Source organism: Gilliamella sp. X-60, from assembly GCF_057063585.1.
Genome location: NZ_JBXSQJ010000025.1, coordinates 1 through 42,107, shown reverse-complemented (window position 1 = coordinate 42,107; position 42,107 = coordinate 1). Strand labels below are relative to the sequence as shown.

Annotated in this window: 33 protein-coding genes, 2 pseudogenes and 1 CRISPR repeat array; of the genes and pseudogenes, 28 read left to right on the top strand and 7 right to left on the bottom strand. The window is 35.3% G+C overall.

Annotated elements, in window-relative coordinates; genetic code table 11:
- The coding region (locus ACYIAM_RS11450; RefSeq protein WP_483748351.1) for a helix-turn-helix domain-containing protein at window positions 1–155 on the bottom strand (155 nt) is incomplete at its 3' end.
- Window positions 156–297: 142 nt separating this feature from the next.
- On the opposite strand from ACYIAM_RS11450, the pseudogene ACYIAM_RS11445 reads away from it, so the two are divergent.
- The 23 genes and pseudogenes from ACYIAM_RS11445 to ACYIAM_RS11335 form a co-directional block, all read left to right on the top strand.
- Window positions 298–408: pseudogene (locus tag ACYIAM_RS11445) on the top strand (helix-turn-helix domain-containing protein); the annotation flags it as partial.
- Window positions 409–478: 70 nt separating this feature from the next.
- Complete coding sequence (locus ACYIAM_RS11440) at window positions 479–709, top strand: helix-turn-helix domain-containing protein (RefSeq protein ID WP_483748350.1); 231 nt, start codon at window positions 479–481, stop codon at window positions 707–709.
- Entirely contained in the window at window positions 706–1,467 is a 762-nt protein-coding gene (locus tag ACYIAM_RS11435; RefSeq protein WP_483748349.1) for a hypothetical protein, read from the top strand. Before ACYIAM_RS11440 ends, ACYIAM_RS11435 begins: the two co-directional genes overlap by 4 nt.
- Before the next feature lie 2 nt (window positions 1,468–1,469).
- Window positions 1,470–2,126: a hypothetical protein gene (locus ACYIAM_RS11430; protein WP_174796126.1), complete on the top strand. Its 657-nt coding sequence runs from the start codon at window positions 1,470–1,472 to the stop codon at window positions 2,124–2,126.
- A 655-nt stretch (window positions 2,127–2,781) separates the two neighbouring features.
- Window positions 2,782–2,952, top strand: a complete 171-nt coding sequence (locus ACYIAM_RS11425) for a RusA family crossover junction endodeoxyribonuclease (protein ID WP_483748348.1) — start codon at window positions 2,782–2,784, stop codon at window positions 2,950–2,952.
- 2 nt (window positions 2,953–2,954) lie between these two features.
- Window positions 2,955–3,308, top strand: a complete 354-nt coding sequence (locus tag ACYIAM_RS11420) for an antiterminator Q family protein (protein WP_174796128.1) — start codon at window positions 2,955–2,957, stop codon at window positions 3,306–3,308.
- A gap of 608 nt (window positions 3,309–3,916) precedes the next feature.
- Window positions 3,917–4,228 (top strand): phage holin family protein, encoded by a 312-nt coding sequence (locus tag ACYIAM_RS11415; protein ID WP_174796129.1) that lies wholly within the window; start codon window positions 3,917–3,919, stop codon window positions 4,226–4,228.
- Window positions 4,225–4,605 carry a DUF5675 family protein gene (locus tag ACYIAM_RS11410; protein WP_483748347.1) on the top strand — a complete coding sequence of 127 codons (381 nt, stop codon included), beginning with the start codon at window positions 4,225–4,227 and terminating at the stop codon, window positions 4,603–4,605. The genes ACYIAM_RS11415 and ACYIAM_RS11410 overlap by 4 nt, the downstream gene beginning before the upstream one ends.
- On the top strand, window positions 4,598–5,050 hold the full coding sequence (locus ACYIAM_RS11405) for a lysis system i-spanin subunit Rz (protein WP_483748346.1): 453 nt from the start codon (window positions 4,598–4,600) through the stop codon (window positions 5,048–5,050). The genes ACYIAM_RS11410 and ACYIAM_RS11405 overlap by 8 nt, the downstream gene beginning before the upstream one ends.
- Before the next feature lie 245 nt (window positions 5,051–5,295).
- Entirely contained in the window at window positions 5,296–5,940 is a 645-nt protein-coding gene (locus ACYIAM_RS11400) for a phage tail terminator protein (protein ID WP_483748345.1), read from the top strand.
- Complete coding sequence (locus tag ACYIAM_RS11395) at window positions 5,930–6,103, top strand: DUF2635 domain-containing protein (protein WP_483748344.1); 174 nt, start codon at window positions 5,930–5,932, stop codon at window positions 6,101–6,103. Before ACYIAM_RS11400 ends, ACYIAM_RS11395 begins: the two co-directional genes overlap by 11 nt.
- Window positions 6,104–6,105: 2 nt before the next feature.
- On the top strand, window positions 6,106–7,605 hold the full coding sequence (locus ACYIAM_RS11390; protein WP_483748343.1) for a phage tail sheath subtilisin-like domain-containing protein: 1,500 nt from the start codon (window positions 6,106–6,108) through the stop codon (window positions 7,603–7,605).
- On the top strand, window positions 7,605–7,967 hold the full coding sequence (locus ACYIAM_RS11385; RefSeq protein WP_065638840.1) for a phage tail tube protein: 363 nt from the start codon (window positions 7,605–7,607) through the stop codon (window positions 7,965–7,967). The genes ACYIAM_RS11390 and ACYIAM_RS11385 overlap by 1 nt, the downstream gene beginning before the upstream one ends.
- The gene (locus ACYIAM_RS11380) at window positions 7,967–8,269 is read left to right on the top strand and encodes a phage tail assembly protein (protein ID WP_174796135.1); all 303 of its coding nucleotides are present in this window, start codon (window positions 7,967–7,969) and stop codon (window positions 8,267–8,269) included. The genes ACYIAM_RS11385 and ACYIAM_RS11380 overlap by 1 nt, the downstream gene beginning before the upstream one ends.
- Before the next feature lie 149 nt (window positions 8,270–8,418).
- Window positions 8,419–10,596: a phage tail tape measure protein gene (locus tag ACYIAM_RS11375; RefSeq protein ID WP_483748342.1), complete on the top strand. Its 2,178-nt coding sequence runs from the start codon at window positions 8,419–8,421 to the stop codon at window positions 10,594–10,596.
- Window positions 10,596–11,966, top strand: a complete 1,371-nt coding sequence (locus tag ACYIAM_RS11370; protein ID WP_483748341.1) for a DNA circularization protein — start codon at window positions 10,596–10,598, stop codon at window positions 11,964–11,966. Before ACYIAM_RS11375 ends, ACYIAM_RS11370 begins: the two co-directional genes overlap by 1 nt.
- Window positions 11,963–13,036, top strand: a complete 1,074-nt coding sequence (locus ACYIAM_RS11365; protein WP_483748340.1) for a phage baseplate assembly protein — start codon at window positions 11,963–11,965, stop codon at window positions 13,034–13,036. The genes ACYIAM_RS11370 and ACYIAM_RS11365 overlap by 4 nt, the downstream gene beginning before the upstream one ends.
- Window positions 13,036–13,599 carry a phage baseplate assembly protein V gene (locus ACYIAM_RS11360; RefSeq protein ID WP_483748339.1) on the top strand — a complete coding sequence of 188 codons (564 nt, stop codon included), beginning with the start codon at window positions 13,036–13,038 and terminating at the stop codon, window positions 13,597–13,599. Before ACYIAM_RS11365 ends, ACYIAM_RS11360 begins: the two co-directional genes overlap by 1 nt.
- A gap of 55 nt (window positions 13,600–13,654) precedes the next feature.
- A complete protein-coding gene (locus tag ACYIAM_RS11355; protein ID WP_483748338.1) occupies window positions 13,655–14,068 on the top strand; it encodes a phage GP46 family protein in 414 nt (137 codons plus the stop codon).
- Window positions 14,061–15,128 (top strand): baseplate J/gp47 family protein, encoded by a 1,068-nt coding sequence (locus ACYIAM_RS11350; RefSeq protein WP_483748337.1) that lies wholly within the window; start codon window positions 14,061–14,063, stop codon window positions 15,126–15,128. The genes ACYIAM_RS11355 and ACYIAM_RS11350 overlap by 8 nt, the downstream gene beginning before the upstream one ends.
- A complete protein-coding gene (locus ACYIAM_RS11345; RefSeq protein WP_483748336.1) occupies window positions 15,119–15,709 on the top strand; it encodes a YmfQ family protein in 591 nt (196 codons plus the stop codon). Before ACYIAM_RS11350 ends, ACYIAM_RS11345 begins: the two co-directional genes overlap by 10 nt.
- Window positions 15,702–16,709, top strand: a complete 1,008-nt coding sequence (locus ACYIAM_RS11340) for a phage tail protein (RefSeq protein ID WP_483748335.1) — start codon at window positions 15,702–15,704, stop codon at window positions 16,707–16,709. The genes ACYIAM_RS11345 and ACYIAM_RS11340 overlap by 8 nt, the downstream gene beginning before the upstream one ends.
- A gap of 20 nt (window positions 16,710–16,729) precedes the next feature.
- Entirely contained in the window at window positions 16,730–17,338 is a 609-nt protein-coding gene (locus ACYIAM_RS11335; RefSeq protein WP_483748334.1) for a tail fiber assembly protein, read from the top strand.
- Window positions 17,339–18,409: 1,071 nt separating this feature from the next.
- Window positions 18,410–18,682: direct repeats of the CRISPR family, unit length 29 nt; unit sequence CTGTTCCCTATGCACATAGGGATAAACCG.
- A gap of 109 nt (window positions 18,683–18,791) precedes the next feature.
- On the opposite strand, the pseudogene ACYIAM_RS11330 reads toward ACYIAM_RS11335, so the two are convergent.
- Window positions 18,792–18,941: pseudogene (locus ACYIAM_RS11330) on the bottom strand (IS3 family transposase); the annotation flags it as partial.
- 508 nt (window positions 18,942–19,449) lie between these two features.
- Here ACYIAM_RS11330 and ACYIAM_RS11325 point away from each other — a divergent pair.
- Window positions 19,450–20,499: a hypothetical protein gene (locus tag ACYIAM_RS11325; protein WP_483748333.1), complete on the top strand. Its 1,050-nt coding sequence runs from the start codon at window positions 19,450–19,452 to the stop codon at window positions 20,497–20,499.
- Between the two features lie 428 nt (window positions 20,500–20,927).
- Here ACYIAM_RS11325 and ACYIAM_RS11320 read toward each other — a convergent pair whose 3' ends face one another.
- The 5 genes from ACYIAM_RS11320 to ACYIAM_RS11300 form a co-directional block, all read right to left on the bottom strand.
- Window positions 20,928–25,871, bottom strand: a complete 4,944-nt coding sequence (locus ACYIAM_RS11320; RefSeq protein WP_174797275.1) for a DNA repair ATPase — start codon at window positions 25,869–25,871, stop codon at window positions 20,928–20,930.
- 117 nt (window positions 25,872–25,988) lie between these two features.
- A complete protein-coding gene (locus ACYIAM_RS11315) occupies window positions 25,989–28,100 on the bottom strand; it encodes a flotillin family protein (protein WP_174797274.1) in 2,112 nt (703 codons plus the stop codon).
- A gap of 31 nt (window positions 28,101–28,131) precedes the next feature.
- Window positions 28,132–28,779 carry a hypothetical protein gene (locus tag ACYIAM_RS11310; RefSeq protein ID WP_174797273.1) on the bottom strand — a complete coding sequence of 216 codons (648 nt, stop codon included), beginning with the start codon at window positions 28,777–28,779 and terminating at the stop codon, window positions 28,132–28,134.
- Window positions 28,780–28,884: 105 nt separating this feature from the next.
- The gene (locus ACYIAM_RS11305; RefSeq protein ID WP_174797272.1) at window positions 28,885–29,577 is read right to left on the bottom strand and encodes a PspA/IM30 family protein; all 693 of its coding nucleotides are present in this window, start codon (window positions 29,575–29,577) and stop codon (window positions 28,885–28,887) included.
- A gap of 23 nt (window positions 29,578–29,600) precedes the next feature.
- A complete protein-coding gene (locus ACYIAM_RS11300; RefSeq protein ID WP_174797271.1) occupies window positions 29,601–30,242 on the bottom strand; it encodes a YjfI family protein in 642 nt (213 codons plus the stop codon).
- A 2,048-nt stretch (window positions 30,243–32,290) separates the two neighbouring features.
- On the opposite strand from ACYIAM_RS11300, the gene ACYIAM_RS11295 reads away from it, so the two are divergent.
- The 4 genes from ACYIAM_RS11295 to ACYIAM_RS11280 form a co-directional block, all read left to right on the top strand.
- The gene (locus tag ACYIAM_RS11295; RefSeq protein WP_483748332.1) at window positions 32,291–34,306 is read left to right on the top strand and encodes a hypothetical protein; all 2,016 of its coding nucleotides are present in this window, start codon (window positions 32,291–32,293) and stop codon (window positions 34,304–34,306) included.
- A 259-nt stretch (window positions 34,307–34,565) separates the two neighbouring features.
- Window positions 34,566–35,429: a rhodanese-like domain-containing protein gene (locus ACYIAM_RS11290; RefSeq protein ID WP_483748331.1), complete on the top strand. Its 864-nt coding sequence runs from the start codon at window positions 34,566–34,568 to the stop codon at window positions 35,427–35,429.
- 35 nt (window positions 35,430–35,464) lie between these two features.
- Window positions 35,465–39,223 carry an Ig-like domain-containing protein gene (locus tag ACYIAM_RS11285; protein ID WP_483748330.1) on the top strand — a complete coding sequence of 1,253 codons (3,759 nt, stop codon included), beginning with the start codon at window positions 35,465–35,467 and terminating at the stop codon, window positions 39,221–39,223.
- 46 nt (window positions 39,224–39,269) lie between these two features.
- A partial coding sequence (locus ACYIAM_RS11280) for a hypothetical protein (RefSeq protein ID WP_483748329.1) occupies window positions 39,270–42,107 on the top strand: 2,838 nt, incomplete at its 3' end.

The following is a 42,107-nucleotide window of genomic DNA, read 5'->3' as shown; positions in this document are numbered from 1 at the left end:
ACAGATATTTCATATAAATAGCGAGGTTTTTTTACATCTCCACTTTCAATCGCTTGATAAGATTGTTGTTTTATTCCAACTTGCGAAGCTACTTGTTCCTGCGTTAAATTTAATTCTTCTCGTCTGGTTCGGATTCGTTGACCAAGATTATTCATTTTAAAAGTCTCCATTGTGTTAAAAAAATAATACAGATAAATCTGTAATTGACAAACAGTATAAACTGTTATTTAATACAGTTATAACTGTTGATGTTTAATAAGGACAAATATGACAATGGGGTAACGAGTTAAACAAAAAAGAATTGAGCAAAATATAAACCAATCTTTTTTAGCTAATTTGGTCGGCATAAAACAACAGTCAATTAGCGATTTAGAATCTGGGAATATAGAAAACCAAGGAATATCGTAGAAATAGCTGAAGCTTTGAACTGTTCTGCTGAATGGCTATATTACGGAAATGAAGTTAATTTGAGGTGCGCATGAGTACATTAAACAATGAACGCACGCAGAGCCAATGCGAAAACATTTTACGGCATTTGCAAAGTGGTAAAACCATTAATCCATTACAAGCATTGAATGAATATGGTTGCTTTAGACTGGGTGCGCGTATTTATGATTTAAAACAGAGCGGATATAACATTGATAGCCGAATGATAAAAGCAGAAAACGGTAAGAAATATGCTGAATATTCTATGAGGATAATCAATTGAACGCAGTTGAAAAACTAAAACTAATAGGGCGTCCGAATGCATACTATCCAAAATTAGCAAAACCTTTAGGTGGTGTTAGTTCTGCTGTTTTATTCTCACAATTATTTTATTGGCAAGATAAGTCTACGTCTAATTTAGGTGTGTATAAAACTCGGGATGAACTTGAAGATGAAACAGGCTTAACACATAACGAGCAACGAACAGCAATAAAAAAACTATGCGAAAAAGGCGTTTTAATTGTTACAGAAAAGAGGTTAGAGCATAAAACTTTTTACAAGATTGACAATGAAAAAGTTAATCAAGTTTTAAGCGATTTCGCCAACTCTATAACTCAATCATCAAGACAAATGAAAAGTAGTTGCCCCGATCTCTACAATGTAGATGTCGAGACGACTACAAAATTAAGGTCGTTATATCAAGAGATTACTACAAAGAATACTACAGAGAATACTACAAATATTATTGAGGATAAACCTAAAAAGCCAAAACGAGCACGCCAATTGCCTGATGGTTTTAAACCTAACAGTCATCATCGCTATATTGCGCAAAATGAAAATGTCGATTTGGATAATGAATTTGTGAAGTTCAACGATTATTGTTTGGCTAGTGGGAAAAAATACATTGATTGGGATGCCGCATTTAATAATTGGTTACGCAATGCTGGGAAATATCAAAGATATAATCCATCTAGTAATAAATCCAATTTTACGAGCCTTGCTGAGCGAAATAGGCAAGTGCTTGAGAGCATGAGGAGTTAGTAATGGCGAAGATTACAGATGAATTTTTAGCTGTTATTGGGGGATTACTTGACCTCTATGGACAGCAAGCAAGCACTACCAAAGTTAATATTTATTGGTCAACGGTAGGGCAATATCCCATCGAGTCGTTACGAAGAGCTGCTAATGTATGGGTGCGTAAAAGTCAATTTATGCCGAAGCCTGCGGATTTAATCAAGCTAATGGATGGTTCGAATAATCATCTGTCATCAGATGAAGCGTGGTCGATTGCAATACTTGCTAGCAATGAAAACAATACGGTTGTTTGGACTAATGAAATAGCAAAAGCGTGGGCACAAGCTGAGATTGTCTACCGAAATGGCGACAAAATTGGAGCAAGGCGGACATTTATTAATGCATATGAGCGAATGGTTGATGAATCAATGATGTATGGACGTACCATTGAAGTGTTTGTTTCGCTAGGTAGTGATAAAGAAAAACGTACTGACGCTATAAATCATGCTGTTTTTACAGGGTTGTTAACGCAAGATCGAGCTAATTATTATCTGCCGAAACCAGAGAATTCGTTTGCAATGCTTGAATGTAAAATCAAGCAGGGAGCATCAAATAACAGCATGATGCATATTGCTAGTATTAAACAGATGTTAAAAACAGGTAGAGTCTGTGTTACAGCGAGCTAATCACAGCCCACAAGGTCGCATCACATATTCAAAAATATGTTGTATGAGGATGTTAGAACGAGAATACAGTGTGGTTAGAATACAGTAAAGATTAAGCAACAATTAGCAGAACAGTATAAAGAACAATTATCAAAGGTGAAATGATGCAGAAGAAACACAAACTAATTAAAACTGATTTTAAATGCCCAGAATGTGGTGGAGAGTGTTTATATAACGTTGATTTAGACTTATTTGTTTGCAATAGACCTCTTATCAATGGTAACAGTGGAGTAAAAGGCTCTTGTGGTAAGTTTTATATGAATAAAATTAGGGCGAAACAATAATTAGGCTAACTAAAGAAGGATAGAGTTGAGGGCGTTGAGTAAGTTTGCCGTGCTGTAATAATAATCCAGAAACCACGGTATTAGCTTATCGCCGATTAGCTGGCTCCTGTTGGCGTAGTGATGAGAACTCAAGATATATTGATTAGGGAGGAAAAATTAAAATATGATTTATCTAATTTTTCCTTATTCACCAACGGTTAATCATTATTTGAGGGGGAACGGCAAGAAAGCAAAGTTATATTAAACCTGATGACATTAAATTAGAAATATCGTTATTGCTATTGTATTGCAAAATAAAGCTAATAATAAGTTATCTGAAAGGGTGATCTTACATGGCAGATAGAAGAAAGCCAAATTTAGATAATATAAATAATGCCGTTTTTGATGCATTAATTCATAGCGGTGTCATTTTAGACGATGAACAAATAGATGTATTGCATAGCGAAAGCAGAAAAATGGTAAAGAGTGAAAAAATAGAATTAGTTATAAACAAATTGGAGTAATGATGAGAGAAACTAAAGAAATTTTAACAGCATGGAAAAACACTCGTATATTAAAAAGAATGGGAACAGAATACCCTTCAAAATCGGCTGGCTTTAATGGTGCGCCAATAGATTTTGATTATCGTCAGTATTTGACCGAAGATGAGGCAGAAATTGTTGATGATGCTGTGCTGATTTTAAAAAATGATAATTATTCTCAGTGGATTGTTTTAACCGCATATTATTTGCGGGGAGTTTCGTGTAACGCTCAAGCAAAAGCGATAGGGAAGCGTCCACATGATATTATTAATTTATTAAATCAAGCTGAGATGTTTATAAGGGGAAATATTTACGTACATTTCAAAAAAATTGCATAAAATGCAAAATTTTTAGATAAAAAAACTGGACTTTGCGCAAATGCGCATGTATGATTATATCAAAATACGGTTTTCAACGCATGGAATTTAAGTTGGCTAAAATATTTGAGCTTTTTTGCTATCCATATGTGTGTAATTTTATGAGAACACGGGCATATAGACGACATCAAGTTAAACGATGTCTAAATAATAGAAAGAATAATTTTTATTCTGACGGTTCTAGGAAATCACTTAAAAAACATGTAACAACACCAGCAGCTTGCTCTTGTTGGATGTGTGGAAACCCAAGGCGATACCTCAACGAGTTAACATTGCAGGAACATCGCTCATTACTGAGTTTAAAAGAAAGCCTCAATTAAGAGGCTTTTTTGTTATCAAGATAGAATTTTGTTAATTGAAGCCGCTTAACAGCGGTTTTTTTATATCTAAATTTCATACACGTCAGCGACATTGGTGTCGTTGATATCCAAAACGCGCCCATAAGCTCTGCATATCATGTACGTTTGGGGCCATTTATTTCTACAGAATCGACAGCAAAGCTAGACACACACATAACTACACAATAGCTAGCACGCTGTCACATCATTAACTAATAAGAAGATTTAATTATGCCAATTAAAGACCCTGATAATGTCAACTGGGTTGTTGTCATTTATCTATTTATCATTACATCGCTCGGATCATTAGCTAGCTATTGCTACCATGTGCTGAACGGTGGCAAATTCAATATTTGGGTGTTAATTGCTCAGATATTTATCTCAACATTTGCTGGCGCATTAGTTGTACTGGCTGCTAGCTATTTTAATTGGCAATTTGAATTTGCTGGAGGTGTAGCCGGTCTAGCTGGTTGGTCTGGCGCTACTCTTATTAAAGCGTTAGAAGAGAGGTTAATCAAAAAAGCGAAAGGAGATGGCAGATGAAGCTAACAAGGTTAAAAACCAGTGAACATGGTACGTTTGGTAAAATTCAGTTGCCATCTAGTAAGATTTTATCAACCTTAGAACTGCCATGGAAAGATAATCAACGTCAAATTTCATGTATTCCAGCTGCAATCTATCAATGTGACATAGTTAATTCGCCAAAGTTTGGTCGAGTATATCAAGTTAAAAATGTTCCTAATCGCTCTCACATTTTAATTCATGCCGGCAATTGGACCAAAGATACACTGGGTTGTATTTTAGTTGGCATGAGCAATAACGATTCCCAGTTATTTGGAAGCAGAAAGGCATTAAATCTATTGATGAATGAGCTTAACGGACAGTCATTTAAGTTAGAAATTATAGAAATCTATGAATAATACAAATGTAGCATTGATTAGCGCGTTGATATTTGCTTGTTATTTTGCATTCAACTGCTGGCAAGATAAAAGGCTTGCGGTAATGAGAGTAAATAAAGCCGAAGAAAAGTATGAAAAGTACATACAAGATAACAATGAAGTTAAAAAAATTGAATCAAATATTATCGAGGCAATAAAAAATGGTCAAGCTAAAACAAATGCTTTACGTAATGATATCGATAATGGTCTTGTCGAGTTGCGCGTCAAAGTCGAATCCATCGAGCGGGATAGTGCCACCTCCAGCGGTATTGCTCACAAAGCCTTACGACTTGCAAAGTCTTCTCAACAAGATTATTACAATCTCACCAATGCAATCGAGTACAATAAAGTAATAATTGACGGGTGGCAGAAATACTATTGTAAAGAGATTGCACCAAAGAATAATACTGAGTTTATGTGTGATTAGATTATCACAATCATCAACGTATACAACAACACTAGATGGTGTAAAGTCCAACTAAAATATTCTATGTTACATGTTTAAAGTAAAGCAGATATGAACGCATTATCGTAGTAGACCACATCATTCCGAATAAATTTGAACAGGCCTTAATACCTAAAGACCAAGCAATAATATTATTCCGCAATGCTGTCGCTACGGTTGATCAGTCGCCAGCATTATCCGTGTAAATTAATGAAGCAGGTTAAACAATGAAATTATCACATATCGTCCACATATTGCACCATTTTAGCCCTAGCTTTGAAGGTCGTGTTGGGGGTGCTGCTGAATTTTCAGCTATCAAAGATACGGCATTCTTGCAATTACCTGCCGCTTATGTGGTTCCGCTTGATGATAGAGCAGAAGATAACAAGTCACAAACAGATTATTGGCAAAATGTGACAGAGAGGTTTGGGGTTATTGTTGTATTAAAGCCTCTTGATGAGCGAGGACAACACGAAGCATACGACATTGTCGAAAATATAAAAACCGAACTTTGGCGAGCATTGCTGGGCTATGAACCTTCACCTGCGCATTATCCTATTCAATATGATGGTGGTGATTTACTTGATTTAGATCGAGGGAGAATTTTTTATCAATTTAATTTTAGTTCAGTGCGGGAAGTTGGGTTTGAGGATACTCGACAATATTTTGATTTAAACGCTATTGATAACCCAATCCCCGATCCTGATTGGCAACCCGATCCAAATAACCCCGATATTACCGAACCTCCGCAGTATAACCCGTTAAACATTGGAAACTTCGATACCCTATCAGGGGTTATTAATGAGCTGGATTCGGGGGTAACTGTGAATTTTCAAAATAACAATATCTATGAGAGAGACAATGATAATTAAATCTGTCAATAACAAACAGGTATATGATCCAGATAATGGGGATTATTTACCAACTAACGGTCGTAATGTTGAGTTTAACCAATACTGGGCTAGACGACTAACAAATAATGATGTTGAAGAAGTTACAAACATCAAAGTAAAACAAGAAAAAAAGGGTAGCTAAAAATGACAATTAGTTTTAACAATATTCCTAACAATATAAAAGTCCCTCTATTTTATGCGGAAGTGGATTCCTCTGCAGCGAATACAATCCAAGATAGTGGTGCTTCATTAATTATTGCTTATCCGCTAGCGGATAGTACCATTGAACGTAATAAGCTCATTATTATGTCGTCTATAGATCAAGCTAAAAAACTCGCAGGCCGAGGCAGTCAATTATCTAGAATGGTTGAATCCTATCGCAATATCGATAATTTTGGCGAACTTTTTGTGATTGCAGTAGATGAACCCACTGCTGGCTCGAATGCATCTGGTACTATCCAAATATCGGGTACAGCAGAACAAACAGGCACATTAAGTCTCTATATCGGTAACAGTAAAATTCAATCGAGAGTAACCGTTTCTGATACTGCAGAAAGCATAGCAAACGGTTTACATAATGCGATTAATGCTCATCCTGATTTACCCGTTACCGCAACCGTGACGAATAGCACAATAACGCTAACAGCCAAACACAAAGGATTGAGCGGTAATGATATTCCTCTGTGCTTTAACTACTATGGCACAATCGGCGGAGAAGAAACCCCAGACGGTTTAAATATTGTTATCACTCAAATGAATGGTGGAACTGGCACTCCAGATTTAACGCCAGTTATTGCCGCTATGGGTGACAAACTCCTTGATTTTATCGCATTCCCATTTAATGACTTATCATCTTTGGCAACATTTAATCGTGAAATGGATGATACTACAGGACGTTGGAGCTATGCGCGCCAATTATATGGACACGCTTATACCGCTAAAAAAGGCGATTTATCTGAGCTTGTCGAATTTGGTGATAAATTAAATTACCAACATATTACTGTTGCCGGTTATGAAAAAACTATTCAAACGGGTATTGATGAATTAATTGCGATGCGAACTGCTCGTAATGCTGTATTTATTCGTAATGATCCGGCTCGACCAACGCAAACTGGATTATTAAATGGTGCATTGCCAGCATCTGATAGCAATCAGTTTACACTAACAGAGCAACAATCATTATTAAGCCACGGCATTGCGACAGCATATGTTTCTAGCGGTAATTTATTAATTCAGCGAGATATCACCACATATCAACGTAACAGTTACGGTGTAGCCGATAATAGTTATTTAGATAGTGAAACACTTCATACACTCGCTTATGTATTACGTAAATTACGTAGTGTGATCACATCTAAATACCCAAGGCATAAATTGGCTAATGACGGAACCAGATTTGGGGCAGGACAGGCAATTATTACACCCGCAGTAGCTAAGGCGGAAATCAACGCCACTTATCGTCAATTAGAATTATTAGGCTTAGTTGAAAACTTTGATTTGTTTAAAAAGAACTTAATTGTTGAACGAAATGTCAACGATCCAAATCGATTGGATGTGTTATTCCCACCCGATCTCGTTAATCAACTACGCGTTTTTGCTGTGTTAGCACAGTTTAGATTGCAATATCAAGAGGAGAAAAACTAATGACACAACGACGTATCGCTGGAACAACTTATATTAAAGTTGATTCCAACCAACTATCATTAACGGGCGGTATTGAAGTCCCGATGAATACTAACGTTAAAGAAAGTATTTTGGGGTTAGATAATAGCGTTCACTATAAAGAAACATTCCGTGCACCCTACATTAAAGGGACATTTAAAGTACCGGGCGATTTTCCAATCGACAAGTTGGTGTCGAGTGATTCAATGACCGTTACCGCAGAACTGGCCAACGGCAAAGTTTACGTTTTATCTAATGCTTGGGTTGAAGGTGAAGTTAATCACAATGCCGAAGAAGGTACAGCAGAAATCGAATTTCATGGTGAAGAAGGATTTTATCAATAATGAAAGAAATTAAATTATCACAGCCGATTATGGCACACGGCAATGAGTTACATGTACTGGAATTAAAAGAGCCAACAGTCAAAGATATCAAAAAATTAGGCTTTCCATTTGATAGCCAGATGATTGGAGATCCTAAAAAAGTGGCTGATTACATTGTTGCGTTAGGTAACGTTACACCAAGCTCTGTTGAACAGCTCACCCCGTATGATTTTTTAATGATCACCGGTGAAATTATGATGTTCTTTGGCCCAAAGGAGAAGGAGACAATACCTACAGTGGAGGAACAGGCGACAGTGAAATAATCACAATCGAATATCTCGTAAACCTTTGTTTTGACCTCGCCAAGTATTGGCAACTCTCCCCCTTTTATATCATAGAAGAACGTTCACTATCCGAAGTTTTTGAATTATGTGAACAAGCAAATCGCATAGAAAATAGCAAGGAATCATAAATGGCAGGCTTTAACTTAAAAGCAGTGGTGACATGTGTTGATAAGCTGTCACCTCAATTAAACAAAATGAAAGAAAAACTTGAGGAGTTCCAAAAAAAAATGAACGAATCAGGCTTTGGCAAACTTGGTTTAAAAGATGCTGTAACGGGCCTTTCTATTTCTCAGCCATTTGTAAAAGGGGTGGAGGATGCGATGGCATATGAAGAAGTGATGGCGGACCTCAGGAAGGTTGTTGACTTTGATACGCCTGAACAATTTAAACAAATGGGGCAAGATATTCGTGAAATGTCATTACGTTTGCCAATAGCAGTAAAAGATATCGCCTCTATCGTTGCAGAGGGTGGTCAGGCAAATATCCCAAAAGATGATTTGATACAATTTACTGAAGATGCTGTAAAAATGGGTATTGCATTTGGTACCTCAGCCGAAGAGGCTGTCAGTAATATGGCTACTTGGCGAACGGATTTAAAACTCACTCAAAGTGAAGTTGTTGGCCTATCCGACAAGATCAATTTATTGGGTAATGCACAAGGTGTAAAAGCAAAAGACATTTCAGATGTAGTCACAAAAATGGGGGCGCTTGCGGCAACATCTGGGGTTAGTGCTGATAAATTAGCAGCATTAAGCTCAACAATCATTGCAACAGGTACTAATACCGATCAGGCGGCTACCGGTATTGAAAACTTAATGCTGACGCTGACATCAGGTATAGGAGCGACTGAGGAGCAACAAGAGGCATTGCAACAGTTAGGCTTCACATCAACTCAAATAGCAAAAGGGATGCAGAAAGATGCCGAAGGGACAATTATGTCGGTACTTGAATCATTAGGTGAAGTATCTAAAGATCGTCAATCGGCTGTATTAACCATGTTATTCGGTAAAGAAAGTGTTGCAGCTATATCTCCATTACTCGACAATATGGAGCTATTAAAAACAAACTTTAATCGGGTTGGTAATGCTTCTCAATATGCTGGTTCAATGCAGAAAGCATATGAATCCTGTTCAAACACGACCGCAAATAAACTACGACTTTTTGACAATGCGCTAACCAATATTAGTTTATCAATTGGTGACGCCTTATTACCGGCATTTAGTCAACTATTAGAGGAGTTAACACCGCTGGTTATTTCGTTCGGGCATTTTATTCAAGAAAACCCTGAGCTAGTGAAAATGGTGGCGATGGCTATTGCGGGATTAATTGGATTACGGATTGCGTGTGCCGGTGTGAACTTTATTGTTGATGCATTATCAACGGGGATCGATATTTACAACGGCGTGCTCAAAGCTAATGAATTGGCAACAAAGTTTCATGCGGCTGCTCAAATAAAATTATCAAATGTATTTAAAAAGGTACGCGCAGCATCAATGGCTTTAAATGCGGTAATGGCGGCGAACCCAATAGGATTTATTATGACGGGCATTGCTATAGCTGCAGTGTTAATCATTACATACTGGGATGATATTGTTAAATTTTTTCAGTGGTTGTGGGGGGTAATTAAGCCTTATGTCATGCCTATTTTTGATGTCTTTATTGACGGATTTAAAGCTGGAGCGGCGCTAATTGAAGAAGGTTGGAATGCTGTTATTAAGTTTTTCAGTGAGTTATGGGAATTCATTAAACCATTTGTTATGCCCATTATTAACCTCTTTATAGAAAGTTTTGAATCTGGTGGTGAAAACATCGTAAAATCATGGCAGGTGGTAAGTAATTTCTTTAGCGATCTATGGGAGTTTATTCAACCTCATGTAATGCAGATCATCGATGTATTTGTCGAACCTTTCAAAGACGCTGGTGAAGCTATACCAAAAGTGTGGGAAAGTGTTCAGAATTTCTTTAAAAACTTGTGGGATAACGTTAAGTCCGGCATCCAGCCGCTACTTGATGCATGGAACTATATTTTTGGTGAAAAAGAAAAGCAAGTAAAAGTGACTGTTGATACAGGGAGTTTACCGAAAGAAATGACCCGTCCAATGGTTGCATCCCCATATTATCAAAAACCGCAAATGCCACTAAATAACTTTTCAAATAGTAATGCAAATCGAAATAGCAACGGTGAATTGGTCGTGAAGTTTGAAAATGCACCACAAGGAACTATTGTAAAACAAACCAAGCAAGCATCAGGTTTTAATACTAAAGCTGATGTTGGCTGGAATCCATATGCTTTAGGAATATATTGATGAACTTCATGAATTGGTTAAATAATTTATTGCCGGCTAGTTTTCGTGGTGTACCGTTTCAAGTTAGCGGTACATCATCTGAATTCGGTCGGCGCAATCAAACACATGAATACCCGTTTAGGGATGTGCCCTATACCGAAGATCTGGGGCGTTCAGCACGTAAAAATAAAATTGACGCCTTTGTGATTGGTGACGATCACAAAGAACAAGCTGAAAAACTGGTAGAAGCAATCGAGGAAGAAGGCGCAGGGATACTCATCCATCCAATACTTGGTGAACTTAATGTCAATATTGTGGGTACCGCAACAGTAAGTAACTCCGTTGAAAACGGTCGAATGAGTGTTATTTCATTCTCCTTTGTTGAAGCCGGTGAATTAATATTCCCTGATTCCTCTGTTGCTACTGATGATGTAGTTGATGAAAATGCAGATAATGTAGATCAAGCGCTATTAGATGCGTTTGAAGATTTTGACTTAATCGATGCGCCCGATTTTGTACAAAGTAATATTCTTGATGACATCATGTCAATTTTAAATGACATTGCTGATGCTTATAATGCGATAACACCGTATGTTAATGATGCGGTTAAAATATTAAATAGTGACTTGTCGCCAATTCTTGGTGCTGGTGGTTCATCCATTATTAATTCAATTAAACATGTTTGGAAGAGTGCGACAAAATTTGTCAATTCGGGGAACGAACTGGTTTTAAGAGCTAAAGTATTTACGAGCATATCGTCTATAAAAAGTGCTTTACCTGATGTTATTTGGTTAACGGATAGCAAATCCACCAAAAAAAGAAAGAAAAATCAAAACTTAATTAATACTGCTATTCGAGTAACCGCACTAACAGAAGCATCACGATTAATTGCGTCACTACCGAAACAGGTTGAAGATAAAAGAAAACAAGCTTTTGCTCCTGTGGCATTAGAATCAACAAAAGGTAAAAAAGAGCATTCTTTTGACCAAGATCATACGTTACCAACTGGTCATTCAACTAATAACATAACAAACACTCCCGTACCAACATCATCAACAGTTGAAAAAAGTAACACCATTTCATTTGATGATTTACTGGATATCAAAGAATCCATTAATGAATCCTTTGATAAGGAATTGTCACGAACCGAGCATGATGGTTTATACATTGCGCTAGTAAAATTAAAAGCCGCGGTTAACCAAGATATCAATGCACGCTTACTTAAAATAGAGAAAACAATTGTTTATATTCCTAATGAAGTATTGCCAGATTTGGTTTTAGCTCACTATCTCTATAACAATGCTACACGTTGTGATGATATATCGATTCGCAACAATATTCTTCATCCTGGTTTTATTCCTGTTAAAGAGCTGCGAGTACCAAAACCATGAATCAAAATAAAGTTTTTTTAAAAGTTAACCGTCAGTATTTTGGCGGTTGGACTGATGTAAGTATTTCGGCCGGTATTGAACGGCTAGCCCGTGATTTTAATGTCACTATCACCCGCCAATGGCCTTCATCAGGTGACGATTCAGAAACAAAAATTGATGTTAAAAACGGTGATTTAGTTGAAGTGTATATCGATGATGATGTGGTTTTAACCGGTTACGTTGAAGCGTTACCGATTCGATATGATGCAGGTTCGCTATCAATGGGCATTGTCGGCAGAAGTAAAACGGCAGATTGTGTTGATTGTAGTGCTGTACCCAAACAATATAGCGGTAGTTCAACTATTCAAGTTATTCAAGATTTGGTTAAGCCATTCAAACTGAATGTTATTAATCAAGGCAGTGATGCAGGTTCCGTTAGTATTCAAGCGGATCAAGGGGATACTGTTTTTGATGTCATTAGTAAAATAATGGGCATGCAGCAAATTGTTGTGTTTGATGATGAGCAAGGGCAAGTAGTAATTGGTGATATTGGTTCAGATGAGGCAAAAACAGCATTGGTTTTAGGGGCTAATATTTTGTCTGCGGATACTGAAAAGAGTATCAAAGATCGGTATTCCGATTACTTTGTCTCTGGGCAAGGCGTTGGTGATGATGAAAACTTTGGTGAAGCAACACTAGCATCAGTTAGATCTACATCTAAAGATGAGGCAATCCGGCGTTATCGCCCTTTAATAATAAAACAATCCGGTGATTCGAATAACGGTACATGCCAAGAACGCTGTGAAATGGAAAAAGTGCTGAGAGCAAGCAAAACCAGAGAAGCCACTTACACCGTACAAGGCTGGCGACAAGGTGATGGCACGTTATGGAAACCGAATCAAATGGTTGTTGTTGATGATCCGTTACTTGGATATGATAACGAGAAATTGGTTATTGCCGAAGTTAAATACAGTCTAAGTAGCGGTGGAACATTATGTGAGTTAAAAGTGGGTCCAGTTGAGGCCTATTTACCGGATAAGAAGAAAACCAAGAAGAAAAAAGGTAAGCAATCCGATGGCGAGGTATTCTAATGCGTAAAGTTTTAAATAAAATAATGAACCTTGTATCTAGGGGCTATATCACATTCAGTAATAGCGCAAGCAAATGCCAGACGTTGCAAATCAAAATGTCGGGCGGTGAACAAAAAAGTGATGTCGAGCATATTGAGCCGTACGGGTTCACATCAAGACCGTTGGACGGAGCAGAAGCGGTAGCGCTATTTTTAGACGGCGATAAATCGCATGGTGTGATTCTTGCTGCTGGGGATCGTCGCTACCGTATTAAGTCGCTTAAAAAAGGTGAAGTTGCTATTTACACAGACGAAGGCGATTACATTATTTTTAATCGCAATAATGAAATCAATGTAAAAACAAAAAAATTTATTGTGAATGCTGATGATGCCATAGAGCTAAATACTAAAAACTTTTTAGTTAACGCATCATCAGCAACACAATTTAATACACCATTATTAAAAGTGTCTGGGGAAATAGAAGATAAAATCAGTACTATTTCAAACATCAGAACTATTTATAATGGTCATACGCATAACGAAACAAACTCGGTCACACAAACTCCTAATCAATTATTAGAATAATTCTCACTTCATTACATAAACCGTCATTAGACGGTTTTTTTATGGCTAAAACAAAATGATATTAACAGTAAATGGTAGAAATACTTATCCCACTAATATTCAAAATAAGTTATATCGTGCGCTAATAATTTCGCTATTCACATGGCGACGAAAAAACACCAGTGACGATTCAGATCATCCGTACGGTTGGTGGGGTGATTCATACCCTAGTATAGCAAATGACAAAATTGGGTCACGCCTTTATTTATTGGCTCGCTCAAAATTAACTAACCAAACAGCTAACTTTGCAAAAATTTATATAAAAGAGGCTGTGCAATGGATGATCGATGACGGGATAGCTTCTCGAATAGAGGTTTCAGTAAAGCGAACCGATTTAACTGTTTTAGTTGCTACTATCAATATTTATAAAACAGATGGGAGTAATGAAGAATTTAGGTTTGACAACTTATGGAGTGATATTAATGTCTAGTGGATTTTCAAGACCAACATTACCGGATTTAATCACAACTATACGTAATGATTTATATGCGCGCCTAGCTATTGATGATGAGTTGATTTCATTACGGCGTAATGACCCAGAGGTATACGGACGAGTTATAGCGGGGGCAACACATGTGTTATTAGGCTATATTGAAAATATGGCCAAAAATATTTTACCTGATCAAGCAGACGAAACTTGGTTGATCCGGCATGGAAATATGAAGCGTTGCTATAGAAAACAACCTACACCTGCCGCTGGTTATATTCGATTTGATGAAGTGGCTGATGGCATTGTTATCAATAAAGATCAAAAAGTCAGGCGTCAAGTTGATCAGCGCATGTATACAGTTACCCAAACAACAACATCAGCAAATAATGTTTTAAGAGCACCTGTAGTATGTGACGAGGTAGGTAAAAAAGGGAATTGTGATGATGGTACCAGTATGTCACTGATTACCCCTGTTACTGGTCTATCATCAACTTGTTTTGCTGATTCTATTGAGTCAGGTGCTGATATTGAGGATTTAGAATCTTTTAGGAAACGAGTTATCGATAGATGGTATTACACACCTCAAAGCGGCGCAGATCAAGATTATGTACAGTGGGCAAAAGAGGTTCACGGTGTTACACGAGCTTGGTGTTATCGTCATTGGGCGGGAGCGGGTAGCGTTGGCGTGATGGTTGCAAATAGTGATCCCGCTAATCCCGTTTTAGACAATACCACAATTCAAAATATCAAAAAACATATCGAGCCACTGGCACCGGTTGCCGGCTCTATGCTGATAGTGTTTTCACCAACACCCAAACCTATTAATTTTAAAATTATGGTCACACCTGATAACCCAGAAATTCGTTATCAAATAGAAGCCGAGTTAAAAGAATTTTTGCTACGCGAAGGGAGACCACAATCAACACTATTTAGATCACGTATTAGCGAAGTGATTAGTTCATCATTTGGCGAGTATGCCCATGAATTAGTTTACCCCGATAAAGATATTTTTGTAGAAAAAAATCAGGTAGCGGTCTTCGGGGGTATTGAATGGATTTAGAAAAACAATACCAAAGCATGGTAGGGCACTTATTGCCCTACGGTCCAGCATGGGATAAATCAGAGCCAATCCTTTTATCGTTAGCATTAACACTATCCAAAACTCACGTTCGATTAGATGATTTAATGCAAGAAATCAATCCCAAAACGACGACAGAGCTGATAGATAGATATGAGCAAATTTCCGGATTAGCGGATAGCTGTTATCCATCGGATGTTCAAACGTTAACGACTCGGCGCAACCGTTTAGATTCTAAGATAAATTTGGTCGGTGGCATAAGTAAAGCATTTTTTCTACAAGTTTTAAAAGCCAACGGCTATTTAGACGCCACGATTACAAACTATAACAATGATGTTTTTACCTGTGAATCAACATGCCAAGACTATTTATATGATGAAGATTGGCGTTTTTATTGGATTGTAAACATACCTCACAATTATCAAATAACAGAAATGTCCTGTAACGACGGGTGCGATTCGCATTTGAGAACGTGGGGTGATAAGCAAATCGAATGCATAATTGAAAAATTATGCCCATCACATACTTATGTAATTTTTAAATACGGAGCAATTAATGCATAGAATTGACACATCTACTGCCCAAAGAGATAAGTTTGGTCAAGGGAAAAATGGCTTTACTCGCGGTAATCCACAAACTGGCACACCAGCAACGCAATTAGATTATCTTTATTGTGATGCTATTCAAGAAGAAATTGCTAATGCGATTGAGTCAGCAGGCATTAAACTTGATAAATCAAAGCATGACCAACTCGCTACAGCCATTAAAGAATTTGTCAAAAAAGGTAGCGTAAAGCTCAACTCATCAACCAACAGCACATCAGAAACAGAAGCAGCAACACCCAAAGCCGTGAAAAAAGTGAATGACTTAGCAACTGAAAATCATAACAACTTATCAAATGTAATTAATAAATTCACATCGAACGATAACGAATCAATTGTCTTTTCTCCGAATCATAACTATCACATTGTGATGAGAAATGATGGTGTTTGCGGTGTTTATAATCATTTAACAAATAAATTCTCGTGGCTAATTGATAAAAACGGAGGCATCGACGGGTATATCGGTTGTGACCGTGTGGTCGGTTTAGATGATTATGTTCGATGGCGCTCACTACCCGTAGGTATCCCTCAACCATGGCCAACAACCACACCTCCAGAGGGATGGTTAAAATGCAATGGTTGGAAATTTGATAAAAATAAATATCCGAAGCTAGCGCAAGTGTATCCATCTGGTAATCTGCCTGATTTACGCGGTGAATTCATACGTGGTTGGGACGACGGCAAAGGTACAGATCCGGGTCGCGGTATCTTGAGCTGGCAGAGTGACGCAATTAGAAATATTTATGGGCAGCTTGAAACTTTTATTACTGGTCTAACTCACGCTGGAAATGGATCTGGCGCATTTTCTACAAGTATAAATTCGCAAGGAGCTTATCAAACCGGGAACTGGGCCGGTGGTTCGCATCAAAAATTAACATTTGATGCTAGTCGTGTAGTACAGACTTCACATGATAACCGCCCTCGCAACTTAGCATTTATGTACATAGTTAAAGCCGAATAATATAATTAAGGAGATTTATAATGAAATATCAATTAACACCGAAAATGGCACAGTTTGATAAAAATGGTTTTGTAACAATCGAGGGCTGGGCATTAATTTATAATACAGATACAAAAACTGGTGAATTTATCAACGCAACATACGAATATGTTGCCGAGGGGATCGGTTTGCCCGATCATGTGTGTTTAGACGCTCCGAATTCAGTTGATGATGAGCACGCAATCGTTAGAGTTGACGACAAGTGGACATACCCAAGCGATCATCGTGGTAAAAAAATCTACTCAACAGAAAATGGTGCAGAATCAGCTGTAACAGAAATCGGCGACATCCCAGCCGATTACACACTATTAAAGCCGTCTAGCGAGTTTTGCTCGTGGGATGGAGAAAAGTGGGTATTGGATGAAAACAAACAGCATCAGCATTATATAGCTGTAGCAACAGTACAAAAAAAACAGCTATTAAGCGAAGCTACTACGCAGATTGATTACCTACAAGACGCAATTGATACTGATATTGCAACCGATGAAGAAAAAGCGTTATACACCACTTGGAAAAAATACCGTGCTTTATTGAATCGTATTGATGTCGATACTGCGCCAGATATCGAGTGGCCAGAAAAACCACAGTAATAATCAATTATTCTGGATAATTGTATTTGTTTTTTGTGTATAATCGGTGCAATTATCTAGGATATCAGAGTTAATGAATGTCATTGCCCTAATTTTAACATTGTTGCCTATCTTTTGAATCTTCGAAAATTTACTGATTATGCCACATCGCAATTCAAAGTTCGTATCACTCTTTCTGCTTTCCCATTCGTTTGCGGGCAGGTGGTTTTTGTAACATTATTGATTAATAAGATGATTATTACCTGTTTTAACAAATAGGTGTTCACTTGTGCCTTGATATTCACGCTCATTATCGGAATAAATACATTAAATGGTATATTATTCTTTACCAATAAAATTTATTAACTCATTAAATTTAAAATAATTTCACGCTAAAACGGTATAGAATCCTGAATATTTTTAACAAAAATTGTGCTTTTTTAATAAAGAAAAAACTGTTTTATTGCTAACTATTTTATAACTATAAGAAAATTAAAAATTAATTAGTAGAATAAAGGAAAAACGATAATCATGAAATGTAAATAACTCAATGTTTTCCTATATATTATTTAATCTTATCTTTTTATCACTGAATGCAAATAACAAACAGTTTAGCTAAAAAGCTATACGTTATTTTAGTGGGACATTTAACTTTTTTTTAAAAATGGTTAAATAAACATTGTTTAATATGAATTAGTTCTGTTAGTTAAACCAGTATGTGATAGCTGCTTAACGTCTTTGTTGAATAAGCAATTTAAGCAACCTTATTCTTTTTAAATAAAATTTATTAAATCATTAAATTTAAAATAATTTCACGCTGAAACGGTATAGATTCCTGAATATTTTTAACAAAAATTGTGCTTTTTTTAATAAAGAAATACCTTGTTTTATTGCTAACTATGTTATAACTATAAGAAATTTAAAGATTAATTGGTAGAATAAAAAAATCGCCATATTCTCTATCTTATTTTTAATATTAATTTAATAAAAACAATGTGTTATAAAATCATTGTTATTTTAAGAATAATTAAAAAAGTTGGTAGAAATTTAAACTAAAATATTTTAATTATAAAACAAAATGTTATAATTGATCTGTTCCCTATGCACATAGGGATAAACCGAGCTCGTTTCTTCGCTTCCTCCTTTTGCTTGTCTGTTCCCTATGCACATAGGGATAAACCGACGACATAGAATACAAACCAGAAAACAACGACCTGTTCCCTATGCACATAGGGATAAACCGGGTAGCGCGGTGAAATCGACTTGCACATCTGGCTGTTCCCTATGCACATAGGGATAAACCGCCCTTTGCCGATTTTTTTAACAAATCGAGATTCTGTTCCCTATGCACATAGGGATAAACCGCACGAATGATGTTGAGGCAACTTCTTTGGGATAAATATTTAGAGTATAAACAATGGAATGGCAACACATTTTCAAACAAAAATGAAGGGGGTAAATGTTTTTTTAATTCGACGGGAGGCAAGTAGCCTAACGAAGAATGCAATCGTTTCTGATTATACCAATAGGCATAAGCCGAAAAATCGCGTTGTAACTCAGTTGCTGAGTTGAAACGTTGGCCTTTTACAAACTCGGTTTTAATTGTTTTAAATGTCGCTTCCGCTACCGCATTGTCATGTTAGGGAATTCGCTATAATTCCCTAACTCGGACTGGTCACTATAGCTATTTTGAACATCTAAGCTGCACATGCCTGAAACCACTACACCCAATCCATTCCACCAACCTAAACAAAAGCCTCAATATTAGGCAAAAAATTGTCAGGAAATATATTGATTTCATTTTATTTTTTGATTATTAATAATAAAATAATATTCCAATCTATTAAAGCATTTCATAAAACTTAATTGAAGCCACTCCTAAATAATTTTCGCCCAAAAATCTCCCAAAAAAAGCTAGCCAAGCTTTTTTAAAATGGTTATAATTTCACCGATTATTAAAAAACAAGCTTATTTAATAAGCAGATAAATATAAAAAATCGAAATAAAACATAAATTTACTTGACAGGTGAACCATAATGCAGTATCATTTTAGACACCAGACACCAGACACCAGCACTGGCAAACCTACGGCTTAAATTTATCAAATAGACGCATCAGACGAGTTTCTTTTCTTGCCTCGTTTATATTCTCGAAGTTATTTCACAAATCACTATCAAAATTATCCCGAAAAGTCCTGTTGGCATTGTTATTATTGTCATGTTTATGGCATTTGCCGGCATTTGCCGGCATTAGCTGGCCAAAATGGTCGAGGGAATAATCGTAGTGATGCTATAATATTCCCGCCGTCCAGTCCCCCAGCAACTATCTGGTTCGTTACCCCAATGTTGTTTTCAGGAGCTAGAGACAGAGATATCGCTGACATGTGGGACAGGGATTTGGGATTTATCTTTAAAGACAAAGACACCAATCCCGCATCATACGCGCTTAATTTTCCGACTGCGGGGGCAAATGGATTGTATTTTGATTTAGTCATATATGGCTATGTAGATGGATTGACATGGACGCCCGTGACGCATGAAGGAATTACCGCGACAGTGAAACAGATAACAGAAATGGAGCGTTTAGCTCGGAATCGGAATTGGTTTTTAACCAGACATCCATTCTCATTCGTGCGTGTGACGCTAACAGGCCCTGATGCAAGCGCTCAGCGGGGTAATCCCCATCCAAGTCGAATTCCGGTGCCAAGGTTACCGCAAACTTTTGAGTTAGTGGGTAGAGATCCTTATTATGGTGAAGAAGTAATAAAATATGGATTTGTTCTGCAAAAGTGGTTCGTGCATCAAGGAGGCTCACCTTGGTATACTTATTCTGATACTGTCGCTTGGTGTGGGGGGTTAGGTTATCGAGTGCCACAGGTGAAAGAGCTGACTAACGCAGTCTGTGATTTTCATAGATGTGAAGGGGCTGTTGGTGCCACGCCGTCCTCAATAAAAGGTAATTATAGCTCACGTTGGATAGGAGCAGGGTTCTTTACGGAGTGGGGAGAGGTGTTCTATTACCGCGGAGCAAACTTTGACTCTCTCGACTACTGGACGAGCGATTCTCAGGGAGATCGATTTAAATACATGGTACAATCGAATGGTCACATAGATTCCGACTTCGTGCTCGATGTCGACGGGTTTAATGTTCATCGACATAACTCTATTTGCGTTACTCCTTAGTTTTTAGCATTTAGTTTTTAACTCTTAAGGTCGCGGTTGGGTTTATGGTGCTAATTAAGGATAAGTTATCAAATAACCAAGCTCCATCGCAAGGTTGGACTAGGGGAGAACAAAATAGTGCGTTTGCGCTTTTGTAACTAGATAATCAATTTTTAAAGTTTAGCTAGGTTTTAGACGCTCTATCATCTTTTGATTTAGAAAGTAACAACGGTTACCACGTCCGATTTAGCGGATTGACCATCCCCTCGCTCAGGCGAGGGGAAAATTGTGACTATTTGGGCTAGCAAACATGAAAATCTCTAAAATCAGTCATATCCAACCAATCTACTTCACAAAATATCACTTTATTTTTTGTAAAAACAGTTAGTAATAACGTTGATTTTATTTGATTTTTATAAAAGCAAATTCTTATCCAAAAGCGCTAATTTTTATGATTTCAATGCCTGCACGCTTTGCACTAAATCAGCAAGCTGTGTAACAATTTGAATGCCTGTATTTGCTTCATCGCCACCAAGCGTTTTGTTGCGCATAAAGTCGGCTTTAATTTGTTGCCAGCGTTGAGCTTGCTCTTTGGTTAATACACCACGAATTTCTGCCAATTTTAGTAAATTTTCTTCAGCGCCGTTGGTGAGCAATTGTGCTTCGCCAAGATAGTGATCTTCAATGATTTGATTTAATTCTTCATCATTCATAACCGAAGATACTTTTTCTGCCAGCTTATTCATATTTCGATAACTACCTTGCAATTTAAATGGTGGTTCTGTTCGGTATTTATCGGATTGTGCTGCGCTGACAATGTACTGTTGATTGACTTTAAACACGACTTCACGAATTTTTAATAAATGACGAAGTACAGCAATAATTTCGCTAATTTCAGCTTGGCTATAAGTATAGCTAAGTTCGTTGGTATTAAGTGGTTTTCCTTGCGCATGATCGATTAATCGATAAAGGTCATTAAGATCACGCAGGGCAAGAGGCGAAAGAATAGGATTGGATGTTAAGCAGTTTTCAATATAGCTTGACGCAAACACTTCATCCATGCCCCCAAGCACTTCACCTAAATTATAAATATCGGCACGGTTAGCCAACATATCAGGAATTTTAAAGACTTCGCCCGATTCGGTATAGGGGTTACCCGCCATGATCACACAGAATTTTTTGCCTCGCAGATCATAGGTTTTGGTTTTACCTTTCCAGACCCCTTCAATGCGTCGAGAGCCGTCACAGAGCGAAATAAATTTTTGTAAAAATTCGGGATTGGTATGTTGGATATCATCAAGATAAAGCATAACGTTGTTACCCATTTCAAGTGCTAAGTTAAGCTTTTCAAGTTCTTGGCGAGCTGTTGCATTGGGTGCTTGCTCGGGATCAAACGATAACACGCTATGACCTAATGCCGGTCCATTAATTTTCATAAAAATTAATCCCAGACGATTAGCGATATATTCCATTAAGGTTGTTTTACCATAACCCGGAGGGGATATAAGTAACAGTAATCCCATTAAATCAGTGCGACGACTTTCCCCCACGGTGCCCATTTGTTTTGCTAAGTTATCACCAATAATTGGTAAATAAACTTGGTTAATAAGTTTATTACGCACAAATGAACTTAATGGTTTTGCCTTAAATTCTTCAAGATGTAAAAAGTGGCGTTGTTCTTCTAAAACCTCTTGGCGAAGCATTTGGTAATGTTTAAATTCTGGAATTATTACTCGTGATTGTTTACGCATACGACTGAAGAAGTCATCTAGATTTATCTTTAATACACCTTGTTTGATGCTTGGATGTTCGCCTAATAGATCATTAACTGTAATATCAAGGTCAATTTCGCTAATTGTTGTGGTGATGCCATTTTCTTTATCTAAAATACATAGCATAGCTGCTTCAGCAATATAAGCAGCGAATTTTTGATACTTAGGTAGGGTACATAGTCCTTTAAACCAACTTTCGATTAGGTTCCAACGATCGGCTATCCGTGACATTAGGTTTAATTGTGATTGATTAAAGTCACCCCACATGTGAGACTGCTCTAGTTGTGTTTTTAATCCTTCAAACAATGTCAGGCTATATTTACTTAACGTAAATTGTTGCGGTGTTTCGGCTAATACATAGCTTAAATATTCAGATGCTTGTTTGATGTGGTAATTATCGTGTGGTATTGGATATTTTTGTAGAAATAAACCAAGTTGTTCTGATATTTCTGTACGTAGATTGATTAAGCCTTCTTCATGACCAAACAGTGAATAGATATCCATACAAGTTTTAGCGCGTTCTGGCCATAACTTAGCAATGTCATTTTTTTGGTTATGATGCCAATAAAGCATCGCTAGACTGCGTGCTAATGGGTTATAACGCAGCAAGCCTGCCACTTCGCCAAGTGGAATAAGTTTTAATAATATTTTTACAGCATCATGATCGTGAATGCCTTTTTCATAGCCTTCTCGATATCGTATTGCCGCATAATCGCGTACTGTTTTATTTAATATTTCGGGCTGATTTAATTCGCTAACAAGATCATCATAGCTAAAATCATGTTCTTTTTTTAATGCAGAATTAATTATTGAGTAGGCTAGGTATTCTGCCCGGTAAACCGTTGGGGATTCTGATTCTAATGACATTGTCCAAAACGGTTTGTAGCTTTCTAGTTTAGGATGCGCTATTTTTTCTTGATAGTCGGTACCTGTTAATTGTAAATATAAGTGGTTTTCTTTAGGTACAACGGTTAGGTCAAGCTCTTGGGTATTGACACTAAACTTATGCCTTGGACCGAGTTTTATGACATTACCGCCTGATTCAAAAATTTCTGATTTATCACGTAATGCGCGTATTGCTTGATCTTGTGCGCTTTTAAATCGGGATTCGATATCATCAGCTTTAACGTTATCAAATAGTGCTCTTAATTTTTCGACAATTTCACGAATTTTTTGGGCTAAAGGATCTGCAACAAAAAAAGCATTAAGTTCAGTTTGATCTGAAAACTTCGCAGTTCTTCTTGGTATGCTATCTAAAATTCGTTGTGCTGCAGTAAGTAGTGCTTCACTGCGTCTAGTCCTGTCTTCAAGTAGTGCTTGTTTGTGAGTTTCAAAAGATTCTAGTATCTCTTCGCGCTTTGCTAATATATCATTTAAAAACTCTTCGCTTTCGCTAAACTGATTTTCAAGTTCTTCTAATTGAACTAACAGCCTCGAAAGTTCATCATCACATTTTTCAGGTGTTGTTGCGAGCCCTAATGCATTGGCTATACTTTGACTAAATAGTTTAAATTGGGCACCAAATTGGGCAACCATTTCAACACTAGACAGATTTTTCCGTTTTTGATGAATTCTGGCTTTCGTTTGATTAAGTTTGGCATAAACTTCAGCAATTGATTCAATGATTTTTGTTTGCAATGTAACATCATCAAATTTTAATGATGCCATTAATTGGGATAACATATCTAAATCATTAGACATATCATCAGCTATTTTTGTTGGCTCACTAAGTTTTGCGGCAGAGTCTGCTTTAGCAATGTCATGCTCAATATTATCAATTTTTGATATGAATGGCGCTAAAGCTTGTTCACTACCTAAAAATTCCGCAGTGGCTAAAGAAACGATAGATTGGCGTTTTTTTAGTTCATCTTCCATTATTTCAATTTGGTTTAAATCGATATAACGGTAAGTTCTTAATGTGACAAGACTACCTAATTGCATTTTTATGGCATTAAGAGCATCGACATATTCTTGGGTTTCTTTCCAACTATCTGGATATAATTTTGCTAATAGATCTTGTTGATTTGAAATTGCTTCGCGCATAGCGCTATTTGATTGGCGGCGTATACTTTCAACTTTTTCATATTCATCAAGCACTAATTCGCTTGTTTGCGAGATATTACGAAGAATTGGCGCAAACGGTAAATTTTGTTCATCACTTAACCAAAAGTAGCTATCAAAAAGGCGTTTAGTATCTTCACTTAATTTGCTATATAGTTGGGATGATACGGATTGATTGTCAATTTCGCGAGCAATAAAATAGAGATCAGAAATACCACGAACTAGATCAGCATTACCAATTCTACCTAAAAAGCTGTTATTTGTTGGCTGTCTTGCGGCAAATTCATCGCTATAAAATGGTGTTTGCCAAATTTGCATTGGGTGGACGCGAGTGGGTTCATTATTTTCACCCTCGAATACGACCATTCTGCCATCTTCGAACACGGCATAACCTTGACCTAAAATAGGATTATCCAGTTTACGCTCAATCATATTATAATTAAATAATGCTAAGCGACCAGAAGTTGGATCATAAAATATATATAAAACATCTTCACCATTAGGTGAACGTCTGATACGCCTAAAACGCATTCCCGACATTGACTGATCAAATGTTTTGTATTCGCCATTTTGTAAATAATAACCACCAGGAAAAATAATGCCATGATCTTCTGGAAGTTGGATACAAGCTTGACCTATAAAATCAATTCTTTGTACTTTTTGTGTTAGTATATTATAGACTAAATAACGCCAATTATCTTCACGATAAGGTAATACCTTTAATAGAATTAAAGATCCTACTTTCGCGTACTCTATTTTAGCATCATTGATGGATTGATTTTTATCGATAACATCTTCGCGGTAAATGCCAAGACCATCGTTGGTGTTATTTTCACATTTTATGGTTAAATCACCGCCAATGGTTTCAACAAAAACAGTATCTAACACATTTACATGCGGGAATCGACCATTAACGATATTTTCACGAGTGGTCTCTTGCCATTCAAAATCGTAAGCGGGCGGAAGTGCAATATCACGCTCTCCACGATTATCAATATAATTAATGTTTTTTTTATCGTTTGATATAGACCATCGAAAAACACGAATATCGCTAACACGTTCACCAATTTGGAAACTGGCAAGTAGTTTTCCATCACGTTCAACAAGTTGTAATAACTGTGCATTTTTATAATATGTATATAGTTCATTAAAGTCTTGAACAAACCGATCAATATTTAAAAAGGTGTTAGAAATATCAACTAGATCCGCTTCGTAATTACCATCACGCTCGATCAATTGGTAAAGTGAAAACACATCTTCTATTTTGGTCTCTTTTTTTAACCCCATAAAGACGTTATATCCAAATAATAACCAATCGCCAAAACGTACAATGTCTCGTGCAATACAATTATTTTCAGTTCTTATCCGAATACGGCTAATAATTGACATGTCACTTTTGCCAAATTCAGCAAGCCTTTCTTGGTTTAGTGTCTCTGTTTTTTGGTTAAGTTCTTGTCCGAGTGATGTTAAACGTTTGCGAAGAATTTCATAAGCGCCACCTTCAGCAACGGCGTTATCAAGTATTGTTTGTTGTTGATTTTCTTGTTCTATTTCAGCCATTTTTAACTCGTTGATCATTATACAGAAAGGTTATTGTCTTTAGTCGGTCTGTACAACCAACTAAAGACAGTTGATAGTGATAATTAGAATTAAGAATTATCTAGAAGTATAAGATTTTTAACTATCACTTTCTTGGTTACTATCGGATGGTAAAAATTGCTTAGCTAAGGCTTTTAAATCTGCATTTTTCAACGCATCTTGTAAATCGATATTTTTGTTACCGGATAAGCGTGATAATACTGACTGTAAGGCAGATTGCAGAACTGGGCTTTGATTAACTGTTCCTTCAATAGCTTTACCCACACTAATTGCTTTAGAGAAGCTATTAAAGAAGTTATCATTACCACCAACGATTTCAATATTTGCTTTACTAAATGCTGCTGCAAGAACATTTGCTTGTTCGCGTGCAATGTCTTTATTGGCAGCAATAGCTGCCATAGCTTGTTCAAATCCTTTTTCAAGTGCTAAACGGAACTCTTCGTGGTTTTTCGATTGTTCATTCATTGTGCCCATTGCTTGGAATTTTTCAACTAAACCATTTGCTTCTGCGGTTAAGCGTTCACGAATAACCAATGCTTCAGCAAGACCTTGTTCCTTAGTTGCTGCTGCTTTAGCAAAACCAATTCGTTCATCGCCTCGAGCTTGAGCCGATAGTTTTTCTTCAAGTACTTTAGCTTCAGTTAGACCTTGTTTTTCAGTCGCTATTGCTTTTGCTTCAATAACTTTAGCTTCTGATAAGCCTTTTTCTTGATTACCTCTCGCTTCGGCAAGTAAGGTTTCAGCTGTAATATTGGCTTTGACTAATCCTTCTTTTTCTTCTGCTTCGGCTCGTGCTTTACGAACTTTAGCTTCAGCTAAACCAATGGCTGCTTCTTCGGCTTCAATACCTTGTGCTAATTGTTTTTTAGCTTCTGCCTGTTTAGCTGCGGCTTCGAGTTCAGCTTGAGCCATGGTACTAATTTCAATGGCACGGTGTTTTGATGCTTGTTCATCTGCTTCAGCTTGTTTGACTTGTTTAACGAGTTCTTGTTCGGCTCTTGCCTCAGCTTCAATAATTGTGGTTTGTTTTTCACGATCTGCTCTTGAAACTTCACGTACTTCTTTGATGTTTTCTTCTTCGACTGCAACGGTTTTTTCAACAGCAACACGTTCTCGAATGACATTGGCAATAAGTTTTTTTTCTTCTTCAAGTACTTTATCTTTTTCAATTCGTTGTAGTTCAACTTCACGTTCACGAGCAACGATTTCAAGAGAACGAGCTCTTTCAACACGCTCTTCTTCAATAGCAATAGCTCGTAGGCGATTTTGTTGTGCAACTTCTACTTCACGCAGGCGATTTTCTTCACGTACTTCGATTTCTTGTTGAGACTGGATTCTTGCTTGTTCTGCTTTTAAGCGCTCTTCTTCTTGTACTTTTAATGTTTCAGCAGCTTCGCGAGCACGAATTGTTTCGATTTCGCGTTTTTGGCGTGCTTCAGCATCGGCTTGCTGACGTTCAAGCTCCAATTTTGCTTCAATGGTTTCGGTATCTTTTTTCTTTAATGCTAATTCAAGATCTCGTTCACGTTTGTTTGTTTCATCTTTATGAACAGCAGTAATTGACGTGATTTTATTGATCCCTTCCGCATCAAAAATATTATCTGGATCAAGCGATTTTATTGGTGTTTGTTCTAAATAATCGATGGCAACATCTTCTAACGCATAACCATTAAGATCTTTACCGATAACGTCAATAATACGTTCACGGAAGTTCATGCGATCCTCAAACAACTTTGATAATTCAAATTGTTTACCTACAGTTTTCAGGGCTTCTGAAAATTTCGCACTAAAGAGCGAACTAACTGCTTTTTGATCTGATGCTCTATCTACACCAATTGATTTGGCTACTTTTAATACATCTTCAGTGGTTTCGTTCACTCGAAGATAAAAAGCAACACAGATATCTGCACGTAAATTATCTTTACAGATTAAACCATCTTTTCCTCGACGTTCTACATCAAAAGTAATTAATGAAATTTTCATAAATTCTTTTTTGTAGATAACTGGGTAAACTAAAGCACCTGTAAAGTGTACTTTGGGTTTTGAGGTCATATCATTAACGATAAGTGCTGTACCTTGAGGAACTTTAATATAAAAAGCTTTAAATAATAAGAAAAATCCCATTATAATTAAATAAATAATTCCTACTGTTACAAGAAAAAATATTACTGTATCTGTATTTATATGCATAATTTACTTTTCTCCAAAAAATGAAATCTGACTATCCGTTAAATTCTTCAATGCTAATAATTTCGTAACAATTATTGGTTGTATCATATCTTAGTAGTATTGCTTTATCTCCACGTTTAAATTGATATGTTTCATCACATCTAACTTGTAAAATCAATCCTGCCCCACCATCTTCATAAGTTGCTTCTCCTTTGATTTTATTTACAGTGCTGGAACGTATTTCAACAATTTGTCCTAATAATGATTTATGATCATTGGTTGCACTTAGTTTTTTGAATAAAGGGCGAATTGGTTTTATAACGAATGCAGTAAGGTAAATTGAAATGGTTAGGGCAATAATAAAAATAAATAATCCGACTAGGTAATAGTACAAAATAAAATCATATAAAGGTAAAATCAACAAGCGAAAACCAAAATAACTTGTGGACCATCCGAATAATGAAATTAAGGTGATAACAAGTGTCAGTGGCACATCATTAAGACCAAATTTTAATAATAAACCACCTAATGTTGATGAGGGGACATCGGTTGTGATATCGTCTAGGTTAATTGCAATATCCAAACAATCAATACTTAAAATACCGATTGCAGCAATTAACCAATACATAACACAAAGTGTTAATAAGGCGCTAAAAATAACAACCGGAAAGGAAAAGAATATTCCCCAAAAAAGCTCCATTATATTTCCTTTATACTCATATTTTTTTAAACAGTTATCATAAATAGCTAGCTATTATTATAATTTTATTCGGTTATTTTAACTTAAAAAAATAAAACTTAAAAATCAATTCGCTTGTTTTTCCTTTAATCTGGCTAAAATTGTCGCGGCATTTTGATTGCTCGATTTTATACCTGCCTCCTCAAGTTTACGATCAAGTGAATCTTGATTTTCAGATACCGATAATTCTTTTTTTGCTTCGATCGTTGCAGCCGTTTGTTCTTGACGTTTTTTAATTCGCTCTAAAGAATCCAAAGCTGTTTGTAATTTTGTTGTTGAATTACCATAACGTTGAGCAATAGCTGATTGGGCTTTTTGCACACTCTCTGTGGCTTTTACAATATCGACTTGTTGTTTAAGATTACGAATGTTAATTTCTGTTTGTGATATTGTTTGACGTAGATTTTTTACATTTTCAGCAAAATATATTGCTTGTGTTTTATGAACTTTGTGTTCGTTTTCAAGAACTGAAAGCTTTTCAGCCACTTCTAAAGCTAACTTTTCATTATTGTTTTCTAATGCTTTGATGGCATAATTTTCATACTCAGTGATTTCAGCTTGAATTTTTTCAACTTCTTTTTCTGCTAATTTTTGTTGAGCAAGTATGTTTGCTAATGATTCTTTAGCTTGTTTTAATTCAACATCTGCATCGCGAATTTCTTGGTCTAATATACGCAGCGCTTGTGCATCGATAATTGTTTCGCCTGCTTCATTGACACCACCACGAAGTGCTGTAACTAGTTTTTTGAAGATAGCCATTGTTAATCTCCTTGTTATTTATTTTAATTCAATTTGTTAATGTTAATATGTTGTTCATAAGCTTCGGTAGCTTTAATGACATTATCCGATAAAGTTTCTAATTCATAAATGATATCGTTTAGTAATGAAGATGCACTCAACGCCCCATACATAATATAATTTAATGAGCCATCGCCTGTTTTTTCAATCGCAATGGTGGATAATGGAAATAGTTTTCGAGTATATAATATCTCTTCATTAAATTGAGTCGGTTGTTTGACAATATCAACAGGCCAAAGTAGGGCTTCAACGATAATTTGTTGATTAGAAACACTTAAAAATAATGGTAGATCACCATATTCATGCATAACGATATGCAAACAAGCATCAATACCATCGATAACTTCAATGCTAGCAAAACCTTGTTTAGCTAATTGTGAATCATGTAAAGCTTGATAAAGATCTGTAATTGACCAAACTTCATTTTTTTTCATTTTATTGTTTTCCTGTTTATTGTTAAAGCATGTGTTACTGACTAGACGAAACTGTTTTTCAATTTCGAGTAATTTCGTTGCATTTTCAGGTAAAATCCAAACTTCTTTTTTTATTAGACCTTGTTCACGCAAGCGTTGCCTATATTGTTGTTGATAAAATGCAGAGCTTTTGGTCTCTTTTGTTTTTTTCATGGATTTTTTGTTTAATTTAATCATTAATGTGGTTTATATTAACACAAAATTATTACATGTAAATATTACATGTAATAATTTTGTTGTTTGTATCAAATAAATTTGTAAGCATTATAAAACTTGATTTTGATAAAAAATTAAACGGCATGAGATGTTTAAAAATGGATATTACTTACTATACAGATTTGTCAAAGTGTTGGAGAAAGGGATTTTTGTTGCAGGGTCTCGTTAGCTTTACAACAATAAGCAATCTTATCAAATTAAGTTGATAGAAGTCGATTTTTTATGTAAAAGTTTACATTCTTTTCTTACAGATTATCTCGATTTAGACGATATCAAGTACACTAAAGCCTATGATCATTAAACGAATGGGATTGGTGTACGATTCTATAAAACGATGAAAAGCGAACATAATGACACCATTTTTATAGGGGGGAATTCATACCGAACTGATCCCCAGCAAAATATTGGATTGTGCTCACTTCTATAAATTGTTCATTTTGGTAATATCATTATTCATATTTGTTTGGTGATATTCGACCATTGGTAGAATATCACCAAACTTGATTATAATAGATTTCGATATATTCAGATAGAACTATACGGCTAGCTCCCGTATTTAGTAATAGCAGTCATGAATAATATGTTTTTTTGTGTGTGAAAAAACGTTAATCTACCATATTATTCCAATAATATTCATAATTTTCCTAAGTCTGTACTGTAACAATAATCTCTTAAAATCGATATTCCAATATTTGCTACTACGACCTCTGTGAAGTACAGTATTCGACGCAAAATTTTTTGGCTATAATATGGCCCTCCTATAATTTTTATTTATATCATAGTGGTTGTCTTTGTCCGCTTTTGGTCGAGGATCATTCGCAAGATTTATTAGGTTATTTCATTTTAAAGAGGTTCAACAAAAGGTAACAATTGATCTTATTCAAGATCATTTTTTGATATACCGTTATTAAATTCCGAAAAGAAGGCTGGCAAGTAGAAGTTTCAGGGTTTAATAAAGCTGATAATACAATTGTAAATAATTAAGAAACCAGCAAATATTTGTCAAGAAGCTTCGTGAAATTTGCTCGTTTCAGTATAAAACCTCGGTGGCGTTTACAAATTAAAAAATTTTAATTGATAAAATGTAAGTTTACCTAAATCCCTTTTTTAACAAGTTTTTAGCGGCAAGATAAAGCATGTTTAGCTAACATAATTTATTCTTCAAACAAATATTTTAACCAAAAAAAAGGTTAAATTTTAATTCAAAATGGTTTATACTTTAGCCTCATGATCGTTGTTTATACTAAAAGTAATAATTATATGAAAATAAACAAATGACATAAATTAAAAAGAGTATGTATTGATTTTAAATGGAATAGTCGAACAATATGGCAAGTAAATTAAATCACTTTCTTGATCAGTTAGTTCAATGATTGGGTAGTATTAGCTTAATATTGGCCATTGAGAGCGATGCGTTGCTAGCCTAGCCTAGCGTTGTTGCATTATTTATTAGTATAGGCAAATCCCTCTAAATCGATATGAAGTAAGTTGAATTTAGTTTTTTAGATCTAAATTACTTTTAGCGTCAAAAGATAATACATTAAAAATTATAGATTCTTTTGTCTAAGAGCAAATAAAGTATATTTCATCTAAATGCTAACAATTGAACTTATTACAAATTTCATTTCCTTTAATTATTATAATTCTTATTTTTCATACTAAAATAAGATTATCTTTGTTGATTATCTATATGCTTAATGATTAATTTTATATTAATGAAAATAACATTGGCATTTGATAATAGGGATAACAAATTGTGAACTAGCAATGTATTTCGGTTCAGAATTAGGCAAAAGTTAATTAGTAGTAATAGTTTATTAATTTACTTAATTATCCTCACTAATTGCTTATAGATATAAAAAATAAAGCCTTGAGCTTTATTAAACGATTTTCAGAGCTCAATCTATAAAGAATAGGAAAAGTTATTTAATTCGCTTATAAATGGATTCATTCAGAATAAAAATATTATAAAAGGTCAATTATAAATGAACATACTTTTAAAATTCAGACAAAAATACTATCGGTACTTTATGTTGATACTTTTTTTCATCTGTAGCGTTACTTCTAGCAAGTTAGTATTTGCTCAAGATGCGATATGTGCAGAAGTAAAAATAGTTATAGAACAAAAATTATCATTTGAACGACAAGCATTTGATGCACGAATGATAATTAATAATGGTCTAGAGGATTCGATACTAAAAAATATACGTATAGAATTGCTTTTTACTGATAGAAATAATCAACAAGTAGTGACAACTCAAAATGCTAATGATAACGATGCAAAGTTTTTTTATCGCATTAACTCATTATCTGGCGTCAATAGTATTAATGGTGATGGTGAGATAAAGGCAAAAACTAAAGCTGAAGCTCATTGGTTAATTATTCCTGCATATGGTGCGGCTGAATCTGATAATACATTATATTATATTGGTGCTAAAGTTACTTATACATTGAATGGACAAGAAATAAGCGTAGAAGTGCCACCTGATTATGTTGTAATTAAACCTCAGCCGTTATTAACATTAGATTATTTTATACCAAGCGAAGTTTATGGGGATGATCCCTTTACTCCTGAAATTGAACCATCTATTCCTTTTACATTAGGTGTACGTGTTAAGAATGAAGGTCACGGTACTTCTTATAAAACAGTCATTGATTCTGCCCAACCTAAAATTGTTGAAAATAAACAAAATTTATTGATTGACTTCAGTATTTTAGGTAGCTATTTGGGAGATCATGCGGTCAACAAAAGTTTATTATTAGATTTCGGTGATATTGCTGGGCACACATCTAAAGTCGGACGTTGGGATATGATGACTAGCTTGCATGGTAAATTTGTGGAATTTGATGCAACTTTTACCCATGCTGATACGCTAGGTGGCTCAGTAACATCTTTATTAAAAACAGTAAATACGCATACCTTGATTCATAATGTAAGAGTAGATTTACCCGATAGAGATAATATTACAGACTTTTTAGCATTAGATGGTGATGTAATTCGTGTATATGAATCCGAAGGGTTCAACACAGATCTATCAGATCAATCACTTAATGCCACACTCACTACAGTTGGTAAAGAAACAAAACTCGTTTTTCCAAAAACGGAAGGACAAGTTTATGTAAAAATAGCTGATCCAAGCTTAGGCAATCAAAAGATGAATAGGGTAATTCGTTCTGATGGCAAGGTATTACCTGCAGAAAATATTTGGCAATCCAAAATTCGTAACGATGATTTATCTTGGTCTTATTATATTAATTTATTTGATACTAATAGTACAGGAAGTTATACCCTATATGAGAGTGATACAAACGAAATAAAAGCAGTAGTAGGCACGTTTTTAGTAACAAAAGGTGCCAAATATTCACTTAATGAATTATTACCAGAAAACTATTATTTTGAAGCCAATAAGTCTTATATGATCGAATTTATTGGTAACATAGCTTCTCGTATTTGCGCAGGGAAAAATAATTTTGATCAAAATACTAAAAAATGTAAAACGGGTTTAAATAGGAATTATACTTTTAATAAAGATGCTTTTAAAACAGATATTTTTATCCCTTCTAAGTCAGGCATCCTTCATGGAGATAGTCATATCACAGGAAGTATCTATCTACTTGCCAAACAAACAGAAACGATAAAAGTGATCGTTGTGCCTCTTGATATGGAAAATTCATTAACCAATACTACATCAGTTATAAAAGGTTTTCGATATTCGTTGAATGAATTATTACCTAAAAATTACAATTTCCAAGCGGATAAGCCTTATTTGGTTAAGTTTTCTGGCGTTGCAATGACTAGTCGTTATTGTCCAGGAAAAGCAAATTTTGATTTGGAAAGTAAGGTTTGTAAAGCAGGGGTAAGTAGAGATTATAGTTTTAAATCCGATATATTTATTCCGTTTAAATCAGGTATTCTTGGGAAGAATAATGAATTTACAGGTAATTTCTATATGTCTGCTACTAAGGATGGAGATATCAAAGTATATGTAACACCATTATAAAAATTGTTTGACCATCCCTATCAATCTTAACCTATATAAGTAAAACATTACTTATATAGGTTAACTCTGACTATTGATAGATTAATTATAAAAATGGTCTTCAAGTTTTTAATATTTTTCTTAAATAATTAGTAACATTATAGGTTGTACTTATGCCGCTTGTTTTATAACAAATACCAAGATTTATGTTCTATCTTAATAATAAATAAAAATTAATTGTATTAAAACTTATTTAAATAACTTGAAAAGAAGTTTAAAAATGTCTGTTTTTTATTCTAATTTGCTATGTAGATTATTATTTTCTTGTATTGTGCTGTCTTTTTGTTGTCAGATTTCTGCAAATGAAATTAATGATTGTCAAGAAGATGTCCAAAATTATAGAGATCTTTTTACTCATTGGCCTATTAACCAACATAAAGAATCATTAGATAAGACGTTTTGGTTAACCATTGAACAGGCGCGTAATTTATCAGATGATGTAGTATGGATAGATGTTAGATCGAATTTATCTAACTTACATAATCAATTAGATATTTTAACTATCCCGTTGAATCATTTAGAAAAAAAGGATTTTCTTTATGATAAAACAGTAGTATTAATTGGAACAGGTTTTGAACAACAAATGATTAATCGAACAATCAATACACTAAGGCAAAAAGGTTATAAACATCTTTTTGCTTTATTAGGGGGGATTAGAACGTGGGCCAAGCTAAAAAAACAAAATTTGCAGTTATCAAATATAATAACCCCTAAAGAATTTCTATTAGGCGGTAAGACAATTAACTGGCAGATCATTACGATTGGCTTAATGCCACAAGATATTGATACATTACCTGAAAAGCCTATTAAAAATTTTAATTTAACAGAAGAATCTAATCTAGCTATAAAACATTTTTTAAAAAATAAAACTATTAACAATGATACCTTTATACAATATGTGTTAATAACCCCTAATGAGAATATCACCCAATTATTAAAACGCAAATTAACGATTCCTGAGTCAAGCGAAGTTGTTTGGTTAGAAGGCGGTTTAGCTAGTTATCAACACTATGTGAAGCAACAGGCAAACTTGGTTAATAACGCAGGCAAGAGTTTGTCCAAGCCTTGCAGGATAACGATATAATTTAATAAGAATTTTTAACTCTAATGGAGCAAAAAATGAAAGTTTATAAACGATGGAAAAGTCTATCTTTAAAATTAAATATAAGGCCCTCAAAAAGACGATCGATAAAACAAAAAAATAAATATGTAATCCTTTTCTTTGCTTTGTCTGTATTCGTTTATCATTCTAGTTATGCTGCTACAAATACTGGATTATATGGTGACGATAGATATGCAGGTCCTTTCCCAATAGGATTTAGCTTTAACTATTATGGTAGCAATTTTGATCAATTTTATGTCACAACTAATGGTTTGATTCAATTTACTGACCCAACTAGGAGCTACCATAATTTTTGTCTTCCTTATTTTAAAAATACACTTTATGTGTTTTGGGATGATTTAAGAACCAATGTTTCAGGTCAGCCAACAGGGACTATTCAGTATGAAACTCAGGGAGAGGCACCTAATCGGAGGTTAATTGTTCAATGGACTAACCAGTATTACTTTAGTACTAATCTTCCAATGGGAACATTTCAGGCTATTCTTTATGAAAACTCTAATCAAATTAAGTATCAATATCGTTATTTGATAGGCGAACGTAGCAAAGGTAGCAGTGCTACAATCGGTATCCAAGGCGCATCAAATTATGCACAAATAGGTTGTAATACTGCAGATGTTGTTAAATCAGAACAAGCCATTTTATTTACACCAAATAGTGATTTTAGTAAGTATATTGTTGATCAAAATGCACCTTATAATTTTTTTGACATATCAGGATTAACGTTAGATGCACCAATACCAGTTAACCGTTATAGCCATCAAGCGCCGAGTTGGTCATGGCAAAAAATTAGTACACTCAATAGTTATGAAATTGATATTCAAGATCCATCTGGTAATACAGTTTATAGCGAAGTAGTCGGTGATATAGGGCAATTTACATTTGTTAATGGTTTGCAAAATGGTCAATCTTATCGAGCTCGTATCAGAGGAAGTATTAATAATGGTAGAACATGGGAAATGTGGTCTCCTCTTTCAACTTTAGTGACTATCGACACGATTAAACCAGTGGTTAAGCTCAAACAATTTAATCGTATTAATAGTGATACAGTGAAAGTAATTTTTACAACTTATGATAATTTAAGTGGTGTTAAATCGGGACATTTACAAATAGCAACTAACCCAAGTTTTGATACACCGCTCATTGATCAAGATATCCAAATTGATGCAAATAGCTACCAAATTCCGAATTTACCAGTTAAAGATAATGAAATATTATATGCACGTTTAAATGTAACTGATAAAGCTGGTAATGAATCAGGTTATACAGAGCCTTTAGCTATTGGTATTACAGCGCCAATATTAATTCAACCAGTCTCTAATTCAACGGTTAAAATATCAAATTTAGAGGTTCAAGGTAAAGCTGAGGAAACTGGAAAAGTACAGCTATATTTGAATGGAATAATGGTTAATGATCCAGTTACAGTTGATCAAAATGGTTATTTTTATAAAGTTGTTGATCTTAAGGCAGAGGGAAATTATCAATTAACGGCGGTACTTAATAATGATTTTGGTATAAGTGAACACAGTAAACCTGTTTCAGTTAGTTTTAAACTACCGACACCAAAGGCAACAATTATAACACCAGCAGATAATCAAGCGATTTTTGCTCCTATGGATATCCAGATATCTGCAACAGATGAATTAGGAATTGATAAAGTCGAAGTTTACCTTGATGACCAATTATTTTCAACTTTGACCAAATCTCCTTATCAAGTTCATTGGCCATTAACACAACAAAATAATGGTAAACATAAATTAACCGTTAAAGCGATTAATTCGAGTGGTAAAGTTGCTACAATTGAACGTGAGGTAATGGTTAAAATGGAACCTCCTGCCCCACCACCGACAGCTTATACAGGGAAAGTTACCAATATCAATCCAAAAGTTAGCTATGGATTACAACCTATTACAATTACAGGGCAGGCGATTTATCGGAAGGATAATACTGTTGTTGCTAATGCACCAGTTAAGTTGGTATTAAAAATTAATGGCTTTGAGCGGAAGATTGCCATTGCAACTGATGATAAAGGAAATTTCTCTTATACTTTTATGCCTCAAGAAAATGATGCAGGTATATACCAAGTAGCTATTATTCATCCAGATGAACTAACTATAACTTCACAAGCTAGTTTTGAAATTAATCGTATCGCCTTTAATTACCAAAATTATCATCTAAAAGCGGTACGTAACATTGTAATGCCTATAAATATGGTAGCTAAAGCGAATATTACTGCTAAAAATTTACGTTGGGTTTTAACTGCAGATAATCAGCCGGATGGTATTTTGCCAAAAGGGATACAAATAAAATCTGAACCAATTGATATAAATAGTGGTGAAACTGAATTAACCATGATTAATTTCATTGCTGATGATACAGCAACCGAAACGGGAAGTATTTATCTTGTCGCTTTAGCTGATGAATCAAATGATTTAATACGAGGTAAATTGAAAATTGATTATCAGTTAGGACAAGCAATGCCAACCCTTTATGCTATTCCAAATTATATTCAAACGGGTCTACAACAGGGAACAATGGTAAGTGCCAATATTCATTTAGGCAATAAAGGATTGGCTAAAGCAGAAAATGTTCAAATTGAACTTCTTGATGAAAGTGGTAATCCAGCACCAAACTGGATATTTATTGCTACTGATAAAACAATTGAATCAATTGCTGTTGATGAACAACTGCCTTTACAAATTGTTGCTCAACCAGATAACAAGGTAAGTGATGGTGTTTATCGTTTTAATCTTAAAATAGCACAGAATAACAATATATTAGGATCAATTCCCGTCAGTATCTCAGTGACGCAAAGCGGTCTGGGTAATGCACAATTTGATATTGCTGATATCTATACAGCAACATTGGATAAACAAGGTAATCCTATTGCAGGCGTAAAAGGTGCGACGATTAAATTGCAAAATGAAGCTGTGCTCACTCAACAATATAGCATTATCTCTAATGAACAGGGGATCGCCTTATTAGAAAATATCCCCACAGGAGTTTATCGCTATCGTGTGAGTGCACCAAACCATACGGATGTATCAGGTCGCATTGTTATTCGCCCTAATACTACTATTAATGAACATATTTTTTTAGAGTACCAAAACATCAATATTGAATTTGGTACAACAGAAACAGCAATTAAAGATATTTATGATATTGAGTTAAATGCAACTTTCAATACTTTAGTACCAGCACCTGTTGTTTTGATAGAACCTATGTCTATTAATTTAGCGGGTTTACAAATTGGTGAGGAAAAAGTGGGTGAGCTCACTATTACTAACTATGGTCTGATAGAGGCTAAAAATGTGGTATTAAATTTACCTAAAACTGATAATAAATTTAAGTATGAATTTTTTGGAGAAATACCTAATAGTCTCTTGCCTAAGGAAAAAAGAGTTATTGCTTATCGAGTCACAGCTCTTGATTCGAACCAAGCTCAAAGCGTTAAACCAGAAGCAACGATTGAAACAATGTTATTTAAAAGTAAAAATGCGGTTAGTAGCTGTTATTTAGCTCCTTATTTAGAGCTACATGAAAGTATATGCGCTAATGGTGATATATCTAAAGGTAATAGCGGTGGTTATTTTTATCAATATGTAGGGCAATGTTCATTAGCAGATTTTAATTGGGACTGGAGTAAAGGTATTCATTTTGGTGGTACTTTAGGCTCTCCTTTTGCCATGCCAATAGCCCCTGGTTGTGCTCCAGAAGCTAATTGTGCGAGTGCCGGTACGGCAAGCGGTGCTAGGTAATTTAAAAATGAAAATTAAAGTGTCAAATAACACAAAGGATCGCAACATGATAATTAAAAATATAAACAGGTATATAGCAATCTTTATGGTGATGACAATAATGATTGTCTCATTACCTAAAATAGCGTGTGCACAACTTTATAATGGTGATATACAAAAAATATCTGGTATAAGTGACGCCAGTGTTAAATTACCAAATACCGAATATACTGAAAGTACGATTGACCTACGGGTCAAAGTACTTGGTGGTGAAGTTAAACTTAATCGAACTTGGGTTAATGGTCGTTGGTATATAAATCCAGCTTGGGCTAATTTACGCTTTATTCTTGATCCGTTAGATAATAGTGTGAAAACCATTGATCGTGCTGGTACCATGTATCAACGTACTGGTGAGGAACAATTATACACCTACGAACACGTATCTATTAAGAAAACAGATAGTGGGTGGCATTGGTTCGATCAACAAGGAAATTGGATTAATTTTGATGATAAAGGACGCATTTTAGAATATGGTGATGCTAATAATGTAAAAGTTAGTTTTACATTAGATAAAGAAGGTCGTTGCATTGCTATTAAAGATCATTTTGATGAACAGGTATATAGTTTTGCTTATGATAATCAGGAACGTCTTATCAAAGTCAGTGATCGTGAGGGGCGAGTTGTAAGTTATGAATGGTCAGGAAATAAACTGGTCAAGGTCACGGATGTTCTTGGTCATGTATGGCATTATGGGTACGATGCAAATGGACAACTAAACCAAAAAGCTGAGCCAGATGGTGGTGTAACTAAAATTGATTATACCGTATCAACTCCTGCACCAAAAACCGCTATGATAAGTGGTAAAGAAGGTGGGGTTATTTCAAAAAAAACAGTTGTTACAACAGGTTCTGATAATCGCGATACAAAATTGGCCCAAGTAGGTAAAATCACTAACAAAACCGGTGCGGTCACAACTTTTAATAGCCAATATAATCGCGTTAATAAGCAATATACTATTACTGTTAATGATCCAATAGGCAAAAAAACAGTTACCGTATTTGATGCCAAAGGTCGTGTTATTACTAAAACAGTAAATGATAGTATTACTGAATCCTATCAACGCGACAAAGCTAATCATTCTGTTAAGTATACTAATCAACGTGGATTAACGACAACCGTGCAATATAATCAATCCGACTATCCAATAAAAATTACTTATCCTAATGGCGCCACAGAGCTTTATGAATACAATAAAGCCAATAATCCAATAAAAATCACAAATACTAAAGGCGATGTAATTAGTCTTGAGTACGATGCTTTTAATCATCCTGTTAAAGTTGTATATGTGGCAGGTAAACCCGAACAACGCATTATAAGCTTTAATTATGACTCCTATGGACAACAAATTTCCGCAACCACTAATGGCGGTAGTAAAACTATTAATTTACAGCGGACTTTTGACCGTTATGGCAATATAGCGACATATACGGATGGTAATGGCTATCAATCACAATACACTCATAATATTCAGGGACAAGTAAAAACAGTAAAAAACCCACTACAACAACTATGGCAGTTTAACTACAATTTAGCGGGTTATCTTACAGAATCTATTGATCCACTTAATCATAGTGTATCTTTGTCGAACGATGGAATGGGGCGATTAATCAAAGTTGTCGATGCGTTGGGTAATAAGACCCAATATAGTTACAGCTTTAATCAGAACGGTTATGAAACAAAAGTCGTTGATGCGCTCAATCAAACCACTACTTACCAGTATGATAACTTATATCGCCTAATCAAAACCATTAGCCCAACGGGGTTAGTCACTCAACAAACGTATAATACTGATGATAAACTCATACAGGAAGTAGATGTTGCAGGGAATATCTTAACTTATGAATATGGTGAAAAAGGTTCTAATTTAGCGGGTTTATTAGCTAAAGTTATTTATCCAACCTTTACTGAGACATATAATTATAATGCTTTAGATAAAGTCACTGAGATTAATCAGCAACTAGATACGAATACTACATTAACCACTCATCGTATTTACGAACAATTAGGCTTAATGACCAGTGTTATTGATGCAGCGAATCGGTCCTCACAAACAGAATATAATGCCTTAGGGCAAGTTGTAAAATCGATTGATGCTTTAGGTCATGAAACCCGTTATCTTCCAGATTTATTAGGTAATATAACACAAATCACTGATGCAAATGATAACCAATATACGTTTGAATATGACAAAAATAATAATCTTATTAAAGAAACCAAGTCATTAGGGAATGAGGTTGAGTATAGCTATAACCAAGCAAATCAATTAATCGAGCAAAGACAAACGAATGGCAACCGTATTCAATACCAATACGATGCGGCAGGAAATCTGGTAAAACAAAGTTATATTGAAAAAGACCAATCAACCCCAAGTCAGGTTGTCGCTTATAGCTATAATCAGGCTAATCAATTAATTGATATACTACAAAATGGTGATACCCATTCCCACTTTGTTTATCAGCGCGATAAACTTGGTCGAGTAACTCAAGAAACGATTACTTATGGCACAGGTGCAAATAGTATTACTAAGACTTTGCAGTACGCTTATGATAAAGAGGATAATTTAGCTTCCATCAGCTATCCAGATAATACAAAAGTAACCTATGGATATGATAAAAATCAGCTAAAACAGGCAACACTGGCTAATGGCGAGGTGATTAACTGGAGTGATTACCGCTGGTTTATGCCATCTAAAGTGACTTATCCTAATGCAACGCAAACTAAGCAGTATGATTCATTACAGCGCCCCTTACTGATAGGGTTAACGGCGAATCGCAAAACATTATTAAATCGCCAATATAGCTATGATAAGGTAGGTAATATAACCCGAATCGCGACAGAAAACGGG

Bases quoted from the DNA above. Each gene is read 5' to 3' on its own strand.
- ACYIAM_RS11440 (WP_483748350.1), top strand. From the start codon at position 479: ATGAGTACATTAAACAATGAACGCACGCAGAGCCAATGCGAAAACATT.
- ACYIAM_RS11430 (WP_174796126.1), top strand. From the start codon at position 1,470: ATGGCGAAGATTACAGATGAATTTTTAGCTGTTATTGGGGGATTACTT.
- ACYIAM_RS11425 (WP_483748348.1), top strand. From the start codon at position 2,782: ATGGCAGATAGAAGAAAGCCAAATTTAGATAATATAAATAATGCCGTT.
- ACYIAM_RS11420 (WP_174796128.1), top strand. From the start codon at position 2,955: ATGAGAGAAACTAAAGAAATTTTAACAGCATGGAAAAACACTCGTATA.
- ACYIAM_RS11415 (WP_174796129.1), top strand. From the start codon at position 3,917: ATGCCAATTAAAGACCCTGATAATGTCAACTGGGTTGTTGTCATTTAT.
- ACYIAM_RS11410 (WP_483748347.1), top strand. From the start codon at position 4,225: ATGAAGCTAACAAGGTTAAAAACCAGTGAACATGGTACGTTTGGTAAA.
- ACYIAM_RS11405 (WP_483748346.1), top strand. From the start codon at position 4,598: ATGAATAATACAAATGTAGCATTGATTAGCGCGTTGATATTTGCTTGT.
- ACYIAM_RS11400 (WP_483748345.1), top strand. From the start codon at position 5,296: ATGAAATTATCACATATCGTCCACATATTGCACCATTTTAGCCCTAGC.
- ACYIAM_RS11395 (WP_483748344.1), top strand. From the start codon at position 5,930: ATGATAATTAAATCTGTCAATAACAAACAGGTATATGATCCAGATAAT.
- ACYIAM_RS11390 (WP_483748343.1), top strand. From the start codon at position 6,106: ATGACAATTAGTTTTAACAATATTCCTAACAATATAAAAGTCCCTCTA.
- ACYIAM_RS11385 (WP_065638840.1), top strand. From the start codon at position 7,605: ATGACACAACGACGTATCGCTGGAACAACTTATATTAAAGTTGATTCC.
- ACYIAM_RS11380 (WP_174796135.1), top strand. From the start codon at position 7,967: ATGAAAGAAATTAAATTATCACAGCCGATTATGGCACACGGCAATGAG.
- ACYIAM_RS11375 (WP_483748342.1), top strand. From the start codon at position 8,419: ATGGCAGGCTTTAACTTAAAAGCAGTGGTGACATGTGTTGATAAGCTG.
- ACYIAM_RS11370 (WP_483748341.1), top strand. From the start codon at position 10,596: ATGAACTTCATGAATTGGTTAAATAATTTATTGCCGGCTAGTTTTCGT.
- ACYIAM_RS11365 (WP_483748340.1), top strand. From the start codon at position 11,963: ATGAATCAAAATAAAGTTTTTTTAAAAGTTAACCGTCAGTATTTTGGC.
- ACYIAM_RS11360 (WP_483748339.1), top strand. From the start codon at position 13,036: ATGCGTAAAGTTTTAAATAAAATAATGAACCTTGTATCTAGGGGCTAT.
- ACYIAM_RS11355 (WP_483748338.1), top strand. From the start codon at position 13,655: ATGATATTAACAGTAAATGGTAGAAATACTTATCCCACTAATATTCAA.
- ACYIAM_RS11350 (WP_483748337.1), top strand. From the start codon at position 14,061: ATGTCTAGTGGATTTTCAAGACCAACATTACCGGATTTAATCACAACT.
- ACYIAM_RS11345 (WP_483748336.1), top strand. From the start codon at position 15,119: ATGGATTTAGAAAAACAATACCAAAGCATGGTAGGGCACTTATTGCCC.
- ACYIAM_RS11340 (WP_483748335.1), top strand. From the start codon at position 15,702: ATGCATAGAATTGACACATCTACTGCCCAAAGAGATAAGTTTGGTCAA.
- ACYIAM_RS11335 (WP_483748334.1), top strand. From the start codon at position 16,730: ATGAAATATCAATTAACACCGAAAATGGCACAGTTTGATAAAAATGGT.
- ACYIAM_RS11320 (WP_174797275.1), bottom strand. From the start codon at position 25,871: ATGGCTGAAATAGAACAAGAAAATCAACAACAAACAATACTTGATAAC.
- ACYIAM_RS11315 (WP_174797274.1), bottom strand. From the start codon at position 28,100: ATGCATATAAATACAGATACAGTAATATTTTTTCTTGTAACAGTAGGA.
- ACYIAM_RS11310 (WP_174797273.1), bottom strand. From the start codon at position 28,779: ATGGAGCTTTTTTGGGGAATATTCTTTTCCTTTCCGGTTGTTATTTTT.
- ACYIAM_RS11305 (WP_174797272.1), bottom strand. From the start codon at position 29,577: ATGGCTATCTTCAAAAAACTAGTTACAGCACTTCGTGGTGGTGTCAAT.
- ACYIAM_RS11300 (WP_174797271.1), bottom strand. From the start codon at position 30,242: ATGAAAAAAACAAAAGAGACCAAAAGCTCTGCATTTTATCAACAACAA.
- ACYIAM_RS11295 (WP_483748332.1), top strand. From the start codon at position 32,291: ATGAACATACTTTTAAAATTCAGACAAAAATACTATCGGTACTTTATG.
- ACYIAM_RS11290 (WP_483748331.1), top strand. From the start codon at position 34,566: ATGTCTGTTTTTTATTCTAATTTGCTATGTAGATTATTATTTTCTTGT.
- ACYIAM_RS11285 (WP_483748330.1), top strand. From the start codon at position 35,465: ATGAAAGTTTATAAACGATGGAAAAGTCTATCTTTAAAATTAAATATA.